The following is a 56,635-nucleotide window of genomic DNA, read 5'->3' as shown; positions in this document are numbered from 1 at the left end:
CCGACTGAGCCCACGCGGCGGAAGGGAGCGGACGGTGCGCCAGGAGTTCTTCTTCGAGGCCGCCGGGGAACGACTCGCGGCGACCCGGGTCACGGGCGCCGGCGGAGCGCCCCCGGAGATCCTCACCCTGCACGGTCTGGGCACGACCGCGACCCGGCACCGGGCGCGGTACCTGCTCGACCCCTGGGCGGAGCACGGCCACGGCTCGCTCGCCTTCGACTTCTCCGGCAACGGCGAGAGCACCGGCGAACTCACCCGCGCCACCCTGCGCCGCCGCCGCACCGAGACCCTGGCCGCCGCCGCCTGGCTCGGCAGGGACCGGCCGCCCGTGGTCGTCGGCACCAGCATGGGCGCCCACCTCGCCGCCTGGACCGCACGGGAACTGCGCCCCCGGGCCCTGGTGCTCTTCTGCCCCGCCGCCTATCCCGCGCACGCCGCCGACCTGCCCTTCGACGGCAGCCTCGTACGCCCCGGCAACCATCCCGACTCCCCCGCCTACAGCGCCCTGCGCGACTTCGAGGGCGATCTGCTGATCTTCGGCGCCCGACAGGACCAGGTGTGCCCGCCCGAGGTCGTCGAGGGATACCTCGACAGCGCCCGCCGCGCCCGGTCCGCCGAGGTCGTCTGGTTCGAGGAGTGCGACCACTTCGTCCACCGCTGGCTGCCCCACCAGGGCCCGCTGCGGGAGCGGACCGTCCAGGCGGTGCTGAGCCTGCTCGCCGCCTGACCCCGCGCCCCTTCTCCGTACCCCCGCCCACGCCCGTATCCGAGGAGACGGATCACCATGGCCGTGCAGACCGAGCGGAACCTGCTGAAACGACGTGACATCGACGCCCTGAAGACGGTCGAGGCCGCCTTCCACTCCGGTCCGCTGGCCGATCTGCTCGCCGAAGCCCCCGAGCTGGAGCGCCGCGCCGGGCTGACCCGGGAGGAGTTCGAGCGGGAGTACCGCTTCCAGGGCCGCCCGGTCGTCCTGGACGGCTACGCCGCCGACTGGCCGTCCGTCCGGGGCTGGACCTTCCGGAACCTCGCGGAGCGCTGCGCCGACGTCCCCGTGGTCGTCGACAGCTACAACAGCACGGCCGCCCGGAAGACCACCTTCGGCGCGTTCGTCACCCGCCTGGAGGAGAGCGCCGGCAGCGGCGCGGATCCCCTGTACCTCCAGGAGTGGTACTACCAGACCACCGCCCCGCACATCGCGCCGGACATGCCCGAACTGGACATCGCCCAGTACGACTTCCGGCGGGACCTGTACGGCGATGCCGCCTCGGTCAACCACCAGCTGTGGATCGGCCAGCGCGGCGGCGTCACCCGGCTGCACCAGGACGCGTACTCCGTCGACGTCATGCACGCGCAGATCGTCGGCGAGAAGCTCTGGTACGTGATGGGGCCCGGCGCCGAACTCCTGCCGGGGCCCGGCGGCGAGGCGGGACTCGACGCCCTGTGCGCCTCCCCCGGCACCCGGCTCATGCGCTTCGTCCTCAGGCCCGGCGACGTGCTCTATCTGCCCGCGGGCTGGTTCCACCGCATCGAGCTGCTCGGCGACTCCATCGGACTCGGCCGCAAGTGCCTGGACGAGGCCAACCTGCGGGCCCACGTCCGCCAGCGCGTCGGCGAACTCCTCGCGCTCGCCCTCAACCCCGAGGAGCTGCGCGTCACCCACTCGGAACTCTTCGACGTCGTCATCGCACGGGCCCGCGCCCTCGCCGACCGGATGGACGTCGACCTGTCCCGGCTGCGTCAGTGAGGTACAAAGAACCCATGAGGCAGCAGCACATCTTGCTGATCGGCGGTCCAGGCCACGACGTGCCCAAGGCGACGGCGCTGGGGCTGCGCCACTCGGTGGTCCAGATCCCCCAGCGGGCGAGCGAGGAACAGCGGGCCTCGGCCGCGCGGTACGCCGTCCAGGACTACCGCGACCTCGACGCGCTCCTCCCCCTGGTCAGGGACTGGCACGAGGCGGAACCCTTCGACGCCGTGCTCTCCTTCACCGAGTACGGTCTGGAGCCCGCCTCCCGGGTCGCGATCGACCTCGGGATCGCGGGCGACAACCTGGAGGCCGTCCTCGCCACCCGCGACAAGACCAGGACCCGCGCCCTGCTCGACCGGCACGGGCTGAGCCCGGTGCGCCACCGGGTGTGCGCCACCGAGGCGGACGCGGCCGACTTCCTCGACGAACTCGACGGTCTGCCCCTCGTCCTGAAGCCCCCCTCGGGCGGCCTCAGCGAAGGGGTGTACCTGGTGGAGGACAGGGCCCGGCTCGCCGAGCGCTGGGCCTGGACCGCCGCCGTGTCCGGACGGGAACCGGTGCTCGCCGAGGAGTACCTCTCCGGGCCCGAGTTCAGCGTCGAGTCGATCTCCCGGCACGGCGTCCACGAGGTCGTCATGGTCACCGAGAAACTGACGACCGGCTTCCCCGGCTTCGTGGAGCTGGGCCATCAGCTCCCCGCCCGCCTCGGCTCCGGCGACCTGGAGGAGATCGAGAAACTGATCCTGGAGTTCCTCGCGCTCATCGGCCAGCGGACCGGACCCGTCCACAGCGAACTGCGCCTCACCCCACGCGGTCCCCGCCTCATCGAAGCCCAGACCCGTGCCGGCGGCGACCAGATCTGGGAGATGTGCGAGCTGGTCAGCGGTGCCGACCAGATCACCGAGACCTACTGCGCCCTGCTCGGCCGGCCGGACCCGCCGCGCGTCCCCCGGGGCCGGGCGGCCGCCATCCGCTTCTTCTCCGAGGAGAACGTCCGCGTCCGGGCGGTCGACGGAGTCGCCGCCGCCGAGGCGGCGCCCGGGGTGGTCCGCGCGGTGTGCACCCTGCGGCCCGGCGCGGAGCTGGGCCCGCTCCTCTCCTCCACCTCACGCCAGGGATACGTGCTCTGCCTCGGCGAGGACACGCAGGACGCGGTGGCGCGCGCCGAGACGGCCCGAGCCCTCGTCCGGGTCGAATCCGAACCGCTCACCGACTCCGTATCCCCCACCCACTCCACACCTCCCACCGGCCCCGTATCCCCCAGCGGCCCCATGTCTCCCACCGGCCACGAACCGCTCACCGGTGCGGAGCCGGGGCCGTGAGCGCCGCCGCCGGGACCGGAGCGCCGCACCGCAAGGCCGCGCGTCCGCGCGCGGCGCACCCGCACCACGTCACGGAGGGACCATGCGAGTTCTCGTCATCGGCACCAACAGGGTGTGCCACGAGCGGCTGCGCGAGCAGGGCCACGAGATGGTGCTCTTCGTCCCGCGCGGTCGCGCCCGGCGGGAGGACGCGGTCGGCCCGTACGCCCATGTGGTGATCCTCGACGACGACGTCGACGTGGACGCGTGGGCCGAGACCGCCGAAGTCCTGCACCGGCGGGCGCCCTTCGACGCGGTCGCCGCGTTCAACGAGCACACCTATCCGGCCGTACAGGCCGTCAGCGAGCGGCTCGGCATCCCCACCACGGTCGACGTGGACCTGTTCCACCGGGTCGTGGACAAGGCGCGGATGCGGGAGATCCTCGACGATCACGCGATCCCGAGCTGCCGCTACGCCTTCGCCCAGGGGCGGCGGGCCGTGCTCGACGCCATCGCGGAGGTCGGACTGCCCTGTGTGGTCAAGCCGGTGGACACCGAGGCCAGCCTGGGCGTCTCCCGGGTCGACGCCGAGGAGGACATCGAGGCGGCGCTGCGCCGCATCGGCCCGTACCACGTCGACCGGGGCGTGGTGGTGGAGGAGTTCCTCGACGGCGAGGAGTTCAGCGTCGAGGCGCTCTCCGTCGGGAAGCAGCACCGGGTCGTGGCGGTCACCCGCAAGTTCACCGATCCGGTGAACTTCGTCTCGCGGGGCCATGTGGTCCCCGCGCCCCTCACCTCAGAGGAGTACGCCGAGGTGTCGGCGTACGTCGTCCGGGTCCTCGACGCCTTCGGCTTCCACGACTGTCCCTCGCACACCGAGGTCATGCTGACCGGGCGGGGCCCCCGGATCATCGAGATGCACAACCGGATCGGCGGCGACGCCATCATGGACCTGGTCCGGCTCTCCACCGGCGTGGACATGTACGAACTGATCGCCCGGCAGAGCATCGGCGAGGACGTCGGCGCCCTGCTGCCCGACAAGATCCTCCACGAGCGCTCCGCCGCCGCCTGGTACGCGGCTCCCTCCGGACCGCCGACGCACACCCTCCTTGAGGTGCGGGGGGTCGAGCGGGTGCGCGAGCTGCCCGACGTCCGGACGGTCACCCTGCTGAGGGAGCCGGGGAGTCCGCAGCCCACGGTCCGGAGCAACTTCGACCGCTCGGGCCGGGTCCTCGCCGTCGGCGACTCTCCCGAACAGGCCCTCGCCCACGCCCGCGAGGCCGTCGGCATGCTGCGCTTCGTCTACGGGTGGAGCGCGACGGACTTCTGAGGAGGCCCGCACGCCGGGCTCGCGCGCCGGGCTCACGCGGCCGGGCCCGTCCGGTGGTCACGGGCCGGTGGCGGGCTCCGGCAGGACGGGGAGCAGCGGGCGGTGGCAGGCGACGGTGCGTCCGGGGCCTACGGGGAGCATGGGGGGTTCCTCGGTGGCGCAGCGTTCGTCGGCCAGCGGGCAGCGGGTGCGGAAGCGGCAGCCGGACGGCGGGGCCAGCGGCGAGGGCGGGTCGGCCGGGAGGAGTCCGGTGTCGCCCAGGGGGCGGCCCGGTTCGGGGACGGCGGCGAGGAGCGCGGCCGTGTAGGGGTGCGCGGGGGCGGCGAGGACTTCCTGGGTCGGGCCGCGTTCGCACATCCGGCCGAGCTGGAGCACGGCGATGTCGTCGCTGACCGCGCGGACGACTCCGAGGTCGTGGGTGATGAACAGGCCGGCCAGGCCCCGTTCCTCGGTGAGTCGGCGGAGCAGGTTGAGGACCGTGGCCTGGGCGGAGACGTCGAGCGCGGAGACGGCCTCGTCGGCGATCAGGACCCGGGGTTCGGCGGCGAGCGCGCGGGCGATGGCGACGCGCTGGGCCTGTCCGCCGGAGAGCTGGTCGGGCCTGCGGTCGCCGAACAGCTCGGGGGCGAGCCCGACCGCGTTCAGCTGCTCCTCGACGACGGCCGTACGGTCGCGGTCCCGGAACTGCTCGGGGTGGGCGTCGAGGGGTTCGGCGACGAGGTCGCGGACCGTGCGGCGCGGGTTGAGCGAGGAGAGCGGGTCCTGGAAGACCATCTGCATCCGGGGGCGCAGGGCCCGCAGTCCGCGGGCGGGGAGCGCGGCCAGTGCGGTGCCGTCGAGGGTGACCGTGCCGGAGGTGGGCGGCGGCAGGTGGAGCAGGGCCTTGGCGATGCTGCTCTTGCCGGAGCCGGACTCGCCGACCAGGGCCAGGGTGCGGCGTTCGGTCAGCTCCAGGTCGACGCCGCTGACGGCGTGCAGCGGGCCGGAGCGGGTGCGGTGGACGACTTCGATGCCGGTGGCCCGCAGGACGGTGGCGGGCGCCGCCGGGTCCGGGGCGGCGGGTGCGGCGGCGGGCAGGGGGGCGCTCATGGAGTGGGCTCCGGGGTGGTCTTCGGGGACGGGTGGGCCGGGGTGAGGGGGAAGTGGCAGGAGGCGGTGTGTCCGGTACCGGCCTGGTGGACGGGTGGGGCGGTGGTGGTGCAGAGGGACTCGGCCCGTTCGCAGCGGGGGGCGAAGGGGCAGCCGGTCAGGGGGCGGGAGAGGTCCGGGGGCGAGCCGGGGATGGCGGGCAGGGTGCGGCGCAGGGGGCCGGTGACGCGGGGTACGGAGCGCAGCAGGGCGGCCGTGTAGGGGTGGGCGGGGTGGGCGGTGACGTCCTCGGTGGGGCCGCTCTCGACGACCCGGCCGCCGTACATGACGGCGATGCGGCGGGCGCGTCCGTAGAGCAGGCCGATGTCGTGGGTGATCAGGAGGGTGGCCAGGCCCCGGGTGGCGCGGTGGCGGTCGAGCAGGTCGAGGACGGTGCGCTGGACGGTGACGTCGAGGGCGGTGGTGGGTTCGTCGGCGAGCAGCAGGACGGGGTCGCCGGCGAGGGCGGCGGCGATGCCGACGCGCTGGCGCAGTCCGCCGGAGAGTTCGTGGGGGTAGGCGCGGGCGCGGCGGGCGGGGTCGGGGACGTCGACGGCGGCGAGGAGCCCGGTGGCGATGCCGAGGCGTTCCCGGCGGCCGAGCCGTTTGCGGTTGGTGAGGGATTCGGTGACCTGGTCGGCGATGCGTACGACCGGGTTGAGGGAGGTCATCGGGTCCTGGTGGACCATCGCGATGCCGGTGCCGAGGAGTTCGGCGCGGCGGGCGGGGGCCGCGGTGAGCAGGTCCTCGCCGTTGAGCAGGACCTGTCCGGTGGAGTCGGCGCGGGTGGTGCGGGCGTGGACGCCGAGGACGGTGCGGGCGAGGACGGACTTGCCCGAGCCCGATTCGCCGACGATGCCGAGGCATTCCCCGGCGTCGACGGTGAGGCTGACGTCGTGCAGGATGTGCAGCCGTCGTCCGTCGGGGGCGTGGATCGTGGTGTCGAGCGAGCGGACGTCCAGGACCGGGGTGGTCATCGGTTCTTCGGTCCCTTCCGTGCGGGCGAGCGCAGGTGCTCGCCGAGGTAGTTGAGGGCGAGGACGGTCAGGCAGAGGACGGCGGCGGGGGCGAGGGAGATCCAGGGCGCGCTGCCGAGTGTGGTGCGGCCCTCGGCGATGATGCCGCCCCAGGAGGGGTCGGGCGGGCGCAGGCCGAAGCCGAGGAAGCTGAGGGAGCCCTCGGCGACGATGGCGGCGGTGGTCGCGGTGAAGGCGAAGGTCAGCGCGATGGTGGCGACGTGCGGGACGACCTCGCGGCGCAGGATGCGCAGCGGTGCGGTGCCGATCATGCGGGCGGCCTGGACGAAGCCGCGCTCGCTGAGGGAGAGGACCACGGCCCGTACCACGCGGGTGAAGGCGGGGACGGTGAACAGGCCGATGAGGCCGCCGATGACGGGGAGGCTGGGGCCGCGCAGCGAGACCACGATCATCACCAGGATCAGGGTGGGGACGGACATCAGCAGGTCGGTGGCGAAGCCGATGGCCTTGTCCACGGGGCCGCGGAACCAGCCGGCGGCGAGGCCGAGGGCGCCGCCGCCGAGCAGTCCGACCGCGACGGTGAGCGCGGCGACGGTGAAGGAGGCGCGGGCTCCGGCGATGGTGCGCTGGAGGATGTCGCGTCCGCCCGCGTCGGTGCCGAGCCAGTGGCCGGGGCCGGGTGGGGCGGAGGGGGCGGAGAAGTCGCCGTGCAGGGGGTCGAAGCCGGGCAGCAGGGGGGCGAGGAGGGCGGCGAGGAGGACGGCGGCGAGCCAGCCTCCGGCGATCAGTACGCCGATCGGGGGGCGCCGTCGTGGGGCCCGGACCCGGGTGGCGTCGGCGGTGCCGGTGGGCCGGGAGGTGCGGGAGGTCTCGGGGGTGGCGGCGGGTACGCGCTCAGCGGTGGTCATGGGCGATCCTCGGGTCGAGCTTGCGGTACAGCAGGTCGACCCCGAGCGTGGCGAGCACCACGCCGGTGGCGCAGACCACCATCACCGCCTGGATGACGGGGAAGTCGCGGCTGATGATGGCCGCGGAGGCGAGGCTGCCGACGCCCGGGACCGCGAACAGCGTCTCCACCAGCACCGAGCCGCCCAGCGAGGTGCCGATGCCGATGCCGAGCAGGGTGACGAGGGGCAGCGAGGAGGGGCGCAGGGCGCGGCGCAGCAGCAGCCGGGCGGTGCCCATGCCGCGGCTGCGGGCGGCGGCGATGTAGGTCTGGTCGAGGGTGTCGAGGAGTTGTCCGCGCAGGGTGCGGGTGAAGATGGCGGCTTCGGTCAGGCCCAGGGTGAGTGCGGGCAGGGCCAGGTGGCGCAGGTTCTCCACCGGATCCTCGCCGAAGGGCACCCAGCCGGTGGCCGGGAGGATGCGCAGCTGGACGGCGGTGAGGTAGATGAGGAAGAGGCCGAGGACGAAGCCGGGTACGGCGAGCCAGACGAAGGCGCCGGCGGTGGCGATGCGGTCGATCACGCCGTCCGGCCGCCAGGCCGAGAGGAGGGCGACGGGCACGGCGACGGCGAGGGCCACCACCTGGGCGGCGAGGAACACTTCGAGGGTGACGGGGATGCGGTGGGCCAGCTCGGTGGTGACGGCGTTGCCGCTGGTGAGCGAGTGTCCGAGATCGCCGTGGAGGGCCGCGCCGAGCCAGTCGACGGTGGCGGCGAACACGTTCCGGTCCAGGCCGAGTCCGGATTCGAACACGGCGATCTGTTCCGGGGTGGCGGTGATGCCGAGGGCGGCGATGGCGGGCGAGCCCGGCATCAGGTGGGGCAGGGCGAGCGCGGTGACGGCGACGAGCAGGAGGACCGCAAGTGCCCGTCCGGCCCGCGCGGCGAAGCCGGGGATCGGGGAGGTCACCGCTTCACCCACAGGACGGCCGGGGAGACGTTGACGATGGAGCGCTTGGACAGGTCGGGCAGTCCGCCGATCCGGTCGGAGGCGATGAAGCCGGTCCGGTTCTCGGTGAGGAAGGCGGCCGGGGCGTCCTCGATGATCTTCTTCGACGCCTGGTTGTAGGCCTCGGCGCGGGCGGCGGGGTCCACGCTCGCACGGCCCCGGGCGATGGCCGCGTCGACCTCGGGGTCGGCGTAGCCGGTGAAGTTGTACATGCCCTTCGAGGAGAACATGTTGGTCATCGCGGTGTCGGTGTCGCCGAACATGCTGGTGACGAAGTCGAGGACCTGGAACTTGCGCTGCATCATGGCGGTGCCGTTGGTGGCCGGGTCGCCGGGCTTGATGGTCATCTTGATTCCGGCTTCGCCGAGCATCTGCTGGAGTACGGTGGCGCGCTGCTGGCCCTCGGGGCGGCTGTCGGCGGTCAGTTCGAACGACAGGTTCGGGTGGCCGGCCTCGGCGAGCAGGGCGCGGGCCTTGGCCAGGTCGCGCTGGGGGTAGGCGGCGGTGCTTCGGTAGGCGGAGGCGGAGTTGATCGGTCCGTCGGAGACCCGGCCCTGTCCCAGGTAGGCGATCTTCTCGACGCTCTCGCGGTCGATGGCGTACTGCACGGCCCGGCGGACGCGCGGGTCGTCGAAGGGAGCGACCTTGGTGTTGAAGAGGAGGGCGGAGGTGGCGCTGGGGCCGGTGGCGACCTGGAGTCCGTCGCCGGTCGCCTGCTTCTGCTGGGCGGGGGTCTCGGCCCACACGATGTCCGCGTCGCCGGAGCGCAGCGACTGGTAGCGGCTGTCCGCGTCGGGCAGGACCCGGTAGACGACCTTGTCGGCGTGGGGCTTGGGGCCCCAGTAGGAGGCGTTGCGGGCCACGGTCACCGAGACGCCGGGCTGGACGCTCTCCACCGTGTAGGGGCCCGAGCCGACGGCGGGGCGGTCTCCGGCGGGGGCTTCGGAGACGTAGCCGAGGGAGCGGGTGAAGAGGTTGGGGAAGGACGCGTCGGGGGCGACGAGGGTGAAGGTGACGCCGGTGGGTCCGGTCACCTTCATGTCCTTGATCGTGGCCGCGTCGACGGCGCAGGCGCACTTGGTCTCCGGCTTGGACAGCCGGGTCACATGGTCGACCACCGCCTGTCCGTCGAGCGGCTTGCCGTCGCTGAAGCGGACGCCCTCGCGCAGGGTCAGGTTCCACACGGTGGCGTCGGCGCCGGAGGTGAACGTCTTCGCGAGGAAGGGCTTCACGGTGCCGTTGTCGCCGTTGACCATCAGCGGGTCGTAGAGCGCGTTCGCCAGGATCATCGACGGCATGGACGTCAGGGTGCCGTCCGCCGGGTCGAGCTTCACGAAGGGCCGGTCGAGGCCCACCTTCAGAGTGCCGCCGTCCACGGCGGTTCCGTCGCCGCTCGGGGCGGTGCTCCGGGCGGGGGCACCCGACAGCGTGTCGTCGGGGGCCGAGCACGCGCCGGTGCCCAGACCGATGACGACGGCGGAGACCGCCGCCGCGAGTACCTGCTTCTGCCGCTTCATGGGGGTTCCTCGTGTTCCTTGACTCGGGGGGAAGTCAGCTGGTGACGGCGGTACCGGACCGGCGTCTTCCGGCACTCTCAAGAAGTGACAGGACTGCCAAAAGGCAGTTATGCAAATTCCATGTGACGCCTTGTCGACGAGTCGGCGCTCGCCTTGAGCGGCCCCTGCCACGCGTGATTCGGTACGGACACAACCGGCAGCGCCGGGCGCGGGACGCCCGGCACCGACCATGGAACGGACACCACATGCAGGGGCAGGAAACCGGACCCGATGTCACGGCCTCGGCCGGGACACGGACCGGGACGGGGCTGCGCGACCGCAAGAAGGCGCGCACGCGCCAGACCATCCGGACGGCGGGGCTCGACCTGTACGAGGAACAGGGCTTCGAGGAGACCACGGTCGACCAGATCTGCCGGCGCGCGGACGTGGCCCACCGGACGTTCTTCCGCTACTACGCCAGCAAGGAGTCGCTGCTCTTCGGTCTGGACTTCGGCAACGCGATCCTCGACGAGTTCGCCGCCGCACCGGCCGGACTCGACCTCTGGGAGGCCTTCTTCCACGCCCTGGACGTCACCGACGGAACGCTGGAGGAGCCCGCCGAGCACACCACCCGGCGCCGGTCCCTGCGTCGGCGCTTCATGGGCATCCGTACCGTGCACGACCATGCGGTGCTCCAGATCGACGGCCTCGTCCAGCGCACCGCCGACGTGGCCGCCGCCCGGCTGGGCGTCGACACCGGGCAGGACCTGCGGCCGCACGCGCTCGGCGCGGTGATCGGGGCGCTGACCCGGCGGCATGTCGTGGAGGGCCTGGAGGACGACGGGCGCCTGGAACTCTGGCGGCAGGCCTTCGTCCAGGTGATGCCGCCCCCGGCCGGCGCGCCCGCCCCGCAGGGCTGACCCCGACGGCTCCCGGCGTCCGGGCCGACCTCGGCGGGCCCAGGTGTCCGGAGACGAACCTCGGCGGCTCCCGGCGTACGGAGACGGGTCTCAGCGGGCCCCGGCGTCCGGGCCGTCCCCGCGTTCGCGGTAGCGCAGGACGAAACGGGTGCTGTCGCCGTCGATCCGGCGCCGTACGTACAGCGTCGCCGTGCCGTCCGGCGTACAGCTGACGCCCTCGCGCACCAGCAAGGGGGCGCCGACGGGGACGCCGAGCAGTCCGGCGTCGGCGAGGTCGGCGCCGATCGCGCCGAACGCCCGCCAGTCGTACTCCAGTCGGATCCCGGCGAACCGGGCCAGATCGCGCACCATGTTCCCGGTGCGGCCCGGCCGGGTCAGCTCGGCGGGCAGCGGGCCGAACGGCACCCAGATGCTGCTCGCCGCGACCGCCCGGCCGCCCAGCCGGGTCACGGTGTCCACCCGGGAAAGCCCCGCGACGGGCAGCGCGAGGTGCCGGGCGGCCTCCCGGTCCTCGGCGGAGCCGGTCACCGGGGGCGCGGCGACGACGCATTCCTCGGCACCCTCCCCGAACTCCCCCTCCGGGGAGGCCGGATGGAGGCTTCCGAGGTCGAAGCGCTGACTGCGCGGGTCCACGTCGATCGAGATCCGCGGCGCGGGCGGGCGTACGAAGGTGCCCACGCCCCGCCGGATCTCGATCGCGGCGGCCCGTTCGAGTTCGGCGACGGCCTGCCGGACGGTCAGCCGGTTCACCCCGAACTCGGTGCTCAACTCGGGTTCGCTGGGCAGCCGGGCGCCCGCCGGGTACGCCCCGGAGTCGATGCGCTCCTGGATCCGGAGGGCGAGCGTGCGGTAGAGCGGGGTGCCGCTTCGGTGTGCTGCCACGCCGCAGATCCTACGGAGAAGCCCCCGACGGACGGCGGTTGGCCGGAAGTTCACCTTGCCGTCGCTTGCCGAACGACCTTGGAAGAGGGTAGACATCTAGACATCTAGATGTCGTGCTTCCGATGGTGCTCCGCACCCCGGCACCCTGGATCCGCTCCGGCGCCCCCTCCGCGCCGCGCCCCGCGAACCGCCGCCCACCGCGCCCCGGTCCGCACCCCGCCCGCCGCCCCGCAGCGCGCGTCCCGCGATGTCCCTCGCGGCCCCCTCCGACGAAATCGAAAGGCCCCCCTCATGTCCCTGGTCAACTTCCGCGACCCGTCCGTCCTGACCGACCCCGAGGGCACCCTGGTGAACCCCGGTGTCCTGTACCGCTCCGCCCAGCCCTTCCCCGCTGCCGACGACGCCGTCGTCGAGCAGCTGCGCGCCGCCGGCATCCGCACCATCGTCGACCTGCGCGGCGGAAGCGAGCGCGAGGCCGGGGACTGGACCGCCGCCGAGGCCGCGGGCATCACCGTCGTCCAGACCCCGGTCGAGCCCTCCTCGCCCGCCCTGGACCAGCGGATGGCCACCATGAAGACCGCCGCCGACCTCGGCGAGTTCTACGTGCTGATGGCCGAGAGCGCACCCGGCGCGATCGCCGACGCCGTCCGGGCCGCCGCCCGTCCCGGCGGAGTCCTGCTGCACTGCGCCGCGGGCAAGGACCGCACCGGTCTCCTCACGGCCCTGCTGCTCGAACTGCTCGGCGTGCCCGCCGAGCGCGTCGTCGAGGACTACGCCCGCACCGGCGAGGCCCTCGAACAGATCTGGGCCGGAATCGCCCAGCGCCACCACACGGCCCTCAACGACGTGGACCGGGAGAAGCTCGCCATCCCCGCCCCGCTCCTCGCGGCCCCCGCCGGGGCGATGACCGCCTTCCTCGACGTCGTCCGCACCCGGCACGGCGGCGCCCGCGCCTTCCTCCTGGAGTGCGGGGTCGCCCAGGAGACCCTCGACGCCTTCCTGGCCAAGGCCACGCCCGCCGCCGCCGCCACCGACACCGTCTCAGCCGTCACCACCGGCATCGCCGCTCCCGCCGAGGTGACGGTCTGATGCCGAACGTACTGCGCCACAGCGACGGAACCCTCTTCCGCGACCTCAACCACAACGGCACCATGGAGCCCTACGAGGACCCGCGGCTGCCCGTTCCCGAGCGCGTCGAGGACCTGCTCGGCCGGATGACGCTCGCCGAGAAGGCGGCCCTGATGTGCCACGGGCGCATGGTGCCCGGCTCCGACCCCCGGATGCCGGTCCCGCTCCCGACCGGCGCCGAACTGATCACCGAACGCGGCATCACCCACTTCGCGATGATGGCCGTGCCCGACGCCCGCGCGATGGCCGAGTGGAACAACCACGTCCAGGACCTCGCCTCGGCCGGGCGCCTCGGCATCCCCGTCACCCTCTCCTCCGACCCCCGGCACGGCTTCGCCTCCAACCCGGCCACCGCCCACACCGGCGGCGGCTTCAGCACCGGCCCCGAGCCGATCGGCCTGGCAGCCACCGACGACCCGGAACTGGTGGAGGAGTACGCCCGCCTGATCGGCCGTGAGCTGCGCGCCGTCGGCATCCGTGTCGCGATCCACCCGATGGCCGACCTGGCCACCGAGCCCCGCTGGGCCCGGATCAGCGGCACCTTCGGCGAGGACCCGCAGCGCGCCGCCCGTATGATCGCCGCCTACATCCGGGGCCTCCAGGGCGAGAGCCTCGGCAAGGACAGCGTCGCCTGCATGACCAAGCACTTCCCGGGCGGCGGCCCCCAGCACGGCGGCGAGGAGGCGCACTTCGCCGCCGGACGCCGTCTCGCCTACCCCGGCGACGCCTTCGAGCAGCACCTGATCCCCTTCGAGGCCGCCTTCGAGGTCGGCACCGCCCAGATCATGCCCGCCTACGCGATCCCCTCCGGCCTGGGATTCGCCGAGGTCGGCGCCAACTTCAACCGGGACGTCATCACCGGTCTGCTGCGCGGGCGGTACGGCTTCGACGGGGTGATCTGCACCGACTTCAACGCCATCACCGGCACCGAGATCCCCGGCGTCACCACCTTCCCGCCGCGCAACTGGGGCGTGGAGGAACTGTCCGTGGCCGAACAGGTGGTGATGACCCTGGACGCGGGGGCCGACCAGCTCGGCGGCGAGACCGATCCGGAGCTGATCCTGACCGCCGTCCGCTCCGGCGCGGTGAGCGAGGAGCGGATCGACGCCTCCGTCCGCCGCGTCCTGCGCGACAAGTTCCGCCTCGGCCTCTTCGACGACCCGTACGTCGACGCGGACGAGGCGGCCCGAACCGTCGGCGCCCCGGACGGCCGCGCGCTCGGCGACACCGTCCAGCAGCGCGCCCTGGTCCACATCGCCGGGCGTCCGGTGAGCGGCGAGCGGCTGTACGTCGAGGGGATCGATCCGGCCGTCGCCGCCCGGTTCGGCACGGTGGTGGCGAGCCCGGCGGAGGCCGACTTCGCCGTCGTCCGGCTCAAGGCGCCGTACGAGGAGCGCGAAGGCATACTTGAGCGCTTCTTCCACTGCGGCTCGCTGGAGTTCCCCGAGGAGGAGGTGGAGCGGCTGCGCGCCCTGGCGGAGACCGTTCCCACCGCCTTCTCCGTGCATCTGGAACGGCCCGCCGTGCTCACCCCGCTCGCCGCACCGGCCGCGCTCCTGATCGGCGAGTTCGGCGCCCGGGACGATCTGCTGCTCGACGCGGCCCTGGGCCGTACGCCGATGGAGGGCGTCCTCCCGTTCGACCTGCCGTCCTCCATGGCGGCCGTCGAGAACGCCCGCGAGGACGTGCCCTTCGACACGGCCGACCCCCTCTTCCGCTGCGGACACCCGCACGCGCCCCGCCCCCTGGCCGGGGAGCCCGGAGCGCGCTGACGGGGGCCCACACCCGGGCAGCCGTACGAGGGGCGGGCCCGGTCTCACCGATCGGGCCCGCCCCTTGTCCGGTCGTCCGACTACTGCACGAAGGGCAGGAAGAGGTCCGCCGTGGCCTCGGCGTGGTTCGCGAACCGCTCGCGGGCCTTCTCCGGATCGCTCTCCTCGATCGCCCCGACCAGCGCGCGGTGCTGCTGGTCGGGTGTGCTCCTGGCCTCCACGCCGCCGGGGTGGTCGGCCAGCAGCCGGGTCAGTTCGTCCTGAATGCCCTGTTCGGCCTCCACCAGGCGGCGGGAGCCGGAGAGTTCGGCGATGTACAGATGGAGCCCGGCGTCCAGGGTGCGGTACGCCTCCGAGTCGGCGACGGCCTCGTCCGCCGCGGCCTCCAGCTCCCGCAGCCTGACGAGCCCCGCCCGCGTGGCGCGCCGCGCGGCCCTGGCGGAGGCCTCGCCGGAGACCGCGATCCGCCAGGCCGTCAGCTCCTCGATGTCGGCCAGCGTGTACGAGTGCAGGGCGGTCAGCTCGCGGATGCGGGCGAGGACGTCGGGGACCACATAGGTGCCGGCCCGGTAGCCGCGCCGGGTCTCGATCAGGCCCTCCTCCCGCAGCACGGCCATGGAGTGCCGGATCGTCATCACGGCGACACCGAACAGCTCGGCGAGGGCCTTCTCCGGCGGGAACCGGTCACCGCCCACGAGAATCCGCGCGCCGATCAGCTCGCTGAGCCTCCGGGCGATGGCCTCGGCGGCTCCGGCGGCACGCACCGGCGCAATGTGATGCGCCCAACCCTTGTCGTCCATGAAACCTATCCTCTAGATTTCGCATTTCTACACCAACGCGATTTCTGGAGAGCTTAATGAGCACCACCGAGCACTCGGCACCCCTCATCGGGATACCCGTACGCCTCAGCGACGGCGACGCCCCGGGCGCCGACCAGCGGATCGTCGAGGCCAATCGCATCTTCGACGACGTCGTCGAGCTGATCCGCGCCGCCGGTGCCGAGCCCGTCCTGATCCACCCGTCCGCCGACGGGAACTCGCTGGAATCCCAGCTCTCCGGCTGTCGCGGCATCGTCGTCCCGGGCGGCGGCGACGTCGACCCGGCGCTGTACGGGGCCGACCCGGAGCACCCCTCGCTGTACGACGTCAACCCCGCGCAGGACGTGCTCGACATCGCCGTCGTCCGGTACGCCCTGGCCAACCGGCTGCCCTACCTCGGCATCTGCCGGGGCATGCAGCTGCTCAACGTCCTCCGGGGCGGCACCCTCCACATCGACCTGCCCGAGACCTCCGTCGCCCACAACCCGGTGGACGGCGAGGAGTGGACCGTCCACGACGCGACGCTCACGGCGGACAGCGCGGTCGCCGAGGTGTTCGGGACCGAGCGCATCCCGGTCTCCTCCGGCCACCACCAGGCGGTCGACCGGGTGGGCGAGGGCCTGCGGGTGACGGCCCGCGCCGACGACGGCTGCGTCGAGGCCATCGAGGCGTACCCCGCCCCCGGCGCCTCGGAGTCGACGGCGTGGACCGTCGGCGTCCAGTGGCACCCCGAGGCCTTCGTGCCCAGCCCCGAACTGCGTCTGCCGCTGTTCCGCGCGCTGCTCCAGCAGGTGCACGACGAGCCCCTCGAAGGCGTCCGGGCATGAGGCGCGGGGACGGACTCGCCACGCGTCGGGAGGCCACGAACGCGCAGACCCCGCCGGACACCACCGGCACGGGCAAGGGCAAGAGCACGCGTACGGGCGAGAGCACGGGCGCGGGCCACGGCGAGAGCACCGGCAAGCCCACGCTGGCCCGGAGCCTCCACAACCGCCACATCACCATGATCAGCATCGGCGGCGCGGTCGGCGCCGGGCTCTTCGTCGGCTCGGGTGTGAGCATCCAGCAGGCCGGCCCCGGCATCCTGATCGCCTACGCCGTCACGGCCGCCATCGTCATCCTGATCATGCGCATGCTGGCCGAGATGTCGATCACCCGGCCGGACACCGGCGCCTTCGCCGTCTACGGCCGACTGGCCTTCGGCCGCTGGGCCGGGTTCGCCAGCGGCTGGATCTACTGGGTCGGCTGGCCCCTGGGGCTCTGCGTCGAGTCCATCGCGACCGCGCAGATCGTGCACGGCTGGATCCCGGCCCTGCCGATCTGGCTCACCGCCCTGGTGGTGGTCGCCCTGGTGACGGCGGTCAACCTCACCTCCGTACGCGCCTACGGCGAGATGGAGTTCTGGGTCGTCTGGCTCAAGGTCGCGGTGATCGCCCTGTTCATCGCGGTCGGCCTGATCGCCATCGCGGGTCTGCTGCCGGGCACCCCCTCTCCCGGCACCGGAAACCTCGTGGACCACGGCGGCTTCCTCCCCATGGGCCTCAGCGGGGTGGTCATCGCCACCTCCGGCGCGATGTTCTCCTTCTCCGGCACCGAGATCGTGACCATCGCGGCGGGCGAGGCCCAGGACGCGGCGGCGGCCATCCGCAAGAGCACCCGCACCATCCTGGTCCGGGTCACCGTCTTCTATCTCGGCTCGCTGTCCGTGATCGTCCTGCTGCTGCCCTGGAACAGCGCCGCCGTGGGCGAGAGCCCGTTCGCCGCCACCCTCTCCCATCTGGGCCTGAACGGCGCCTCCACGGTGCTGAACGTCGTGCTGTTCGCGGCGCTGCTCTCCACGATGAACTCCCAGGTGTACGCCAGCTCCCGGATGCTCTTCGCGCTGGCCCGGGACCACGACGCCCCGTCCTACCTGGCGCGGGTCTCCCGTCGCGGGGTGCCGTACACGGCCATCCTGCTCACCGTCGCGGTCGCGGTGCTCTGTCTGCTGCTCCAGGTCTTCCACCCGACGACGGCCTTCAGCAGGCTCGTGAACATCACCGGGGACACCGTCTACGTCACCTGGATCGGCATCGCCGCCGCGCATCTGGTGCTCGGCCGACGCGACCGCTCCGGGGACCTGCGGCCCGCCTCGGGCACCGCCGTCTGGCTCTTCCCCTGGCTCACCTGGGCCACCCTGGGCGCTCTGCTCGCGCTGTACGCGGTGATGATCGTGCTGCCGGAATCGCGCACGGACTCCGTCCTGGCCCTCGCGTTCACCGTGGCCGTCTCCCTCATGGGTCTGTGGCTCCAGAAGAAGCGCCCGACGGAACTCTGACCGCCCCGACCGGGGTGACGAGCGTCATGTCACATCCGAGGTCCCCGCCTTGTCTCTACCGGGACGGCCCGCCACGCGGCCGTCCCGATCGACACCGGAGGGGACATGCTCAAGAGGGACACGAGGCTCAAGAGGTTCAAGGGACTCAAGAGGTTCGCGGGGTCCAGGGGGTTCCGGACGGCGGCGGTGGCGCTCGTCGCCGCCTTCGCCGCCGTGCTCGGGCTCGCCACGTCGGCATCGGCCGTGTGGGGCTTTCCCGGCGAGGGCGGCGACTGGAAGCCGGTGAACTACGCGGGCGGCCAGATCACCAGCCGTTCCTCCACCGGGGAAGCCCGCGACAACCGCAACAACATCGTCCACGTCTGGCGGGGCGCGGACAACGACAACCTCTACATCTCGCTCAACAGCGGGCCCGCGTACGTCCTGCCGGGCGCGCAGACCTGGACGCCTCCGAGGGTGATCTGGACCGACGACGGGGGCCGCGGAAACTTCCGGGTCTTCCACACGGGCACGGAGGGCCACGTCTACCAGCACCGCGTCCAGCTGACCCCGGCCTATCAGCTGCCCGCCACGCTGCCCGACTGGACCAGGATCCCCAACGACACGCGGACCACCGACACGGTGCCCGTGGCGGTCGCCGCGCTTCCGAACAACTCGTTCATGCTCGCCTGGAACAGCCAGTCCAACGACGACATCTGGACGATGTACTACAACGGCGAGACCGCCACCTACGGCAGCCCCGCCGTGGTCCCGAACGCGCTGAGCAAGGACGCCCCCGCGCTCGCCGCCCAGGTGGACACCGACAACAGCGACCCCGCGCCCTGGAACCAGGTCGTCCTCGCCTTCACGGGCACCGACAACCGCGTCTATCTCTCCCGGCAGCGGTACGGAAGCTCCGGCTGGACGAGCCCGCGTCAGATCTTCGCCGCGAACACCTACGGCTGGACCCGGCAGGCGCCTTCCGTCGCGCTCTCCCGCAGCGGCTACGGCGTGATCAGCCTCGCCGAGGACCGGGACAGCACGATCGGCAGCTACATCATCTCCCGTGACGGCGGCTGGAGCGGCTACTACGAGGAGAACACCTTCGCCAACACGTACGGCAAGACCCCGCTGGCCGTCATCGACGGCACCGCCTTCTACTACGTCATCAACGGGACGGCGAGCGGTCTGAGCGGGGTCCTGTGGAAGAAGGCGTACGACTTCGCGGGCTCGCCCACGCCCTCGGCCCCCCAGTGGTGACCCCGCGGCGTCCGGGCCGCGCGGCGGCGGGTCTGGTCTCCGGTCTGCTGCTCTGCCTGCTGATACCGGGGGCCGCTCCGGCGACGGCCCTTACTCCCCCGGCCGCCTGGGGAGCGACGGCCCTCACTCCCCCGGCGGCCGGCGGGGCCCCGGCGCTCGGCCCTCAGGCGGGCGCGGCGGACCCGCCGTCGGCCGGGCCGGGGGCGGTCGGCCCGGAGTTGGGGTACGGGAACCGGACGCAGTCCCCTCCCGGGATGCCGGACTGGTCGCGGGCCGGGTATCGCGGCGGCATGGATCTCCCCCGGGGCGACGAGCAGTTGAGTCCCGACCCCGCCTGCCGCATCACCCCGGTGGTCCTCGCCGCCACGTACCAGGTGGGCGCGGACGACGGGGTCGACGACTCCGCCGGGCTCCAGCGGGCGATCGACCACGTCAAGAGCGCCTGTTCGCCGAGGGCCGGTTTCCACCGGCGTTCGCTGATCGAGCTGCCCGCCGGCCGGATCGACCTCTCCCGGCAGGTCTACGTCGACGCCTCCTTCCTCACGCTCAGGGGGCAGGGCTCCGGCGAGGGAGGGACCCGGCTGGTGTTCCGGCCGGACCTCCAGACCCGCTACGACCAGACGGTCAACGGCCGCTGGGACCAGGAGAGCATGACGGCCGGTACCGCCCCCGACATCGGCAACGGCGGCTGGATCTGGCCGGGTCGGGGCATGTTCCGGGTGCAGACCCGTGAGGTGGCGGCCCGGTACCAGGACGACTGGGAGCTGGCGTCGAGCCTCCCGATGCGCAAGGACCTCTTCGAGGGGAGCGTCAACCAGCACTGGGCCTCCGGCTTCAAGGTGGCCGCCGCGCCGGACGATCCCGGGTTCTCCTCCCGCAAGGGCCGCGATGTCGTACGGCTGGACGCCAAAGCCGACATGAGGAAGTTCACCCCGGGCGGTTACGTCTGGGTGGGCGCGGCCAACAGCAGGAACTTCTACGCGCAGCAGGGCATCACCGATCCGAGCATGATCGAGGCGCTGCACATGCGCCAGGAGATGTTCCGGGTGACCCGGGTCGACGCCGCCGCCAAGACGATCACGCTGGACCAGCAGTTGGAGTGGGACCTGCCGGTCCATTCCGAATCGGACGGCTCCGCACCGCTGAACAGCAGTGGCACCCCGTACGCCAGCAAGGTGACCCCTCTGAAGGTGGTCGAGGGGGTCGGGTTCGAGGACTTCGCCTTCACCCAGGACATGAACGGGCTGCCGAAGATCGGCGGCCAGGGGACGTACGCGCTCACGCCCGAGCAGGCGAGGAACAACTACGGCAACATGGCGCCGGAGTACGCGATGCACGGCATCGTCTTCAAGTGGGCGGCCAACAGCTGGGCGCGCGGGCTGCGGGCCACGATGACCGGTTCGCATCCGATCGTCACCGAGGTGGCCCGCAATCTACAGATCGAGCGGAACAGTTTCGACGGCGCCTGGAACAAGGGCAAGGGCGGCAACGGCTATCTGCGGGGCAGCCGGGTCTGGGATTCGCTGTGGGCCCACAACCTCAGCCGCAATCTGCGCCATTTCACCTTCCAGTGGTCGGCGGGCGGCAATGTGGCCTTCCGCAACGACTTCGATTCGGACCTGAACCTGCACGGCGGCTGGGAGCACGACAACCTCTTCGAGCAGAACACGGTACGGGTGCCCTACGAGCATCGCTCGGCCAACTGCACGAGCAACTGCGGTGGCGAGGGCGGTGAGATCGACGAGGGCACCTGGTATCCGATCTGGTGGGCGGCAGGCCCCAAGGCGGGCAAATGGGCCGGTTCCTCGGGTCCGCAGAACGTCTTCTTCGACAACACGCTGATCAAACAGTCCACTCCGGGCGGGCCTTTCGAGCCGTACCGGCCCTATGGCGCCCAGGCGGGAACCGCGTTCCAGTTCGGGTCCCGCGAGGACGACTGGCGCACGTTCCAGCCGCTGAGCGAGAACGGGCAGGGCATCGCGGACTGGACCGGACGGGAAACCGTGGACTTCACGGGGAAGGGGGTGGCCGCCTTCGACGTCGGCAGGCGGCGGTCGCTCTTCCTCGCCGACACGGGGGGCGAACTCCCGCCCCGTGAGCAGGTCGTCGACGTCAAGGCGCTCACCTGGAACATGAACGGCGCGGGTCAGGCCGGCGGGGTCATGGACAGGTACGGGACCGACATACCCCTCCTGGCGAACGAGTCCGGGAGCGGACTGCCCAGGGCCAATGAGGTCATGGCGCTCCAGGAGGCCGGATCGCCCACGGAGAACCTGCACTACTGGAACGTGGAGCAATTCGACCAGCACACGTACTTCAAACGCCTGAAGAACGGCGAGTGGTTCAATCCGCCGGTCAACCAGTTCGCTCTCTCGCCGACCAGGGCCCGGAATCCGACCGGCTATCTCACCTGGCTGAACACCTCCTACGACGGAGCCACCAACAACGAGAAGAAGATCAACCTGGCGCTGTGGACCCGGAGGAGGATCCCACCGGAGGACATCTTCGTCGTACCCGGGAAGACCACCAGCGAGGGAGTCCACACGGGGAAGAGCCGTCCCGCGCTCGGCGTCGGCATCTGCGGGGTCGTCTACTTCACCTGGCACGGGGACGCGAGTGGCGGCGGGGACAACACCACGATGCTGCGGAACGTGAGCCAGAGCATGGCGACGGCGGGCCCGAACGGCACACCGCTGCGCTGGGTCGTGCTCGGTGACTACAACATGGAGCCGACGGATCTGCGGACGGCGCTCGGAACCGACACGGGCCACTTCGAAGCCGTGGGGCCGCACATGCAGACCCGCCGCGCCTCTGGCCGTTGGATCGACTACGCCGTCACCCCCGCGCCCGCCACCCCCCAGGACAGGATCGTGGTCGGCCAGGCGGGCCGGGTGCTGTCCGACCACGAGATCTCGGACCACTATCCCGTCACCTACGACTTCTCCTACAGCACCACCGACCCCTCGTGCACGACGCCCGACCCGGTTCCGAAGGCCGAGGCCGTCCCGGCGGGCATGCCGACGAACCTGCGGGTCGCGAGCACGACCAAGTCCCCCGTTCCCCGGGGCGCGGCAGGCGGCTCGGGCCTCCGGGCCCTCGGGCTCGACACGATCTCAAGGACGAGCCGGGCCCAGCACGACTTCGAGTTCGAGCCGGCCGCCGACTCCCCCGGCTACTACCGGGTGATCCACCGGCTGGAGTCCGACTTCCTGTCCCAGGAGTCCGGCGTTCCCGACGCGAAGGTGTCCCTGGCCCCCTTCGACACCGGGGATTCCTCGCTCTGGCGCGTACTCGGCATGGGTGACGGCACCTTGACCCTGCTGAACAAGGCGACCGGTCAGGCGCTGACCAGACTGGCGAGAGCCGACGGCGACGAGGTGGTGGGCCGGGATCTCGTCGGCGAGTTCGACCCGGACCAGCGCTGGTTCGTCCAGGACGCGCAGAACGAGACCCTCGACGTCGACGAGATCACCGACGGAAGCTCGACGATCACCGTGCGGGACGCGAACCCCGTGGAGGGCACCCCGCTGGTCCTGGAGCCCGAGAGCGACGACCCCGGGGAGGAGTTCATCCCGATCGACGCGGGCAGGACGGGCGACCGGTACTGCTACTACCTCGCCCACGACGGGCTGTACGTCAACTCCACGGGCACCCACCCCGAGGTCGGCGAGGGGAACACCCTCACGCTGAACCGCTTCCGTCCCAACGACGACGGATATCTGTGGTGCACCCCGCTGGCCGACCGGCACTCGGCGAGCTTCTCCCTGAGTCAGTACGCGAGCGCCACCGAGCCCCTGTATCTCACCGAACTGGGCGGTTCGCTGCTCCTGAACAGGGACTCCGGTCTCGCGTTCACCTGGCGGGCCCTCAGCGGCTGATCCTCGGCGAAGGAAAGTGCCGTCGGCCCCGAGGGGCCGACGGCACTCTCGTATCCCCGGCGAGGTCAGTCGGCGGTCAGCCGTACGGGGAGGGCCGCGTGCCCGTTGCTGATGAGGGTCGGCAGCGGGCGCAGCCCGTCGGCGGGCACGGCGAGCCGGATGTCGGGGAAGCGCGTGAAGAGTTCCCGCAGGGCGGTGGCGACTTCGAGGCGGGCGAGCGGCGCGCCGAGACAGAAGTGGACGCCGTGCCCGAACGCCAGGTGTTCCTTGGTGACCCGGGTCGCGTCGAAGCGGTCGGCGTCCTCGCCGTGCCAGTCCGGGTGCCGGTTGGCGGCGCCGTAGGAGGCGAGGATGGCCTCCCCCGTCCGGATGGTCTGTCCGTCGGGGAGCGGGATGTCCTGGAGGGCGAAGCGCATCGGCAGGTGCTTGATGGACGGTTCGTGTCGCAGGGTCTCCTCGACGACGTCACCCCAGTCGCAGCGTCCGGCGCGGACGTGGGCCAGTTGCCCGGGGTCGGCGAGCAGGGAGGTGACCGCCTGGTCGATGACGTTGACGGTGGTCTCGTATCCGGCGCTGAGCATCAGGACGAGGGTGCCGCGCAGTTCGTCGGTGGTGAGGGCGCCGCCGTCGCCCTCCTCGTCGCGGGTGGCGATGAGGAAGGACGTCATGTCGTCGCCGGGCGTGGCCTGTTTGGCGGCGATCAGCTCGTCGAGGAGCCGGTAGAGGGTGGCGGTGTTCTCCGCCGCCTCGTCGGCGGAGAGGGTGGTGGCGAAGACCCGGTCCACGACCGTGCGCAGCCCGTCGAGCCGGGAGGAGGAGATCCCCATCATCCGGCCGATGACCGCGATCGGCAGCGGATACGCGAGCCGTTCCCGCAGGTCGACCGTCTCCCCGGCGGGCAGGGCGGCCAGTTCGTCGAGGAGACCGGCGACCAGGTCCTCGACGACGGGCGCCAGGTCGGCCACCCGGCGCGGCGAGAGGGCCGGGGCGATCAGACGGCGGAGGCGGCGGTGGTCGCCCCCGTAGGCGGTGAACATGTTGTCGACGGCCACCCAGAGCGCGAGTGGCCAGGTGGTGGCCTTCTCGGCGAACTCCGGCCAGTGCGCCCGCGCGTCCTTGGACACATAGGGGCGGGTGAGGAGGTGCTTGAGGAGGGCGGGGTCGGAGACGGACCACGCGGTCACCCCGAGGATGTCCACCCGGGTGGCCGCGCCGCGTGCGCGCAGGGCGCGGTCCTCGGCGTGGTGGTCGGCACCGGCGGGGTCGAGGACGAACGTCTGCTCGTCGGGCATGTCCAGGGCTCCTGTCTCACGGGGTCTCGCGGGGTCTCATGGGGTCTTCTGGGGTCTCATGGGGGTGGGGCGTGGTACGGAGGGGAACGGTAGGGCCGTACGGACCGGGCCGCACCGGTTTCTCCGTACGACTGACCGAATGAGGAGCGTGACGGTGACACCGCGCGCCGGGCGCGTCCCTGCCCGTCGCCCGGACCGGGGTCCCGGCGGTGTCCCTCGCGTGGAACGGATCACGCGGGTGTCATCGTGCCGCGCCGGGCCGGGGGACGGGGGACGAGGACCCGCTCCAGGGAGGCGATGTCCCCGTGCCGGGCCGCCGCCGCGAAGGCGGCGCGCAGCCGTCGGTGCTCCCCGGTGTCCAGGGTCCCCCTGGGCTCGGCCAGGAGATGTCTGCGGGCACGGCTGGCGATCTTGCGGACGTTGACGGCGCTGAGCCGGAGGGTGGCGGCGATGTCCGGGTAGGGGTACGCGAACGCCTCGCGCAGCACGTACACGGCCCGTTCGGCCGGGGTCAGCCGCGTCAGGACGAGCAGCAGCGCCCGGTCGACCTCCTCCGCCCGCTGGACCAGGGTCTCCAGGTCGGTGCCGGGGTCGACGGGGTCGGGCGGCCAGGTGTCGGTGTGGTTCCGCTTGCGGGACCAGGCGGAACGGGTCACGTTGACGGCCAGGCGGGCGGTCGCGCGGGACAGGAAGGCGGCGGGGCTGACCACCACCGATCGGTCGGTCTTCTGCCAGCGCACCCACACTTCCTGGAGTACGTCCTCGGCCTCCGCGGTGCTGCCCACTATCCGGTAGGCGATGCCGAAGAGACGGGGTCTCAGGCCGACGAAGACGGACAGCGCCTCGTCCAGGGAGACCGGGGACGTCGAGGGCGAGGGCGTCCGGGGCGGGGCTTCCGGCGGGTTCAGGGACACGGGCACGGCTCCGTTTCGCACACGGCATCCGGGGGTGATGCCTCCCCCGCCACGCTCGCGCTCCTCCGGTGCCGCGCGCGCCCGGGGAATCCCTGGTCCTGGCCCTGGTGTGCCGGGCCAGGGGGTACGGGGCGTCCGCGCGCCCGCCCTCGTACACGGGCCAGGGGATACGGGAAAGGGCGACGAGCAGGGGCGTACGGAAGGGGAAATGGCCGACGGGCAGGCGGTACGGCAGGGGGCGCGGGAATGAGATGCCGACGGGCAGGCTCTTCGGGCAGGGGGCGCGGGAAGTGGTGCAGGCGGGGCTCGGCGGAGAGCGCCGGGCGGGGGACGGCGGCCCCTCAGCCCCCGGTCAGCGCCGTGCGGAGCTTGTTCCGCGAGGTGACGTCGAGCTTGGCGAAGACCTTGCGCAGATGCCACTCGACGGTGCGGGGGCTGATGAACAGCTCGGCGCCGATCTCGGAGTTGGTCATCCCCTCGGCGGCGAGGCGGGCGATCTGCGCCTCCTGCGCGGTCAGGGCCTCGCGCGGGTCCCGAGCCTGGGCCGTGCTGCGGCGCGGGGTCTCACCGGTGGCCAGGAGTTCGCGGCGGGCCCGCTCGGCGAAGGCCTTCGCCCCGAAGTCCCGCAGCGACTCGTAGGCCGTCCGCAGGTGTTCCCGTGCTTCGCCGCGCCGGTTCTCGCGGCGGAGCCACTCGCCGTACACCAGGTGCGTACGGGCGAGGTGGACGGCGATCCCGCTGCGGCCGAGCCGCTCGACGGCCTGGCGGTAGAGCAGGTCGGCGGCCGGGCCCTCGCTCAGCAGGGCCGCGGACCGGGCCAGGGTGCCGAGGGCCCAGTCGGTGCCCGCAGCGCGGGTCCGTTCCTCAAGGCGGCGCAGCGCCGCCTCGGCCGTCGCGGGGGCGCCGCCGCGCGCGCCCGCCTCGACGAGTTCGGCGAGGGCGAAGCCGGTGACCGCCAAGTCCTCGTGTTCCACCGCGCGTGCGGCGTGGTCCAGGGCGTCCTGGTAACGGCCGTGGCCGTTGTGCAGGACCGCGAGGAGGTAGGCCGCGAGGCCGACGGCCCGTCCCTCGCCCCAGGTCGCGGCGTCCCCGGCGGCGCTCTCGATGACCTCCGCCGCCCGGGGGTCGTCGCCGCGCCAGGCCGTGAGCAGCAGCGCCGGGTACTCCATGGGCGAGTGGCCGGTCGCCTCGGTGAGGGCGACGGATTCGTCGACGAGCGCGGAGGCGAGGGCGAACTCCCCGGCGTGGACGTGCACGGAGGCCCGGTAGCCGAGGGCCAGGGGGAGGAAGGTGAGCGCGCCGGTCGCGCGGGCGGAACGGACCGCGCGGGTCGTCAGGACCTGCCAGGACTCGTCGTCCCAGAGGTCGGCGGCGGTGAGCCAGGTCAGCCAGAGCCAGCGCGTGACCTCGTGGTCCCCGGCCTGCCCGGGGGCCTGCCGGAAGGCCCGCAGCGCGGACTTCACCAGCGGGGCGCCTTCGGCCCCGGGCTCGGCGCACCACATCGCCAGACCGTCGAGAAGGAGGTCGGTGGGGCGCGGGGGACGGGGTCCGCACGGCGCCGAGCGGGCGGCCTCGGCCACTTCCCGTACGGAGATGTCGTGTGTCCGGCCGGCGAAGACCGCCGCGCCGATCGCGTCGAGGTAGGCCTCACGGGCCTCGTCGTCGCCGACCCGGGTGAGCCGTCCGGCCGCGTCGAGGAGCAGCGGCAGTGCCTCGCCGCCGCGTCGGCGGGCGAAGGCGATGCGGGCGCGGAGCCGGGCGAGCCGGGCTTGTCCGGCCTTGTCCAGGGGGCTGAGTTCGGCGGCCGCCAGGAGGTCGAGGGCCGCTTCGGGGGCTCCGGCCTCGTAGGCCGTCTGGGCGGCGGCGGCCGCTCTTTCCCCTCGTACGGTCGCGTCGGGGGTCAGTTCGGTGGCGCGGCGCAGGAAGGCGGCAGCCGCGGCGACGCCGCCGCGGGCCTCGGCCCGGTCGGCGGAGCGTTCCAGTTCGGCCGCGAGGGTCTCGTCGGGGCAGCGGGCCGCGTGGGCCAGGTGCCAGGCCCGGCGGTCCGAGTCGGCCTCGGGGCCGGTCGCCTCGGCGAGGGCCCGGTGGACCTCTCCGCGTGCGGGGGGCGGGGCCGCGCGGTAGGCCGCCGAGCGGACCAGCGGGTGGCGGAACCGTACCCGCGCGCCGAATTCGATCAGTCCGGCGGCCTCGGCCGTCCCTTCGGCGTCGGGCCCGATGCCGAGCCGTTCAGCGGCCCGGCGCAGCAGGGGCAGGTCGCCGACCGGTTCGGCGGCGGCCAGGAGGAGGAGTCGCCGGGCGGCTTCGGGGAGGGCGTCGATCTGCCGCAGATAGCTCTGTTCGATGCGGCTCGTCAGTGGGCCCGCGTCCGGTCTGCCGAAGCCTCCGGCGAGTTCCGCGGGGGTCAGGCCGCGGGTGAGTTCCAGGAGGGCCAGCGGGTTGCCCCGGGTCTCGGCGACGATCCGGTCCCTGACCCGGGCGTCGAGGCGGCCGGGGACGAGCGAGGCAAGGAGCGCGTCCGCGTCGTCGCCGCGCAGTCCCCGGACCTCGGTCTCCCGCAGGCCCGTCCAGGGGTCGTGGCCCGTGTCGGGGGCCGAGGTCCGTACGGCGCACACCAGCGCCACCCGCTCGGCGAGGAGTCTGCGGGCGACGAACGCCAGGGTCTGCGCGGAGACCCGGTCGAGCCACTGTCCGTCGTCGACCACGCAGACGAGGGGTGTCTCCTCCGCCGCCTCGGCCAGGAGGCTGAGGACGGCGAGCCCGACGAGGAACCGGTCGGGTGCGCCTCCGGCGCGCAGGCCGAACGCCACGGACAGCGCGTCGCGTTGGGGTGCCGGGAGCCGGTCGAGGAAGCCGAGGAGGGGTGCGCACAGCTGGTGCAGTCCGGCGAAGGCCAGTTCCATCTCGGACTCGACGCCGACGGCCCGCAGGATGCGGCAGCCCGCCGCGCTCTCCACCAGATAGTCCGTGAGGGCGGACTTGCCGACCCCCGCCTCGCCGCGCAGGACGAGTACCTGGCTGCGGCCCGCGCGGGCGTCGGCCACCACCTGGTCCAGCACTCCGCACTCGCCACGCCGGCCTCGCAGCCCGCCCCGAGGAGCGCCGCCCGCCATCCACCACCACCGCGCACGTCGGGAGTCGGCCCCAGGTTGGAGGGCCTTTCTCATCATACGGGTGCCCGGACGCCCCTCACCTGGCCCAACGCCGTCATTCGGCCCGTCAAGTCCGCCGGTTCCGCCGGGAGTTCCCGAGGCCGGTCCGACCGCCCGGTCCTGCGCCGTTTCAAGTCGGGAGGCGGGCCGATGGCGAGGGGGCGCAAACGAGCCAAAGGCGGGTTACGTGGTGGTGGATGTGTCATGAACTTGAAAGGTTGTCGGGGCGCGACGCAGCACCAGTGAGGCTCATGCCCACCGATCGCTCCCCACCGGAGGTGCCCTCATGGCCCGTGCACAGACAACCGTTCCGGCGCGCTTCTCCCGCGTCATCGGCACGCTCGCCCTCGGAGTCGGCGTCGGTGCCGCCTTCGTCACACCCGCCTCGGCGGCCACTTCGCAGTCGTCGGAGGCGACCGTGACGAGCGTGCGGGACGTGGCCGCCGACTATCCCTGTTACTCGATCTCCACCTCGGGCGCGATGAGCTGTTTCCAGCCGTACGGTGAGCACCTCTATACGTGTGACACCGCGGCGGACGGACACCATCCCGGCAGCTGGTACCGGATCAACGGCGGCTCGTGGCACAACGTGCAGTACGACCTCGGCAAGGGCAACTGCGCCGACCTCAACCTCTCCATAGGCGAGAGCGGCTACATCGACATCCAGGCCTGCAACTACGAGGGCGCCACCGCACTGAACTGTAGCGGCGTCCTGCGCGTCAGCGCCAACGGGTGACGGCGCGCCCGGGGCCCTCGCCCCGGGCGGGCGCCACAGCCGTGGCACGTGCGGCCCCGCCCCGCCAGGCGGGGCCGCACGACCTCGTCGCTACGCGTGGCGGCCGGTGGCCGAGCCGAAGCCGAGCCAGGTGTGCCGGTTTCCCCACCAGCACCAGCCGACCTTGGGGGCGTCGCGGCGCTCGCGGCCGTCGCGCCCGGTCCCGTTGCTGATCCAGATCGCCGGCGTACGGGCGTCGTAGGCGCCGTCGGCCTTGCGCAGCCGTGAACCGATGGTCATGAAGCAGTGGTTGCGCTCCAGGGCGGCCGACTGCTGGAGCACCCAGTGGATCCCCTCGGTGAGCGTGAGCGGGTCGCGTCCTTCCCGCGCGAGTGCCGGAAGTGCCTCCTCGGGGGTCCAGTCGGCCAGGTGGTCGCCTCGGTCGAGACCGGTGCCGAGGTAGAGCGGGGTGTCCGGCAGTTCGACGCCGTACGGCCGGAAGTCGTCGACGTCCGTCATGTCGGTGACCACGAACCCGGGCTTGCCCTCCCTGCGGAGGAGCGGCGCGAGCGCGGACGCGGGGAGCCGGTCGGGGTGTACGGCGAGCAGGGCGCCGCCGTCGGAGGCGTCGGCGCTTCCGGCGTAGGTGCGCAGTTCGTCGGCGGAGAGCCCGGCGAGTTCGTGCGCTCCGAGCCCGATCAGCCTCTCGGCCTGGTCTGACAGGGGCGGCAGCGGGGCGAGGACGGCGGCGGTCATGGCGGCGGTCAAGTCACTCCTGAGTCCGGGTGGTTCGGGCCTGGGGTCGAACGAGCCTCGCCCCGGGATCGTTCCCCCGCCGCGACTCGGGCGGGCCGTCCGGTCAAGCGTCCGCGCAACGGGCGACCGGAGCCACCGCCAGGACGTCCGCGACGGGGATGTCGACGGTGTGGCCCTGGACGATCAGGGTGAGGGCGCCACTCCCCCGGGCAAGCTCGCCGCACAGACTGCCGGCCGAGGTGGTGACCTCGACGGACGCGGACGGCACCTTGGGCGTGGGCCACCAGGAGCTGGTGGCGGCGAGGGCCGTCAGAAGGACCGTGACGAAGGTGAGGACGAGACCGGCACGGAGCCGCCGGGCGGCACGGGCGGGCGGGTCGGGGACCGGCGAGTGCGGCCAGGCCGTACGCCCGACGAGGTAGACCGCCCAGCAGGCCAGGAACAGCGCGAGGAGCACGAGGACCCCCGCCACCACCTCCACCCCACGCGGCGCCGAAGCCCCACCGGATCCTCCGGCCTTCAGCGCACCGCACAGCCCGACGAAACCCAGGGCCGCCAACTGAAGGGTCAGCCAGCCCCGGGCCGAGTCCCTGACGTCGTACACCCCGGCCTCACGGCCACCGCCGTCGCTCATGGACGCAAGGATGCCGAGCGGGGAAGGGGGAGGCGGGGTGCCACGCCGGGGAAGGCGACTGGAGGAATGACGTTCCGGGCCCGAGGGGGCGGTCTCTCACTTCATGCGGCCGCCATGCCGTTCGAGCAGCTTGATCGCCATGTCGTGGCCGTGGCTGTCAGCCGTCTTCCGAGGGCTGTAGCCATTCAGCTCCAGATCGGGATTCGCACCGTAGGCGAGCAGGATGGCCGTCATGGCGGAATTTATCGGAACTCCGGACTGTAGGGCGGAGTCGCCTTCGACTTCGATCGCATGCACCAGAAGGGCACGGCCCCCCACGCCACGCGCAGCCAGGTCGGCTCGGGCTGGGGCACGTACGGCCAGCGCGTCCTCACGGGCGATCTCACCGATGACGGCCGGGCCGACGTTTTCGCCCTCGACGGGAACGGTGTCCTGTGGCTGCACAGGGCACCGGCAAGGCAACCGCGCCCTTCACCGGCCTAAACCAGGATCGGCACCGGTTGGAACACCTACAGCCGCCTGCTCTGATTCCCGGCAGCATGGCATCCGCCGGGGCTCCCTCAGGCTGAAGGCCGAGGAGCCCCGGCTTCCCCCTCCGCCATCGCACCCCACACGAGATACCCGGCCTGCCCGTCACTCCCTCCCCCTGCTCACCTCACTCGCCCCCGCGGCTTCAGCGGAGTCGCGGGCAGTTCCGGGGCCGACAGCCGGGTGCCGTCGTAGCCGCGTACCTCGCCGAAGCGGGAGCCCTTCTCCCAGTCGTCTCGTGCCTGTGCGATCTCCTCGCCGGATCGGCCGATGAAGTTCCACCACATGACGATCTCCTCCGCGAACGGCTCCCCGCCCAGGAGCATCAGGCCCGCGTCCGAGTCCGCGCGCAGGGGCAGTTCCGTGCGGCCGCAGCCGAGGTAGAGCATGGAGCCCGGCAGGATCGGGACGCCGTCGACATGGGACGCGCCGGACATGGCCAGGACCGCGTACTCGAAGTCGGGGTCCAGGGGGAGGCTCGTCTCCGCTCCGGCGGTCAGTGTGAGGTCGGCGCCGACGATCGGGGTGTACGTGGTGCCGGGCGAGCGGGCTCCGTCGAGGGAGCCGAGGATCACGGTGGCGGTCAGGCCGGGTGCGGTGACCCGGGGCAGTTCGGCGTGGTGCTGGAAGTGCGGTTCGACATGCCGGTGCGCGTTGGGGAGGGCGACCCAGAGCTGAGCGCCGTGCAGAAAGCGGGCGTGCGGGCGGGGGCTCTCCTCGGAGTGGGAGATGGCGCGGCCCGAGGTCATGAGGCCCAGCTCACGCGGGCGGATGGTCTGGAGGACGCCGGTGGAATCGCGGTGCAGGACCTCGCCCTCGTGGAGCCAGCTGACCGTCTGGAGCCCCATGTGCGGGTGCGGCGGGACCTGCATGCCCGGTTCGTCGGCGATGTCGTCGGGGCCGTAGTGGTCCACGAAGGCCCAGGCGCCGACCATCCGCCGTCCCAGGTTCGGAAGCAGCCGGCGGACCTCGGTCGACTCGCCGAGCCGGACGCGCCGAGGGCTGAGGAGTTCCCGTACGGGCTCCGCTACGACGAATCCGCGACCGCCGCACACGGTCAGATCGGCCTGACGATCAAGATTACTCATGACGCTCCACCCATCGCTGTGGAATGTTCAACCATCCAGGTCTGTTGACCTGGTCGACCGCCACACAGAGTGGCAGATACGGGGCCCCGGAGAGGAAGAGCAAGTGAGCGACACGTACTACGAGTTCGGAACGGCCGCCGAGCGCTGGGATCGGGCCCAGTTCTTCTTCGACTCGAAGGAGTACGGAACCGCCGTCCGCATCCTGCGCGGTCTGGTCGCCGAGCACCCTGAGCAGACGGCCCAGCGACTCCTGCTCGCTCGCGCCTACTACCACTCCGCCCAGCTCTCCCGGGCCGAGACCGAACTGCTCGCCATCCTGGAGCGCGACCCGGTCGAGCACTACGCCCGGCTGATGCTCGGCCGCACCCTGGAGCGCCTGGGCCGCAAGGACGAGGCGGCGCCGCATCTGCGCCTCGCCGCCGCGATGGCGGGCGAACTGCCGGACGCCTGAGCCCGAGCCGCCTCCACGCCCGGGTCCCCACCGCCGGGGACCCGGGCGCGCGCTTTGAAGGGCCGGGTACCCCTGAGCGGCCGGGCCTCTCGGCCGGACCGGACCCCCTGGCCGGGCCAGTCCTGGTGGGCGGACCGGACCCCTGGTCGGGCCTGGTGGGCGGCGGCCGGGCCTGGCGGGTGGGGCCAGGACTGGCGGGTGGGCCGGGCCTGGTAGGCGTAAGGGCGCGTCTCCCCGGGCCCCAGGCCCCTACCCACCCCTGGCGATTCCCCCGCCTCCTCACGCGGTCTTGATACCCCCGCACGGTATATTCGGCCGCCCGGGAGGTCATCACTGTGCGTGCGCATCGGGCGGGACACGCTTCGACGGCGGGAGGCGCTTCGGCGCGTCTTCTGCTGGTCGTCGTGCTCGCGCTCGGGGTGTTCCTGATGCATGCCGTCGGCCATCCCGAAGGGTCCGGCGGCGATTCCGCGCGCGGTTCCGGTTCCGTGGCGGGCGTCATGGCCGGGGCCGAGGACTCCGGCCACGGCTCCCCCCACGGCGACGGCGACGGTTCCGGCCCCCGGCACGGGCCGATGCCCGGGATGGACATGACCACCCTCTGCGTGGCCGTCCTCGTCGGCTGGCTGCTCTCCGGTCTCCTCCGCCCCGCACTCGGCCACCGCCCCGACCGGCTCGCCCTTCTTCTCGCCCGGCTCGTCGCGCTCGGGCCGCAGCCGCCACCGCCCCGGCCCCCCGACCTCTCCCGACTGTCCGTCCTGCGGATCTAGGCCGTACCCCACCCCGCGGGCGCCTCGCGCTGCCCGCGGACCACCCGGCCCACCCCATCCGCGTACGACGCGTACCCACGGGTACGAACAGCGACACGAGGTCTCATCATGCGTATCCTCACCCAGCGCCCCACCCGCACACTCGCTCTGGCGGGTGCCGTCACCGCCGCCGGGCTTCTCCTCGCCGCCTGCGGCACGGACGGCGCCACCGGCACCGCCACCACCCCCGCCCCGGCCACCGCGTCCGGACCCGCGGCCCCCGGCCCCTTCAACGAAGCGGACGTCATGTTCGCGCAGATGATGATCCCCCACCACCAGCAGGCCCTGGAGATGGCGGAGCTGGCCGCCGGGCGGGCCGAGGACCCCGAGGTCAAGGCCCTCGTCGCCGCGATCGAAGGGGCCCAGGACGCGGAGATCCGGAAGATGCGGTCCTGGCTCAAGGGCTGGGGCAGGCCCGAGTCCACAGGGCCCACATCCACCGGGTCCGCATCCGCCGGGCACGAGTCCACCGGGCACGGCTCCGGCGGGCACGGCATGGCCGGGATGATGTCGGAGCAGGACATGAAGGGCCTGGCCGCCACCCGGGGCAAGGCCTTCGACCGTACGTTCGCCGAGCTGATGATCGCCCACCACGAGGGTGCCGTCGCCATGGCGAGGGAAGAGCAGCGCGGCGGCGGCAACGCGACCGCCAAGGCGCTCGCCGACGACGTCGTGCGCACCCAGTCCGCCGAGATCTCCGCCCTGCGGAAGATCCTCGACCGGCTCTGACCGGCCCGTTCCCGCACCGCACACGGCGGGGTGGCCCGTCCTTCCTCGGAGGGACGGGCCACCCCGGCGGGCCCTCACCCCCGATAGGCCTCAAGGAGCCGCAGCCACACCTCGCTCAGCGTCGGGTACGAGGGAACGGCGTGCCACAGTCGGGAGAGCGGGATCTCCGCGACGACCGCGAGGGTCGCCGCGTGGACGAGTTCGCCGACGGCGGGGCCGACGAAGGTGACGCCGAGCAGCACCTCCCGGTCCAGGTCCACCACCATCCGGGCCTGCCCCCGGTAGCCCTGTGCGTACAGCCCGGCGCCCGCGACCTGCCGCATGTCGACGTCCACCGCCCGCACCCGGTATCCGGCCCGTCCCGCCTCGGCGTACGAGAGGCCGACGGCGCCCGCCTCCGGGTCGCTGAAGACCACCTGCGGGACGGCGGCGTGATCGGCGGTGGCCGTGTACGCGCCCCAGCCGCTCTCGTCGAGCGCGGTGCCCAGGGCGCGGGCGGCGATCGCGGCTCCGGCGATCCGGGCCTGGTACTTGCCCTGGTGGGTCAGGAGGGCGCGGTGGTTGACGTCCCCGACGGCGTAGAGCCAGTCGCTTCCGGTGACCCGGAGGCTGTCGTCGACATCGAGCCAGGAGCCCGGCTCAAGACCGACCCGTTCCAGGCCGATGTCCTCGGTGCGCGGGGCCCGGCCGGTCGCGAAGAGCACCTCGTCGCCCTCGACGCGGTCGCCGCCCTCCAGGACCACGGTGACCGGTCCCGTACCCCCGTCGCGGACGACGGCGGTGACGGATGCGCCGGTACGGATGTCGGCGCCGCGCCCGGTGAGGGCGCGGGTCACGTGTTCCCCGGCGAAGGGCTCCATCCGGGGGAGCAGCCCGTCGCCCCGGACGAGCATCGTCACCCGGGAGCCGAGGGCCTGCCAGGCGGTGGCCATCTCCACGCCCACCACTCCCCCGCCGACCACGACGAGACGCTCGGGCACCCGGTCGGAGCTGGTCGCCTCGCGGCTCGTCCAGGGCCGGGCTCCGGGCAGTCCGGGCAGCTCCGGCAGGACGGCGCGGCTGCCGGTGCAGACGGCGACGGCGTGCCGGGCGGTGAGGACCCGCCGCTCGCCTTCGGAGGGCTCGACCTCGACCTGTCGGGGGCCGAGGAGGCGGCCGTGGCCCCGGAAGACCCGTACGCCGATGGAATCGAGCCAATCCAGCTGGCCGTCGTCCTTCCAGTGGCCGACGACCTCGTCCCGGTGCGCGAGGACCTCGGGGGCGTCGAGGGGGCCGTGGACCGCGCCGCGCAGACCTGCGACCTTGCGGGCGTCGGAGCGGGCGAGGGCGGGCCTCAGCAGGGCCTTGCTGGGCATGCAGGCCCAGTAGGAGCACTCGCCGCCGATCAGCTCGCTCTCGACGATCGCGGCGCTCAGGCCCGCCGCCGCGACCCTGTCCACGACGTTCTCCCCCACCGGGCCCGCGCCCAGGACCACCACGTCGTACGTGTACTCGTCTGCTGCGTCGACCGTTCGTGTCATGGCTCACAGTCTGCGGCAGTCGGTGGAATAGCGCGGCTCGATCCGCCGTTGTGCCCGTCGAGTCCCCAGGGGACCGTGAGGACACCGCCAGGAGACCCGAAAGGTAGGCAGCATGAGCACCGTAGCTCTCACAAAGGACAACTTCGACGAGGTCGTCAGTGGCAACGGCTTCGTCTTGATCGACTTCTGGGCGTCCTGGTGCGGGCCCTGCCGTCAGTTCGGACCGGTCTTCGAGGCGGCGTCGGAACGCCACCCGGACCTGGTGTTCGCCAAGGTGGACACGGAGGAGCAGCAGGAACTCGCGGCGGCGTTCGAGATCCGCTCGATCCCCACGCTGATGATCGTCCGTGACAACGTGGCGGTCTTCGCCCAGCCGGGTGCCCTGCCGGAGGCCGCTCTGGAGGACGTCATCGGCCAGGCGCGGAAGCTCGACATGGACGAGGTCCGCAAGTCCGTGGCGGAGGCGCAGGCCCAGGCCTAGTGACCCACCGCGAGGGGGGTACGGGAGACGGTTCCCGTACCCCCCTCGTGTGCTGTCCGGGGGCGTGACCTCTCCGACCCGGGGGTACGGTCACCGTCCTCGGGGCCGTATCCCCGGGTCAGCGCTCCAGGACCAGGGCGAGGCCCTGGCCTACGCCGATACAGAGGGCCGCGAGGCCGGTTCCGGAGCCCGCCGCCGCCAGCTGGTGTGCCACCGATCCGGCGATCCGGGCGCCGGACGCGCCGAGCGGGTGGCCGAGGGCGATGGCTCCGCCGCGCGGGTTGACGACCTCCGGGTCGAGTTCCGGCCATGCGGCGAGGCAGCCGAGCGCCTGGGCGGCGAAGGCCTCGTTGAGTTCGAAGGTCCGCAGATCGGCGAAGCTCCGGCCGGCCTTTCCCAGGGCCCGTCGGACCGCCTCGACCGGGCCCAGGCCGAAGAGCTGCGGTTCGATGCCGGTGACCGCCGAGGAACGGATCCGGGCGAGGGGTTCGCGGCCGGTCTCGCGCAGGCCCTCCTCGTCGACGAGGAGGAGAGCCGCCGCGCCGTCGTTGAGCGGTGAGGAGTTGCCCGCCGTGACGGTGCCGCCGTCGGGGCGGAAGGCGGGCTTGAGCCTGGCGAGGGCTTCCATCGAGGTGTTGTCGCGGACGCACTCGTCGCGGGTGAGGTCCGCTCCCGGGCAGGGCACGACCTCGTCGTCGTACAGCCCCTTCGCCCAGGCTTCGGCGGCCTTGCGGTGGCTGGCGAGGGAGAAGGCGTCCTGCTGTTCGCGGGTGAGGGCGTGCCGGTCGGCGATCAGCTCGGCGCCCTCGCCGAGCGCGACGGTCCACTCGGCGGGCATGCGCGGATTGGTCATGCGCCAGCCGAGGGTCGTCGAGTGGAGCTGCTGGTGGCCCGCGGGGAAGGCCCGTTCGGGTTTCTGTAGGACCCAGGGGGCGCGGGACATGGACTCGACGCCACCGGCGACGACCACCGAGGCGTCGCCGAGGGCGATGGCGCGGGCCGCCTGGATCACCGCTTCGAGGCCGGAGCCGCAGAGGCGGTTGAGGGTGACGCCGGGGACGGTGACCGGCAGTCCGGCGAGCAGGGCCGCCATCCGGGCGACGTCGCGGTTGTCCTCGCCCGCGCCGTTGGCGTCCCCGAGGTAGACGTCGTCGATGCGGGCCGGGTCGAGGGCCGGTGAACGGTCGACGAGCGCCCGGATGGCATGGGCCGCGAGGTCGTCGGGGCGGACGGAGGCGAGGGCGCCGCCGAACTTTCCGATCGGAGTGCGGACGGCGTCGACGATGTAGACGTCGCGGATGCTCATCGGTTCTCTCCCACCTGGCCTGCGGAACGACTCTGTTCGCCCGGGGGAAGCGTTTCCGCCGGGTCGCGCGCGCAGAGTCTGTGCCCCGGGACCCCTCCTGTCAACGGGGCCCTTCCCCGAGGGAGCGGCATGGGGAGAGGGCGGGGCGTCAGCCGTCCGTGACGGTGCGTGCCAGGGGGGTGAGGCCGTAGTCCAGCTCGCGTCCGTCGACGAGGAGTGCCTCGACCGTACGGGTCTCGGGGTCGATGTCCGCTCTGATCCCGTGTCCTTCGTAGATCGGATAACCGGACTCCCCGTACCGCCCGGTGGTCTCGACGACGGCCGAACGGACGGCGCTGTCGGCCACGGCGGCGCCGCCCCGGTCCTCGACGTGCGCGGGCACCAGCAGGATCTCGAACCGCTTCGGAACAGTGCTCATGGACCGACGCTAAGCGCTCGGCCGGACTCCCGCCGGACGACCCCGGGTCCCCCCGGGGAGCGGCCCCCACCGGGCGTCGTACTGTCGGTCCCGGGCGTGCCCTTCGGGTGGGCCTTCGGGGGGTGGGCCGGCGGGGACCGGTGTGCCTGGAATCGGCGGAAAGGCGGCATCGTGCGTCTGCACACCACCACGTGGGGGTCCGGAGACCGGACGGCTCTGCTCGTGCACGGGCTCATGGCCGACCATCGCACCTGGCGGCGGGTCGGGCCCGCGCTCGCCGGGCGGGGGTACCGGGTGATCGCGGTGGATCTGCGGGGGCACGGGGAGAGCGCGCGGGCCGGAGGGCTCGACGGGTACCGGCCCGCCGACTACGCCGACGACCTCGTCGAGACCGTCCCCGAGGGTGTGGAGCTGGCCGTCGGGCACTCGCTCGGCGGGCTGGCCCTGGCGGGGGCCGTCGACCGGCTGCGGCCCGCCCGCGCGGTCTACTCCGATCCCGCCTGGCGTCTGGGCCGGGGGCCGAACGGCTACCGGGCCGAGGTGTTCGTCCGGGGCAAGTCGCTGACCCGGGAGCACATCGGCGCGTTCAACCCGTCCTGGGCGGAGGCCGATCTGGACGCCGAGATGGCGTCGGTACGGCTCTGGGACGAGCGGACGGCGTACGCCCTGGAGCCGTTCGTGGGCGCCGACCTGTGGCCGGACCGCCCCGCCGTCCCCTCCCTCGTCGCGCTCGCCGACCCGAGCACGCTGGTCTCCGCCGACGCCGCCCGGATGCTGGCGGAGCGCGGGTTCACCGTGCGTACGGTGGCGAAGGCGGGCCACAGCATCCACCGGGACGACTTCGAGGGGTTCATGTCCGCGCTCGACGGGTGGATCTGACGGTTTCGCGCGCGGGGCCGTACGAGGGCCCCGTGGCGGGCTCGCTCAGTTGTGGCCGAACTTGCGTTCCTTGCGGTGGGACGCGTGCTCCACCAGGGGCATGGTGGGCTCCTTCTTCGGCGTCGAGGGCTGTTCCTTCGTGGCGGCGTCGGTCCGGTGCTCATGGCCGCCGGTACGCGCTCCCCGGTTGGTCCGGGTCTGTTTCCTGCCCACGATCGTGCCTCCCGTGACGGGTGTCGGAGTGGGGTCCGTGTCCCCTCAGCCTGGCACGGGGGCATCGGGGCCGCATGTCAGACGGGCGGGGCGAGGACCCGGGTGAAGGCGGTCAGGGCGGGCGCTCCCGGGGCGCGGTCGAGGACGGCGAAGACGATCTCCTCGAAGTGGCCCGCGAAGCGTCCCGCGCCGGTGAGGTGCGCCCGGAAGGCTCCCGCGACCCGCACGGGGTCGTTGCGGAAGACGCCGCAGCCCCAGGCGCCGAGGACCAGGCGCCGGTATCCGGTGGCCGCCGCGGTTTCGAGGACCCGTTCGGCGCGGGTGGCGAGGGCGGCGGGCAGCAGCGCCGCGCGCTCGGGGGTGCGGCTGCGGACGACGCCCGCGTTGGGGGCTGGAGAGGTGAGGAAGCCGACGGTGAAGGGGTCGGCGAGGAGAGCGCCCCGGTCGTCCCGGAAGACCGGGACGCGCGGCGAGTGGATCACCCGGTCGGTGTAGAAGGGGTCCCGGTCGGCGCGGTGGTGGGCGTAGTAGTCGGGGGCGCGCAGCAGGGTGGTGTAGAGGGCGGAGGCGCGGCAGAGCGCCTCTTCCTGGGCCTGGGCGCCGTTGAGGTAGCCGCCGCCGGGGTTGCGGGCGGAGGCGAAGCTCAGGACGGCGACCGGGCGGGCGGCGTCGGCCCTGGTCATCCGGCGGGCGGCGGCGAGGCTGCTCTCCGGGGTGACGGGGAGCGCGGGGGTCCGGTCGGTGTCGGGGGTGACGGGGACGGGTTCGGGGCCGTGGAGCCGGGTTTCGGCCAGTGCGCGGGCCAGGTCCTCCCCGAGGGAGACGGTCCGGCCGTCGGGGGCGCGGTAGTGGCCCGCGGCGACGATCTCCTCGGTCTGGCGCGCGAGGGCGCGCAGTCGTGCGCTCATGGTCGCGAGTGTGATCGTTTCGCCGGGGGCGGGGCAACGGGGTTTTCCGGGCGCCCCGGTGGTGGGGGGTGGGGCGGTGAGGTTTTTCCGGGCACCGCCACGGTGCGGGAGTGCGGTCCCGTGGCCGGTGGACCGTGTGGTTTCGGACGGCCGGTGGCCGAGGCACGGGGGGCGCTCTTGCACGTCGTCCGGGGGTGGCTTTAGGTGGAGTCAGCAACTCCCCGGGACCCGTCCCGATGACCAGGAGGTGTTCGAATGCCGTTCAGCGGCCCGCCGCACGGCGGTCCCCCTCTCTCCGAGAGGGAAGCGGAGGATCTGCTCCGATGTATCTGCTTCAAGACCGGGCCGCCCCGTACCGTCGGGGTGGAGCTGGAGTGGCTCGTGCACGAATTGCGCGACCCCCGGCTTCCGGTCCGGCCGCCGAGAATCGCGGCGGCCTTCGACACCGTGCGGTCCCTGCCGCTGGTGTCGTCCCTCACCTTCGAACCCGGTGGGCAGCTGGAGCTCAGCTCGCGCCCGGCCGGTTCGCTCATGGAATGTCTCGACACCCTCGCCGCCGATCTGCGGGCGGTCCGGTCGGCGCTCGCCTCGCTCGGTCTCACCCTCAACGGCTACGGGGTGGATCCCTGGCACGCGCGGCGCGGCCGGGTTCTCCAGGAGCCCCGGTACGACGCGATGGAGGCGGCTCTCGACCGCACGGGCCCGGCCGGGCGGGCGATGATGTGCGAGTCGGCCTCGGTGCAGATCTGTCTCGACGCGGGTCTCGCCGAGCCGGGGCCGCTCGGGTACGACCGCAGATGGCGGCTCGCGCACCTGCTCGGCGCGGTTCTGGTGGCCGCCTTCGCGAACTCGCCGTTGCACGGGGGCCGCAGGACGGGCTGGCGGTCCACCCGGCAGGCGCTGTGGACCGATCTGGATCCCCTTCGCGCCCTCGCGCCTTCCCAGGACGGGGACCCTCGTACGGAGTGGACGGCGCACGTCCTGGACACCCCGGTGATGTGCGTACGGGCCGAGGAGGGGCCGTGGGCGGTGCCGGAGGGGCTGACCTTCCGGGAGTGGCTGCGCTCGGGCCTGCCGTATCCGCCCGACGCCGACGACCTCGCCTATCACATGACGACCCTCTTCCCGCCGGTACGGCCGAGGGGGCATCTGGAGCTGCGGATGGTCGACGCGCAGCCCGGCGAGGACGGCTGGATGGTGCCGGTGGCGGTGACGACGGCGGTGTTCGACGATCCCCGGGCGGCGGAGAGCGTCTACCGGGCGGTGGCGCCGCTCGCGGAGCGGGCGGGGCCGGGACCGGCGCCGCGCAATCCGCTCTGGCTCGCGGCGGCCCGGGACGGTCTCGCCGATCCGGAGCTGCACACGGCGGCCCGTGCGGTGTTCGCCGCGGCGCTTGAGGCGCTGCCCCGGATCGGGGCCTCTCCCGAGGTGCTGCGGGCCGTCGAGGCGTTCCAGGAGAAGTACGTGATTCCCGGGAGCTGCCCGGCCGACGACTTCGAGGCGGTGCCGTCGTGACGGTGAGCGAGACGGACTTCGGCCGGCCCGGCGAGGAGGAGCTGCGGCGGCGGGTGCTGACCGCGCTGACCTCCGCGCGGGATCGTACGGCGCTGCTGACCTCCTGTGTCGATGACGGTGAACTCACCGCCCAGCATTCGCCGTTGATGTCGCCGCTGGTCTGGGATCTGGCGCACATCGGCAATCAGGAGGAGCAGTGGCTGTGGCGGGCGGTGGCGGGCCGTGAGGCGCTGCGGCCCGAGATCGACTCGTTGTACGACGCCTTCGAGCATCCGCGTGCCGCGCGTCCCTCGCTTCCGCTGCTCGCCCCGGGCGAGGCCCGTACCTACGCGGCGGACGTGCGGCTACGGGTGCTCGACGTGCTGGCCGGGGCCCGGTTCGACGGGCGGCCGCTGCTCGACGAGGCGTTCGCCTTCGGGATGATCGCGCAGCACGAGCAGCAGCACGACGAGACGATGCTGATCACCCATCAGCTGCGGGAGGGGCCGTCCGCGCTGCCCGATCTTCCGCCGCCCGATCTGCGGACGGGCCCGCTTCCGTCCGAAGTCCTGGTGCCGGGCGGTCCGTTCACCATGGGGACCTCGGGCGAGCCGTGGGCGCTCGACAACGAGCGTCCCGCGCATGCGCGGTTCGTGCCCGCCTTCCATCTCGACACCACGCCGGTCACCAACGGCTCCTATCTGGCCTTCATGGCGGACGGCGGCTATACGGACCCGCGCTGGTGGCGGCCCGAGGGCTGGGCGCAGATCCGGGAGCACGGCATCGCGGCGCCGCTGTTCTGGCGTCTCGACGGCGGGCAGTGGCTGCGCCGCCGCTTCGGGGTGACGGAGCCGGTCCCGGAGGAGGAGCCGGTCGTCCATGTGAGCTGGTACGAGGCGGACGCCTACGCGCGCTGGGCGGGGCGCAGGCTGCCGACCGAGGCCGAGTGGGAGAAGGCGGCCCGGCACGATCCGGTGTCCGGGCGGTCGCGGCGCTATCCGTGGGGGGACGCCGATCCGGGTCCCGGCCACGCCAATCTCGGGCAGCGGCATCTGCGGCCCGCGCCCGCCGGGAGCTTCCCGGAAGGCGCCTCGCCGCTCGGCGTACGGCAGTTGATCGGCGATGTGTGGGAGTGGACGGCGAGCGACTTCCTGCCGTATCCGGGGTTCCGTGCCTTTCCGTACAAGGAGTATTCGGAGGTCTTCTTCGGTCCCGCGCACAAGGTGCTGCGCGGTGGGTCGTTCGCGGTGGATCCGGTCGCCTGCCGGGGCACCTTCCGCAACTGGGACCTTCCGGTGCGGCGGCAGATCTTCGCCGGGTTCCGGACCGCACGGGACGCGGAGCTTGCCTGATGTGTCGTCATATCGCTTATGTAGGCGATCCGTTGACGCTCGGCGAGCTGCTGGTGGCACCGTCGCACGGCCTGTTGCGCCAGTCCTGGGAGCCCCGCAGGCAGATCAGTGGCGTGGTGAACGCCGACGGGTTCGGGGTCGGCTGGTACGCGGAGGGCGACGTGGTGCCCGCCCGGTACCGGCGGGCGGCCCCGATCTGGGGGGATCCGTCCTTCGCCGACCTCGCCCGGGTGGTCCGCTCGGGAGCGCTGCTCGCGGCGGTCCGGGGGGCCACCCGGCCGGGCGCCGACGGGGAGGCGGCAGCGGCTCCCTTCGCTGCCGGGCCCTGGCTGTTCAGCCACAACGGCGCCGTCGAAGGCTGGCCGGACTCCCTCGCGCCGCTCGCCGGGACGCTGTCGCCGGGCGAACTGCTCGGGATCGAGGCGCGCACCGACTCGGCGCTTCTGTGGGCGCTGGTGCTGCACCGGCTGCGGGCCGGGGATCCACCGGGCGAGGCGCTGGCCGCCACGGTCCGGGAGGTCGCCGGGGCCGCGCCCGGCTCCCGGCTGAACCTGCTGCTCACCGATGGCGGCCGGATCGACGCGACCGCCTGGCGGAACAGCCTGTGGTACCTGACGGGCTCCGGCCGGACGGTCGTGGCCTCGGAGCCGTACGACGACGATCCGCGCTGGCGGGAGGTTCCCGAGCGGACGCTCGTGACCGCCACCCGTACCGAAGTCACTCTCACCCCGCTCAAGGAGCCGTCCGCGTGAGCACGTTCCAGCTGACCCGTACCCTCGCCCCGGACGCCACGGGCGCCGCTCTGCGCGCCGATGTCCTCCACGGGCTGACCCGTTTTCCCAAGGAGCTTCCGCCGAAGTGGTTCTACGACGCGCGGGGCAGTGAGCTTTTCGAGGAGATCACCCGGCTTCCGGAGTACTACCCCACCCGGGCGGAGCGGGAGATCCTGAAGCGGCGGGCGCCGGAGATCGCGGCCGTCACCGGGGCCCGGACCCTGGTGGAGCTGGGGTCCGGCTCGTCGGAGAAGACCCGGTTCCTGATCGACGCGCTGCTGCCGGAACTCGACAGCTACGTGCCGGTGGACGTGAGCGAGTCCGCGCTGACCGGGGCGGCGCAGGCACTGCTCGCCGAGCGGCCGGAGCTGCGGGTGCACGCCCTGGTGGCCGACTTCACCCGGGGGCTCGGGCTGCCCGGGACACCGGGCCCGCGTCTGGTGGCGTTCCTCGGCGGCACCATCGGCAATCTGCTGCCCGGGGAGCGGCGGACCTTCCTGCGTTCGGTGCGGGCGATGCTGACCCCGGGCGACGCCCTGCTCCTCGGCACGGACCTGGTGAAGGACGAGGCGACGCTGGTCAGGGCCTATGACGACGAGGCGGGGGTGACGGCGGCGTTCAACAAGAACGTGCTGTCCGTGATCGACCGGGAGCTGGCGGCGGACTTCGATCCGGACGACTTCGACCACCTGGCGGTGTGGGACCGCGAGCAGGAGTGGATCGAGATGCGGCTGCGGGCCCGCCGCGCCCTCACCGTGAAGATCCCCGAACTGGATCTCGCGGTGCCGTTCGCGGCGGGCGAGGAGATGCGGACCGAGGTCTCCGCGAAGTTCCGTCAGGCGGGGGTGCGGGCCGAGCTGGCCGAGGCGGACCTGGAGCTGGACCGGTGGTGGACGGATGGCGAGGGGAGGTTCGCCCTGTCGCTGGCGACCGCCCGCTGAGCCGCCGCCGCCAGGGCCCCCCGGTCCGGGTGGCGGAAGGCGGGAAGGGGGTCCCGGAGCCGGACGACGGCGGTGATGTGGCGGGTGGTGACGACCCGCCACATCGAGGCGCCGAGCGAGTCGGCGCCGACATAGGCGGCGGCGTCGGTGGGGGCGTACTCCAGACGCACCGGCTGGACCGTGGCGCCCGCGTCGAGGACCGCCTGGAAGGCGGCGGGCCGGAAGCGTCCCCCGGCCCGGCCGCACCAGGTCGAGCCCTCGGGGAAGACGACGACCCGGCCGCCGTCCGCGAGCACCCCGGCCATCGTCCGTACGGTGGCGGGCAGGGCCCTGAGCCGGTCGCGGTCGAGGAAGACGGTGCCGCCGAGTGCGGCGAGGAGCCCGAGGACGGGCCAGCCGCGCACCTCGGTCTTGGCGACCATCCGGCCTGGCAGCACGCCCGCGACCAGGGGGATGTCGAGCCAGGAGACATGGTTGGCGGCGACCAGGAGCGGCCCGGCGGCGGCCGTTCCCTCGTAGCGGACGCGGACGCCGAAGGCGCGGACCACCGCCCTCGTCCAGTGTCGGACGAGGGCGAGCCGGGCGGCGGCCGGCAGCAGACCGGCCGCCGGGGCGCACAGGATGCCGAGGACGACGGCGCCGAGCCCGGCGGTCAGCCGGGCCACGGCCCGGACGGTGCCCGCCCGCTCCCCCACGGGCCCTGCGGGCGCGGGGGGCGGGTGGACGGTGCAGTGGCCGGGGACGCAGGGCGAGGAGGGGAGCCAGGGCGAGGGGGTGGCGGGCCCGTTCACCGTGCCGGGACGAGCGACAGGAAGTGGTTGAGGTAGCGCGGGTTGGTGCGGCGCAGCGAGAGCAGGACGTAGAGGTCGGCGACGCCGAAGTCGGGGTCGTGCGCGGGGGCGCCGCAGACCCAGGCGCCGAGGCGGAGGTAGCCGCGCAGGAGCGGCGGGAGTTCGGTGCGGCCCTCGGGGCGGGTGATGCCGTCGGGGCTCCACAGCTTGTGCGGGGTGACCCAGTACTCCTCGGGCGCGAGGTGCTTCTCCTTGACGGTGTCCCAGGTGGCGGCGGCGAGCGTGCCTCCGTCGGCGAGGGACAGGGAGCAGCATCCGGCGAGCCAGTTGTGGCCCGCGTTCGTCATGTAGCGGGCGAGTCCGGCCCAGATGAGGCCGATGACGGCGCCGCCCCGGTGCGCGGGGTGGACGCAGGAGCGGCCGACCTCCACGAGGTCGTGGCGGATCGGTGCGAGCCGGGCGAGGTCGAATTCGCTCTCGGAGTAGAGGCTGCCGACGACGGCGGCCCGGTCGGGCGGCAGGATGCGGTAGGTGCCGACGACTTCGCCGGTGGTCTCCTCGCGGACGAGCAGGTGGTCGCAGTAGGCGTCGTAGGCGTCGATGTCGAGGCCGGGCTCGGGTCCGTCGAGGCGGGCGCCGAGTTCTCCGGCGAAGACCTGGTGGCGCAGCCGCTGTGCGGCCCGTACGTCCTCCTGGGTCCGGGCGAGCCCGACGACGTAACGGGGCTCGGGCTGCCCGGTGGGGGCGTGCGGCTGGGCGGGGACGGTGAGCGTAGGGGTCGGTGCGGCCATGTCGGACTCCTCCGGCGTACGGAAGGGGCAAGGTCGGAACCGGGCCGTGCGAGCGGTGGCCCGGCTCCTTACTTCTTCCGTGGGCGGCTGGATTCGACGTGACCGTCCGGGGGATCGCGGGTGTGCGAACGCTGAATGCTATTCGGCGAGGGTCTGGGTGATCGCCTCCGAGGCCAGCTTGGCGGCGCGCATCGGGTCGCCGCCCTGGAGGACGGAGGTCATGTAGGGCTTGATGGGGTTGTCCGCCTCGACGTTCGCCCACTGCGCGGAGTTGGGGGTGGCCCGGCCGCGGGCGGCGCCCTGGGCCATGACGGCGGTGGCCTCCTCGCCCGCGACGACGGAGGCGAGGCCCTTCTTGTTGGGCACGTACCCCATGGTGCGGGCGAGGTCGGACTGCCACTTCTCGCCGGCGAGGGCCTTGACGACGTCGATGGCGGCGGTGCGCTGGGGTGCGTTCTGCGGGATGATGAGGTCGGATCCGCCGGTGAAGACGGCGCAGGGCTGGCCTTCCTTCAGACCGGGTATCGGGAAGTAGCCGAGCTTGTCCTTGAGGCCCGGGTTGGCCTTGAGGATCGCGGCGACGGCGGAGGGCGCGGCGATGAGCTGGGCCACGTCGCCCTTGGCGAAGATGTCGGCCTGCGGGGGGTTCTGCTCGTCGGCGTTCTTGGGGCCGGAGCCGAGGGACTGGAGTTCCTTGTAGAAGGCCATGCCGCGCCGGGCGGCCGGGCTTTCGAGGGCGCCGGTCCACTCGCCGCCCTTGTCGGTGGCGAGTTCGCCGCCCTCGTCCCAGATGAAGCCGGCCAGGGTGTACCAGTCCTGTCCGGCGAGGTAGATGCCCTGGGAGCCCTTGCCGTTCAGCTTCTCGGTGTCCTTGAGCCACTCGGCGCGGGTGGCCGGGGGCTTGGTGATGCCCGCGTCGGCGAACAGGTCCTTGTTGTAGATGACGATGCGGTTGGCCGCGTACCACGGGATGCCGTACTGGGATCCGCCGATGCTGCCGGGCTGGGCGAGACCGGGCAGCCAGTCCTCGGCGCCGAGGTCGCGGACGGACTCCAGGGTGAGGTCGAAGAGCCTGTCGGTGTCGGCGTACTGCGCGACCTGCGTGTTGCCGACCTCGATGACGTCGGGTCCGCCGGAGCCCTTGATGGCCTCGGTGACCTTCTTGCCGATGCCCGTCCACTCCTGCACGGTGAACTTGAGCTTGACGCCGTCGTGCTCGTCCTCGTACGCCTTGGTGAAACGGTTGAGGAAGTCCTCGCTGACGCTCTCCCGCATGAGCCAGACGTTGACGGTCTTCGTCCCGCCCCCTCCGCCCGGGAGCATCCCGCAGCCTGCGAGGGCGAGGGCGGTGGCGGCTGCCATGGGGCAGGCGAGGTGGCGGTTCTTCACGTGTGGTCACCTTCTGCGGTTCAGCACAGGTTTCGTGCGGAAAGGGAGTTCTGACCCGACATGGGGGGACCGAACGGGCTGTTCGCGCGGGTATGTGGCCTGGATTCTGGTCCGGACCATCGAGATGGTCAAGTCCTTGACCATTCCGTTCCGTCCCGCATGCACACGACCTGGGGCATTACCTTCGGTAATTACCCATCGGTACCCACGTGTCGGCCGCGCGGCCCCCGTCATGTCGCGCTCCGCCCCTCTCTGGGGCACGGTGGAGGGAACGCACCGAGAGGAGCGGCTCCATGTCGAACCACACCTATCGCGTCACCGAGATCGTCGGCACCTCCACCGAAGGGGTGGACGAAGCCATCCGAAACGGCATCGAACGGGCTTCGCAGACTCTGCGGGGCCTCGATTGGTTCGAGGTGACGGAGGTCCGCGGGCACCTCGCCGACGGCACGGTCAAGCACTACCAGGTGGGACTGAAGGTCGGGTTCCGGCTGGACGGGGAGGACTGAGGCCTCCCCGAGCCCGGCACCCCGCGGCATGCCGGGCGGGACCCGGGACGGCCGGAGGCCGCGATACGCCTGTCACGCGCTCAGAGTAGGAGCGCGACGCCCTCGGCGCGCCCGTTGTCCACGGGTTCACAGGAAAGACGGGACACGTGCTCCGCCGGGACGCCGCAGACGCCCCGGCCGCCTCGGGAATCCCCGCGCCTCCCCCGCGTTGAACCCGAGGTGAGCACCTTTCCCGACGGCATCCGTTTCTCCGTTCTCGACCGCTCCCGCACCCGGGCGGGCGAGGGCGCCCCGGAGGCCTTGCGCGCCACCGTGGGCCTGGCCCGGGAGGCCGAGGCCCTCGGCTTCCACCGCTTCTGGGTGTCGGAGCACCACGGCGTGCCCGGGGTCGCCGGTTCCGCGCCGACGGTGCTCGCCGCCGCCGTGGCCGCCGCCACCTCGGACATCCGGGTCGGTACGGGCGGGGTGATGCTGCCCAACCACCGGCCACTGGTCGTCGCCGAGCAGTTCGGCGTCCTGGAGGCGCTGTTCCCCGGCCGGATCGACATGGGCGTCGGCCGTTCGGTCGGCTTCACCGACGGCGTCCGGCGGGCGCTGGGACGGGGCAAGGACGAGGCGGACGGGTTCGCCGAGCAGCTGGCCGAGCTGCTCGGCTGGTTCACCGGGGAGCAGACGGCCCACCCGGGGGTCCGCGCCCGGCCCGCCGAGGGGCTGAGGGTCCCGCCGTTCGTCCTCGCGACGGGTGCGGGAGCGTCGGTCGCCGCCTCGGCGGGGCTGCCGCTGGTCGTCGGCGACCTGCGTGGCCGGGACCGGCTGCGGGCCGCCGTGGACACCTACCGCTCCGGCTTCCGGCCCTCCGCCTGGGCGGCGGAGCCCTATGTGGTGGTCGCGGGCACGGTCGTGGTGGCTCCGAGCCGGGAGGAGGCACGCCGGCTGCTGACACCGGAGGCCTGGTCCCTGGCGCAGTCGCGCACCCTGGGGGTGTTCCCGCCACTCGAAGCACCGGAGCGGATCGAGGGGCTGCCGATGACGGAGCGGCAGCGCGGCTTCTACGAGAACGCGCTGAGCGGTCATGTGCACGGCACGGCGGAGGAGGTGCGGGAGGCGCTGGAGCGGGCCGTACGGGAGACCGGGGCCCAGGAGGTGCTGGTCACGACGAGCACCTACGACCGGGCGGCGCTGAGCGCGTCGTACCGGGGGCTGGCACGGGCCGTCGGACTCAGCACGCGGGGCGACGGGCTCAGCGCGCGGGGCGACGGCGGGACGTCTGCCGTCGGGACGTCGACCGCCGTCGCCCCGGTCGCCGTCGCCCCGGTCGCCGTCGCCCCGGTCGCCGGGGCCTCGGATGCCGGGGCCTCGGCCTTCGGGGCGACGGCTGCCGGGATGCCGACCACCGGGGCCTCCGCCGCCGGGACTCCGGCCATCGGGACCGCGACCATCGGAACCCCGGACTGATTCGGCGGACCGGAGCCGGGTCGGGGCCGAGGCCGGGCTTCGGGGACCCGGGATCCAGGACCGGGGCCCGGGGCCATCGGAAACCCGGGATCCAGGACCGGCGTCCAGGGCCGAGGCCCGGGGCCCGTCCGCCGGATGCCCCGTCGGAGCCACCCCGACCAGGGCAAACGGGGCCCGGCGGATAAAATCCTGGTATGCACGACAGCCCCCATGACCCGTACGTCCGCGTCCGAGGCGCCCGCGAGCACAATCTCGACGGGGTCGACGTCGACATCCCCCGGGACGCGCTGGTCGTCTTCACCGGGGTGTCGGGCTCGGGCAAGTCGTCCCTCGCCTTCGGGACGATCTACGCGGAGGCCCAGCGGCGCTACTTCGAGTCGATCGCCCCGTACGCGCGACGGCTGATCCACCAGGTGGGGGCGCCCGTCGTCGGCGAGATCACGGGGCTGCCCCCGGCGGTCTCCCTCGAACAGCGCAGGTCCTCCCCCAACGCCCGCTCCTCCGTCGGCACCGTGACGACGCTCTCCAACTCCCTGCGGATGCTGTTCTCCCGGGCGGGGCGCTATCCGGCGGGCGCGGAGCGGCTGGACTCGGACGCCTTCTCGCCCAACACGGCGGCGGGCGCCTGCCCCTCGTGCCACGGTCTCGGCCGCGTCCACGACACCAGCGAGGAACTCCTCGTCCCCGACCCCGATCTGTCGATCCGTCAGGGAGCCGTCGCCGCCTGGCCGGGCGCCTGGCAGGGGAAGAACCTGCGGGACGTCCTCGACGCCCTCGGCCACGACGTCGACCGGCCGTGGCGCGAGCTGCCCGCGAAGGACCGGGAGTGGATCCTCTTCACGGACGAGCAGCCGGTGGTCACCGTCCACCCGGTGCGGGAGGCGGGCCGCATCCAGCGCCCGTACCAGGGCACCTACACGAGTGCCCGGCGATACGTCCTGCGGACCTTCTCCGACTCCAAGAGCACTTCGCTGCGCGCGAAGGCCGAGTCCTTCCTGACCAGCGCGCCCTGCCCGGTCTGCGGCGGCGGGCGGCTGCGGCCCGAGGCGCTGGCGGTGACGTTCGCGGGCCGGAGCATCGCGGAGCTGGCCGCGCTGCCGCTGACCGCGCTCTCCGGGGTCCTGGCCGCCGGTGCCGGGGAGCCGGGGGACGGCACGGAGACCGCGCGGGTACTGGGCGAGGACCTGGTGGCCCGCATCGCCACGGTCACCGAACTCGGCCTCGGCTACCTCAGCCTGGACCGGGCCACCCCGACCCTCTCCAACGGCGAGCTACAGCGCCTCCGGCTCGCGACCCAGCTGCGCTCGGGACTCTTCGGCGTGGTGTACGTGCTCGACGAGCCGTCCGCCGGACTGCACCCGGCGGACACCGAGGCGCTGCTCGTGGTCCTCGACCGGCTCAAGGCCACCGGGAACTCGGTGTTCGTCGTGGAGCACCACCTCGATGTCGTCCGGCACGCCGACTGGCTGGTCGACGTCGGGCCGGGCGCGGGCACGCACGGCGGGCGGGTGCTGCACAGCGGACCGCCGGAGGGACTCGCGGACGTGCCCGAGTCCGCGACCCGGCGTTTCCTCCTCGACCCGGCGCCCGCACCGGTCCGGGAGGTCAGGGAGCCGTCCGGCTGGCTGCGGACCGGACCGGTCACCCGGCACAACCTGCGCGGGGTCGAAGCGGCCTTCCCCCTCGGCGCGCTGACCGCCGTCACGGGCGTGTCCGGCTCCGGGAAGTCGACGCTCGTGGGCGCGCTGACCGAGGAGCCGTCCGGGGCGGGCCGTCCGGTGACGGTGGACCAGCGGCCGATCGGCCGTACCCCGCGCTCCAACCTGGCCACGTACACGGGGCTCTTCGACGTGGTGCGGAAGCTGTTCACGGAGACGGAGGAGGCGCGGGCGCGCGGCTACAAGGCGGGCCGCTTCTCCTTCAACGTGGCCGGCGGCCGGTGCGAGACCTGTCAGGGCGAGGGTTTCGTCTCGGTGGAACTCCTCTTCCTGCCCAGTACGTACGCGCCCTGCCCCGACTGCCACGGCGCCCGCTACAACCCGGAGACCCTCCAGGTGCGGCTGCGGGGGCTGACCATCGCCGAGGTGCTCGACCTGACCGTCGAGTCCGCCGCCGCGTTCTTCGGCGGCACCCCCGCCGCCGCCCGGAGTCTGCGCACCCTGCTCGACGTGGGTCTCGGCCATCTGCGCCTCGGTCAGCCCGCCACGGAACTCTCCGGCGGGGAGGCCCAGCGCATCAAGCTCGCCACCGAGCTTCAGCGCCCGCACCGCTCCCCCACCGTCTACGTGCTCGACGAGCCGACGACGGGGCTGCACCCGGCGGACGTCGAGGTCCTGATGCGCCAGCTGAACGGTCTGGTGGACGCGGGGCACACGGTGATCGTGGTGGAGCACGACATGGACGTGGTCGCCGCCGCCGACTGGGTCGTCGACCTGGGTCCGGGCGGCGGCGACGAGGGTGGCCGCGTCGTGGCGGCGGGCCCGCCCGCCGAGGTGGCCCGGTCCCGGGAGAGCCGGACGGCACCGTATCTGGCCAGGGCCCTGGCGGAGTGAGACCAGGGCCCTGAGGGGCGGATACGGGGCCCCGGGCGGGACCCTGCCCGCCGGGGCGCTGCATGAACACCACGATGCTGCGGGCGGCGCTCCGCGCCAGGTCGGCGCGGTGGTCCTGCTCCACCAGGGCCAGCGAGCCCGGCTGAGGCGGCTGGGGCGGCTGGGGCGGCTGGGGCGGCTGGGGCGGCTGCCGATGGTGGGCCCAAGTCGCCGTCGTGCCGGTACGGCAGCCGGTCAGCCGACGCGTCCACGCGACCTGGCGCGCCGACGCCGGGCGCAGGCCGTCCATCCGCGCCGTCGTGGAGGCGCTGCGGGCGACGGGGGCGCGGCTCTCCGTCCGAGGCCGGGCGGGCGGGGGTGCCTCAGGACGGGCGAGCGAGCGCGCGAGGGCCTCCGAGGCCGGGCGGGCGAGGGCGTCCGAGGCCGGGCGGGCGCCGGGGCGTCCGCCCGGTCCGGTTACCCCTTGACCTTCCTCCGGGCCCGCAGCCACTCCTTGTTCATCGCCGAAATCGACGGGAGCGGGATGCCCTTGGGACAGGCCGTGGCGCACTCCCCCGTCAGGGTGCAGCCGCCGAAGCCCTCGGCGTCCATCTGGGCGACCATGTCGAGGACCCTGGTCTCGCGCTCGGGCGAGCCCTGGGGCAGGACGTTCAGGTGGTTGATCTTGGCGGAGGTGAAGAGCATCGCCGAGCCGTTGGGGCAGGCGGCCACGCAGGCGCCGCAGCCGATGCACTCGGCGTGTTCGAAGGCCGAGTCGGCGTCGGCCTTGGGGACCGGGGTCGCGTGCGCCTCGGGCGCCGAGCCGGTGGGCGCCGAGATGTAGCCGCCCGCCTCGATGACCCGGTCGAAGGCCGAGCGGTCGACGACGAGGTCCTTGACGACGGGGAAGGCAGACGCCCGCCAGGGTTCGACGTCGATGGTGTCGCCGTCGCGGAAGGACCGCATGTGCAGCTGGCAGGTGGTGGTGCGTTCGGGTCCGTGCGCGTCGCCGTTGATGACGAGGCTGCACGCGCCGCAGATGCCCTCCCGGCAGTCGTGGTCGAAGGCCACCGGGTCCTCGCCGCGCAGGGTGAGGTCCTCGTTGAGGGTGTCGAGCATCTCAAGGAACGACATGTCGGCGGAGACGCCGTCCACGTCGTAGGTGGACATGGCGCCGGGGGCGTCGGCGTTCGCCTGGCGCCAGACGCGCAGGGTGAGCTTCATGCGTAGCTCCGCTGGGTGGGGTGGACGTACTCGAAGGTGAGGTCCTCCTGGTGGAGGACGGGTGCGGCGGCGCCGGTGAACTCCCAGGCGGCCGCGTAGGAGAACTCCTCGTCGCGGCGGGCGGCCTCGCCGTCGGGGGTCTGGGACTCCTCGCGGAAGTGGCCGCCGCAGGACTCGGCGCGGTGGAGCGCGTCGAGGCACATGAGTTCGGCGAGTTCCAGGTAGTCGACGATCCGGTTGGCCCGCTCCAGGGACTGGTTGAACTCCTGGCCGGTGCCGGGGACCTTGACGCGCCGCCAGAACTCCTCGCGGATCTCGGGGATGCGGGCGAGGGCGGTGCGCAGCCCTTCCTCGGTGCGGGCCATGCCGCAGTGCTCCCACATGAGTTCGCCGAGTTCTCGGTGGAAGGAGTCGGGGGTGCGGTCGCCGTCGACGGAGAGGAGCCGGTCGAGCCGGTCCCGGGTCTCGGCGAGCACCTCGCGGACGGCGGGGTGCTCGTCGGTGAGGGGTTCGGCGTGCGGGTGCCTGGCGAGGTAGTCGTTGATGGTGGCGGGCAGCACGAAGTAGCCGTCGGCGAGGCCCTGCATGAGGGCGGAGGCGCCGAGCCGGTTGGCCCCGTGGTCGGAGAAGTTGGCCTCGCCGATGGCGAAGAGACCGGGGACGGTGGTCTGGAGGTCGTAGTCGACCCAGAGTCCGCCCATCGTGTAGTGGACGGCGGGGTAGATCCGCATGGGGACCTCGTACGGGTTCTCCGCGGTGATCCGCTCGTACATGTCGAAGAGGTTGCCGTACTTCTCCTCGACGGCGGCGCGGCCCATCCGGTGGATCGCGTCGGCGAAGTCGAGGTAGACGCCCTGTCCGCCGGGTCCGACGCCCCTGCCCTCGTCGCAGACGTTCTTGGCGGCGCGGGAGGCGATGTCACGGGGGACGAGGTTGCCGAAGGAGGGGTAGATGCGCTCCAGGTAGTAGTCGCGCTCGTCTTCGGGGATGTCGGCGGCGGGGCGGGTGTCGCCCTTCGCCCTGGGCACCCAGATCCGTCCGTCGTTGCGGAGGGATTCACTCATCAGGGTGAGCTTGGACTGGTGGTCCCCGGTGCGCGGGATGCAGGTGGGGTGGATCTGTGTGAAGCAGGGGTTGGCGAAGTACGCGCCGCGCCGGTGGGCCCGCCAGACGGCGGTGGCGTTGGAGTTCATCGCGTTGGTGGAGAGATAGAAGACGTTGCCGTAGCCGCCGCTGGCGAGGACGACCGCGTCGGCGTGGTGGGTGGTGATCTCTCCGGTGATCAGGTCGCGGGCGACGATGCCGCGGGCCCGTCCGTCGACGACGATCAGGTCCAGCATCTCCGTACGGGCGTGCATCTCGACGTTGCCGGCGGCGATCTGCCGGGAGAGTGCCTGGTAGGCGCCGAGCAGGAGCTGCTGTCCCGTCTGGCCCCTGGCGTAGAAGGTGCGGGAGACCTGGACGCCGCCGAAGGAGCGGGTGTCGAGGAGTCCGCCGTACTCGCGGGCGAAGGGGACGCCCTGGGCGACGCACTGGTCGATGATCTCGACGGAGATCTGGGCGAGGCGGTGGACGTTGGACTCGCGGGCGCGGAAGTCGCCGCCCTTGACGGTGTCGTAGAAGAGGCGGTGGATGGAGTCGCCGTCGTTGCGGTAGTTCTTGGCCGCGTTGATGCCGCCCTGGGCGGCGATGGAGTGGGCGCGGCGCGGGGAGTCCTGGAAGCAGAACTGGACGACGTGGTAGCCCTGTTCGGCGAGGGTGGCGCCCGCGGAGCCACCGGCCAGACCGGTGCCGACGACGATGATCCGGTGCTTGCGGCGGTTGGCGGGGTTGACCAGCCTGGCCTGGAAGCGGCGGGTGTCCCAGCGTTCGGCGATCGGGCCCTCGGGCGCCTTGGTGTCGGCGAGCGGCTCGCCGGTCGTGTAGTCGAGGTAGCTCATGGTCAGCTCACCAATCCGGTCATGACGGCCACGGGGATGGAGACGAAACCGGCGGTCAGGACGAGCGCGAGACCGTTGGCGATGATCTTGAGGATCCGGTCCCGGCGCGCGCTGCCGACGCCGAGGGTCTGGGCGGCGCTCCAGAAGCCGTGCCGGATGTGGAGTCCGACGGCGAGCATGGCGACGAGGTAGATGACGTTGCCGTACCAGGTGGAGAAGGTGTCGATGATGTTCTGGTAGGGCTTCTCGGCCTCGAAGCCGCCGGAGTGGACGGTGCCGGTGGTGAGGTCGAGGATGTGCCAGACGATGAAGAGGGCGAGGATGATCCCGCCCCAGCGCATGGTGCGGGTGGCGTAGGAGGCGCGCTTGCGGCGGTGCGCGTATCCGGTGGGGCGGGCCTTCAGATCGCGGCGGCTGAGCTGGTACGCGGAGACGCCGTGGGCGACGACGGCGGCGAGCAGCAGGACGCGGGCGGCCCAGAGGATCCACTCGCGGTGGAAGAAGGGGGCGCCCACGACGCGCAGCCAGTGGGCGTACTCGTTGATCTCCTCGGGGCCGAAGAAGATCTTGAGGTTGCCGAAGAGGTGGGCGACGAGGTAGCCGAGCATGATCAGCCCGCTGACGGCCATGACCGTCTTCTTGCCGATGGTCGAGGAGAAGAATCCGCGTGACGGTGTGGGGGACGGCGGTCGGCGCGTCGTCCGGTCCCTCGTGGGTGCCAGAGCCATGCACCCGACGCTAGGGCCGAATGACCCAAGAGGTCCAAGACATGGTCCGGCTGATATCGATAGGCCTTGACTATCTCCCTGGCCTACTCTGGGTCCATGCAGTTCCAGCAGCTCCTCTACTTCGTCGCCGTGGCGGAGACTCGCCATTTCACCCGGGCCGCCGAGCGCGTGCACGTCTCGCAGCCGTCCCTCTCCCAGCAGATCAAGGCACTGGAGCAGGAGTTGGGCGCCGAGCTGTTCAGCCGCGCCCGGGGCAACATCACGCTGACCGACGCGGGCGAGGCCCTGCTGCCGCTGGCGCGCCGCATCCTCGCGGACACCGAGACGGCCAGGATCGAGGTGCAGGAGCTGGCACAGCTGAAACGGGGCCGGGTGCGGCTCGGCGCGACCCCGAGCCTGTGCACGGGACTGCTGCCGGACATGCTGCGCGCCTTCCACGATCTGCACCCGGGGATCGAGCTGCTGATCCAGGAGAGCGGCTCGCACGATCTCGTACGGGAGCTGGCGCGCGGCTCGCTCGACCTGGCCCTCGTGGTGCTGCCGCTGCCGAACCCGTCACCCGCCCTGACCACGGTCGAGCTGCTCAGGGAGGACCTGGTGGTGGTCTCCGCCGCCTCGGCCCCCGCCCCGGCGCGCCCGGTGCGGATCAAGGACCTCAGGGACCAGCCGCTCGTGATGTTCCGGCACGGCTACGACCTGCGGGACCTGACGGTGGCCGCCTGCCGGGCGGAGGGGTTCGAGCCGACGTTCACGGTCGAGGGCGGGGAGCTGGACGCGGTCCTCGGCTTCGTACGGGCCGGGCTCGGGCTCGCGGTCGTGCCCGCGATGGTCGCGGCGCGCGCGGGCCGCGACCTGCGGGTGACGGCCCTCGCCCGGCCGGGTCTGCGCCGGACGATCGCCCTTGCCCACCGCAGCGACGTGGCACCGCCGAGGGCGGCGAGGGAACTCCAGCGCGTCCTGCTGGCCTCCCGCCTGGACGACGGTGACGACCCCGGCGGCGACGGCCGCCCGCAGGTAGTCGCGGACGTCTCGCTGGTCGCTGCGGGCGGCGGTGGCGATCTGGGTGATCGTCACCGCCGCGCCGTCGCGGGCGTA

Annotated in this window: 49 protein-coding genes and 2 pseudogenes (1 of these 51 cut by a window edge); 26 read left to right on the top strand and 25 right to left on the bottom strand. The window is 72.8% G+C overall.

Annotation, left to right across the window (positions count from 1 at the left end):
* The 5 genes from BU197_RS01160 to BU197_RS01140 form a co-directional block, all read left to right on the top strand.
* A protein-coding gene (locus tag BU197_RS01160) for a GNAT family N-acetyltransferase (protein ID WP_188266253.1) crosses the window boundary here: on the top strand, positions 1-8 show its final stretch. The gene continues 637 nt to the left of window position 1, outside the view; only the last 8 of its 645 coding nucleotides appear in the window; the start codon falls outside the window, past its left edge; the stop codon is at positions 6-8.
* 26 nt (positions 9-34) lie between these two features.
* On the top strand, positions 35-727 hold the full coding sequence (locus BU197_RS01155; protein WP_188266252.1) for an alpha/beta hydrolase: 693 nt from the start codon (positions 35-37) through the stop codon (positions 725-727).
* A gap of 57 nt (positions 728-784) precedes the next feature.
* Positions 785-1,747, top strand: a complete 963-nt coding sequence (locus BU197_RS01150; protein ID WP_188266251.1) for a cupin-like domain-containing protein — start codon at positions 785-787, stop codon at positions 1,745-1,747.
* Positions 1,748-1,761: 14 nt separating this feature from the next.
* The gene (locus tag BU197_RS01145; protein WP_188266250.1) at positions 1,762-3,072 is read left to right on the top strand and encodes an ATP-grasp domain-containing protein; all 1,311 of its coding nucleotides are present in this window, start codon (positions 1,762-1,764) and stop codon (positions 3,070-3,072) included.
* An 82-nt stretch (positions 3,073-3,154) separates the two neighbouring features.
* Positions 3,155-4,381: an ATP-grasp domain-containing protein gene (locus BU197_RS01140; protein ID WP_188266249.1), complete on the top strand. Its 1,227-nt coding sequence runs from the start codon at positions 3,155-3,157 to the stop codon at positions 4,379-4,381.
* A 57-nt stretch (positions 4,382-4,438) separates the two neighbouring features.
* On the opposite strand, the gene BU197_RS01135 is transcribed toward BU197_RS01140, so the two are convergent.
* From BU197_RS01135 to BU197_RS01115, 5 genes are read right to left on the bottom strand one after another with little or no spacing between them, the layout of a single operon-like run.
* A complete protein-coding gene (locus BU197_RS01135; RefSeq protein WP_188266248.1) occupies positions 4,439-5,470 on the bottom strand; it encodes an ABC transporter ATP-binding protein in 1,032 nt (343 codons plus the stop codon).
* Complete coding sequence (locus tag BU197_RS01130) at positions 5,467-6,486, bottom strand: ABC transporter ATP-binding protein (protein ID WP_188266247.1); 1,020 nt, start codon at positions 6,484-6,486, stop codon at positions 5,467-5,469. The genes BU197_RS01135 and BU197_RS01130 overlap by 4 nt, the downstream gene beginning before the upstream one ends.
* A complete protein-coding gene (locus tag BU197_RS01125; protein ID WP_188266246.1) occupies positions 6,483-7,394 on the bottom strand; it encodes an ABC transporter permease in 912 nt (303 codons plus the stop codon). Before BU197_RS01125 ends, BU197_RS01130 begins: the two co-directional genes overlap by 4 nt.
* Positions 7,381-8,340 (bottom strand): ABC transporter permease, encoded by a 960-nt coding sequence (locus BU197_RS01120; protein ID WP_188266245.1) that lies wholly within the window; start codon positions 8,338-8,340, stop codon positions 7,381-7,383. The genes BU197_RS01125 and BU197_RS01120 overlap by 14 nt, the downstream gene beginning before the upstream one ends.
* Positions 8,337-9,896: an ABC transporter substrate-binding protein gene (locus BU197_RS01115; protein WP_188266244.1), complete on the bottom strand. Its 1,560-nt coding sequence runs from the start codon at positions 9,894-9,896 to the stop codon at positions 8,337-8,339. The genes BU197_RS01120 and BU197_RS01115 overlap by 4 nt, the downstream gene beginning before the upstream one ends.
* Before the next feature lie 245 nt (positions 9,897-10,141).
* On the opposite strand from BU197_RS01115, the gene BU197_RS01110 reads away from it, so the two are divergent.
* Positions 10,142-10,795 (top strand): TetR family transcriptional regulator, encoded by a 654-nt coding sequence (locus BU197_RS01110; RefSeq protein WP_188266243.1) that lies wholly within the window; start codon positions 10,142-10,144, stop codon positions 10,793-10,795.
* Between the two features lie 90 nt (positions 10,796-10,885).
* Here BU197_RS01110 and BU197_RS01105 read toward each other — a convergent pair whose 3' ends face one another.
* Positions 10,886-11,677, bottom strand: a complete 792-nt coding sequence (locus BU197_RS01105; RefSeq protein ID WP_188266242.1) for a GntR family transcriptional regulator — start codon at positions 11,675-11,677, stop codon at positions 10,886-10,888.
* Between the two features lie 291 nt (positions 11,678-11,968).
* On the opposite strand from BU197_RS01105, the gene BU197_RS01100 reads away from it, so the two are divergent.
* Both BU197_RS01100 and BU197_RS01095 read left to right on the top strand, forming a co-directional pair.
* Entirely contained in the window at positions 11,969-12,766 is a 798-nt protein-coding gene (locus BU197_RS01100) for a tyrosine-protein phosphatase (RefSeq protein WP_188266241.1), read from the top strand.
* Positions 12,766-14,577 (top strand): glycoside hydrolase family 3 protein, encoded by a 1,812-nt coding sequence (locus tag BU197_RS01095; RefSeq protein WP_188266240.1) that lies wholly within the window; start codon positions 12,766-12,768, stop codon positions 14,575-14,577. Before BU197_RS01100 ends, BU197_RS01095 begins: the two co-directional genes overlap by 1 nt.
* 80 nt (positions 14,578-14,657) lie before the next feature.
* Here BU197_RS01095 and BU197_RS01090 read toward each other — a convergent pair whose 3' ends face one another.
* Positions 14,658-15,377, bottom strand: coding sequence for a FadR/GntR family transcriptional regulator (locus BU197_RS01090; RefSeq protein ID WP_188266239.1), 720 nt, complete (start codon positions 15,375-15,377; stop codon positions 14,658-14,660).
* Between the two features lie 56 nt (positions 15,378-15,433).
* Here BU197_RS01090 and BU197_RS01085 point away from each other — a divergent pair, with 56 nt between their 5' ends.
* The 4 genes from BU197_RS01085 (at position 15,434) to BU197_RS01070 (ending at position 22,829) form a co-directional block, all read left to right on the top strand.
* Positions 15,434-16,222 carry a gamma-glutamyl-gamma-aminobutyrate hydrolase family protein gene (locus BU197_RS01085; protein WP_188266238.1) on the top strand — a complete coding sequence of 263 codons (789 nt, stop codon included), beginning with the start codon at positions 15,434-15,436 and terminating at the stop codon, positions 16,220-16,222.
* Positions 16,219-17,712 (top strand): amino acid permease, encoded by a 1,494-nt coding sequence (locus BU197_RS01080; protein ID WP_188266237.1) that lies wholly within the window; start codon positions 16,219-16,221, stop codon positions 17,710-17,712. The genes BU197_RS01085 and BU197_RS01080 overlap by 4 nt, the downstream gene beginning before the upstream one ends.
* A 105-nt stretch (positions 17,713-17,817) precedes the next feature.
* Entirely contained in the window at positions 17,818-18,951 is a 1,134-nt protein-coding gene (locus tag BU197_RS01075) for a hypothetical protein (RefSeq protein ID WP_188266236.1), read from the top strand.
* 290 nt (positions 18,952-19,241) lie between these two features.
* Complete coding sequence (locus BU197_RS01070; protein WP_188266235.1) at positions 19,242-22,829, top strand: hypothetical protein; 3,588 nt, start codon at positions 19,242-19,244, stop codon at positions 22,827-22,829.
* Positions 22,830-22,894: 65 nt separating this feature from the next.
* Here the strand turns inward: BU197_RS01070 and BU197_RS01065 are convergent, their stop codons facing one another.
* The 3 genes from BU197_RS01065 to BU197_RS01055 form a co-directional block, all read right to left on the bottom strand.
* Complete coding sequence (locus BU197_RS01065) at positions 22,895-24,121, bottom strand: cytochrome P450 family protein (protein WP_188266234.1); 1,227 nt, start codon at positions 24,119-24,121, stop codon at positions 22,895-22,897.
* A gap of 230 nt (positions 24,122-24,351) precedes the next feature.
* Positions 24,352-25,035 (bottom strand): sigma-70 family RNA polymerase sigma factor, encoded by a 684-nt coding sequence (locus tag BU197_RS01060; RefSeq protein WP_317452112.1) that lies wholly within the window; start codon positions 25,033-25,035, stop codon positions 24,352-24,354.
* A gap of 341 nt (positions 25,036-25,376) precedes the next feature.
* Entirely contained in the window at positions 25,377-28,148 is a 2,772-nt protein-coding gene (locus BU197_RS01055) for a helix-turn-helix transcriptional regulator (RefSeq protein ID WP_188266233.1), read from the bottom strand.
* A gap of 325 nt (positions 28,149-28,473) precedes the next feature.
* Between BU197_RS01055 and BU197_RS01050 the strand changes: the two genes are divergently transcribed.
* Positions 28,474-28,923 carry a hypothetical protein gene (locus BU197_RS01050; RefSeq protein WP_188266232.1) on the top strand — a complete coding sequence of 150 codons (450 nt, stop codon included), beginning with the start codon at positions 28,474-28,476 and terminating at the stop codon, positions 28,921-28,923.
* A gap of 90 nt (positions 28,924-29,013) precedes the next feature.
* Here the strand turns inward: BU197_RS01050 and BU197_RS01045 are convergent, their stop codons facing one another.
* From BU197_RS01045 to BU197_RS01030, 4 genes are all read right to left on the bottom strand, one after another.
* Positions 29,014-29,658, bottom strand: a complete 645-nt coding sequence (locus BU197_RS01045) for a DUF5701 family protein (protein WP_188266266.1) — start codon at positions 29,656-29,658, stop codon at positions 29,014-29,016.
* Between the two features lie 103 nt (positions 29,659-29,761).
* Entirely contained in the window at positions 29,762-30,292 is a 531-nt protein-coding gene (locus BU197_RS01040; protein WP_188266231.1) for a hypothetical protein, read from the bottom strand.
* 96 nt (positions 30,293-30,388) lie between these two features.
* On the bottom strand, positions 30,389-30,736 hold the full coding sequence (locus BU197_RS01035; protein WP_188266230.1) for an ankyrin repeat domain-containing protein: 348 nt from the start codon (positions 30,734-30,736) through the stop codon (positions 30,389-30,391).
* A 206-nt stretch (positions 30,737-30,942) separates the two neighbouring features.
* Positions 30,943-31,908, bottom strand: a complete 966-nt coding sequence (locus BU197_RS01030) for a pirin family protein (protein ID WP_188266229.1) — start codon at positions 31,906-31,908, stop codon at positions 30,943-30,945.
* A gap of 103 nt (positions 31,909-32,011) precedes the next feature.
* Between BU197_RS01030 and BU197_RS01025 the strand changes: the two genes are divergently transcribed.
* The 3 genes from BU197_RS01025 (at position 32,012) to BU197_RS01015 (ending at position 33,897) form a co-directional block, all read left to right on the top strand.
* On the top strand, positions 32,012-32,359 hold the full coding sequence (locus BU197_RS01025) for a tetratricopeptide repeat protein (RefSeq protein ID WP_188266228.1): 348 nt from the start codon (positions 32,012-32,014) through the stop codon (positions 32,357-32,359).
* A 404-nt stretch (positions 32,360-32,763) separates the two neighbouring features.
* Complete coding sequence (locus tag BU197_RS01020) at positions 32,764-33,129, top strand: DUF6153 family protein (protein ID WP_188266227.1); 366 nt, start codon at positions 32,764-32,766, stop codon at positions 33,127-33,129.
* Between the two features lie 108 nt (positions 33,130-33,237).
* On the top strand, positions 33,238-33,897 hold the full coding sequence (locus BU197_RS01015) for a DUF305 domain-containing protein (RefSeq protein WP_188266226.1): 660 nt from the start codon (positions 33,238-33,240) through the stop codon (positions 33,895-33,897).
* Positions 33,898-33,971: 74 nt separating this feature from the next.
* Here BU197_RS01015 and BU197_RS01010 read toward each other — a convergent pair whose 3' ends face one another.
* Complete coding sequence (locus tag BU197_RS01010; RefSeq protein ID WP_188266225.1) at positions 33,972-35,417, bottom strand: dihydrolipoyl dehydrogenase family protein; 1,446 nt, start codon at positions 35,415-35,417, stop codon at positions 33,972-33,974.
* Positions 35,418-35,529: 112 nt separating this feature from the next.
* On the opposite strand from BU197_RS01010, the gene trxA reads away from it, so the two are divergent.
* Positions 35,530-35,898 (top strand): thioredoxin, encoded by a 369-nt coding sequence (trxA, locus tag BU197_RS01005; protein ID WP_188266224.1) that lies wholly within the window; start codon positions 35,530-35,532, stop codon positions 35,896-35,898.
* A 118-nt stretch (positions 35,899-36,016) separates the two neighbouring features.
* Here trxA and BU197_RS01000 read toward each other — a convergent pair whose 3' ends face one another.
* Both BU197_RS01000 and BU197_RS00995 read right to left on the bottom strand, forming a co-directional pair.
* Entirely contained in the window at positions 36,017-37,204 is a 1,188-nt protein-coding gene (locus BU197_RS01000; RefSeq protein WP_188266223.1) for a thiolase family protein, read from the bottom strand.
* A gap of 148 nt (positions 37,205-37,352) precedes the next feature.
* Complete coding sequence (locus tag BU197_RS00995; RefSeq protein ID WP_188266222.1) at positions 37,353-37,622, bottom strand: hypothetical protein; 270 nt, start codon at positions 37,620-37,622, stop codon at positions 37,353-37,355.
* 171 nt (positions 37,623-37,793) lie between these two features.
* On the opposite strand from BU197_RS00995, the gene BU197_RS00990 reads away from it, so the two are divergent.
* Positions 37,794-38,501, top strand: coding sequence for an alpha/beta fold hydrolase (locus BU197_RS00990; RefSeq protein ID WP_188266221.1), 708 nt, complete (start codon positions 37,794-37,796; stop codon positions 38,499-38,501).
* A gap of 45 nt (positions 38,502-38,546) precedes the next feature.
* Here the strand turns inward: BU197_RS00990 and BU197_RS00985 are convergent, their stop codons facing one another.
* Together BU197_RS00985 and BU197_RS00980 are read right to left on the bottom strand one after the other, a co-directional pair.
* Positions 38,547-38,714: a hypothetical protein gene (locus BU197_RS00985; RefSeq protein ID WP_188266220.1), complete on the bottom strand. Its 168-nt coding sequence runs from the start codon at positions 38,712-38,714 to the stop codon at positions 38,547-38,549.
* A gap of 77 nt (positions 38,715-38,791) precedes the next feature.
* Entirely contained in the window at positions 38,792-39,622 is an 831-nt protein-coding gene (locus tag BU197_RS00980) for a TIGR02452 family protein (RefSeq protein ID WP_188266219.1), read from the bottom strand.
* Between the two features lie 255 nt (positions 39,623-39,877).
* On the opposite strand from BU197_RS00980, the gene egtA reads away from it, so the two are divergent.
* The 4 genes from egtA to egtD are packed head-to-tail and all read left to right on the top strand — an operon-like array spanning position 39,878 to position 44,182.
* Entirely contained in the window at positions 39,878-41,137 is a 1,260-nt protein-coding gene (gene egtA, locus BU197_RS00975; protein ID WP_188266218.1) for an ergothioneine biosynthesis glutamate--cysteine ligase EgtA, read from the top strand.
* 2 nt (positions 41,138-41,139) lie between these two features.
* On the top strand, positions 41,140-42,468 hold the full coding sequence (egtB, locus tag BU197_RS00970) for an ergothioneine biosynthesis protein EgtB (RefSeq protein WP_188266217.1): 1,329 nt from the start codon (positions 41,140-41,142) through the stop codon (positions 42,466-42,468).
* Positions 42,468-43,220, top strand: a complete 753-nt coding sequence (gene egtC, locus BU197_RS00965; RefSeq protein ID WP_188266216.1) for an ergothioneine biosynthesis protein EgtC — start codon at positions 42,468-42,470, stop codon at positions 43,218-43,220. Before egtB ends, egtC begins: the two co-directional genes overlap by 1 nt.
* Positions 43,217-44,182: an L-histidine N(alpha)-methyltransferase gene (egtD, locus tag BU197_RS00960; protein WP_188266215.1), complete on the top strand. Its 966-nt coding sequence runs from the start codon at positions 43,217-43,219 to the stop codon at positions 44,180-44,182. Before egtC ends, egtD begins: the two co-directional genes overlap by 4 nt.
* On the opposite strand, the gene BU197_RS00955 is transcribed toward egtD, so the two are convergent.
* The 3 genes from BU197_RS00955 to BU197_RS00945 form a co-directional block, all read right to left on the bottom strand.
* Positions 44,077-44,973, bottom strand: a complete 897-nt coding sequence (locus BU197_RS00955; RefSeq protein ID WP_411158427.1) for a lysophospholipid acyltransferase family protein — start codon at positions 44,971-44,973, stop codon at positions 44,077-44,079. The two genes, egtD and BU197_RS00955, sit on opposite strands and share 106 nt — an antisense overlap.
* Entirely contained in the window at positions 44,970-45,764 is a 795-nt protein-coding gene (locus BU197_RS00950) for a GNAT family N-acetyltransferase (protein WP_188266214.1), read from the bottom strand. The genes BU197_RS00955 and BU197_RS00950 overlap by 4 nt, the downstream gene beginning before the upstream one ends.
* A 138-nt stretch (positions 45,765-45,902) precedes the next feature.
* On the bottom strand, positions 45,903-47,153 hold the full coding sequence (locus tag BU197_RS00945; RefSeq protein ID WP_188266213.1) for an extracellular solute-binding protein: 1,251 nt from the start codon (positions 47,151-47,153) through the stop codon (positions 45,903-45,905).
* Positions 47,154-47,446: 293 nt separating this feature from the next.
* Here BU197_RS00945 and BU197_RS00940 point away from each other — a divergent pair, with 293 nt between their 5' ends.
* The 3 genes and pseudogenes from BU197_RS00940 to BU197_RS00930 all read left to right on the top strand — a co-directional run bounded on the left by BU197_RS00940 (position 47,447) and on the right by BU197_RS00930 (position 51,669).
* Positions 47,447-47,662: a dodecin gene (locus BU197_RS00940; protein ID WP_188266212.1), complete on the top strand. Its 216-nt coding sequence runs from the start codon at positions 47,447-47,449 to the stop codon at positions 47,660-47,662.
* Between the two features lie 219 nt (positions 47,663-47,881).
* A pseudogene (locus BU197_RS00935) lies at positions 47,882-48,892 on the top strand (MsnO8 family LLM class oxidoreductase); the annotation flags it as partial.
* Between the two features lie 419 nt (positions 48,893-49,311).
* Positions 49,312-51,669 (top strand): ATP-binding cassette domain-containing protein, encoded by a 2,358-nt coding sequence (locus BU197_RS00930; protein WP_188266211.1) that lies wholly within the window; start codon positions 49,312-49,314, stop codon positions 51,667-51,669.
* A 456-nt stretch (positions 51,670-52,125) separates the two neighbouring features.
* Here the strand turns inward: BU197_RS00930 and BU197_RS00925 are convergent, their stop codons facing one another.
* From BU197_RS00925 to BU197_RS00915, 3 genes are read right to left on the bottom strand one after another with little or no spacing between them, the layout of a single operon-like run.
* Positions 52,126-52,872: a succinate dehydrogenase/fumarate reductase iron-sulfur subunit gene (locus BU197_RS00925; protein ID WP_188266210.1), complete on the bottom strand. Its 747-nt coding sequence runs from the start codon at positions 52,870-52,872 to the stop codon at positions 52,126-52,128.
* The gene (locus BU197_RS00920; RefSeq protein ID WP_188266209.1) at positions 52,869-54,812 is read right to left on the bottom strand and encodes a fumarate reductase/succinate dehydrogenase flavoprotein subunit; all 1,944 of its coding nucleotides are present in this window, start codon (positions 54,810-54,812) and stop codon (positions 52,869-52,871) included. The genes BU197_RS00925 and BU197_RS00920 overlap by 4 nt, the downstream gene beginning before the upstream one ends.
* A gap of 2 nt (positions 54,813-54,814) precedes the next feature.
* The gene (locus BU197_RS00915) at positions 54,815-55,540 is read right to left on the bottom strand and encodes a succinate dehydrogenase cytochrome b subunit (RefSeq protein ID WP_188266208.1); all 726 of its coding nucleotides are present in this window, start codon (positions 55,538-55,540) and stop codon (positions 54,815-54,817) included.
* A gap of 96 nt (positions 55,541-55,636) precedes the next feature.
* Here BU197_RS00915 and BU197_RS00910 point away from each other — a divergent pair.
* Positions 55,637-56,518, top strand: a pseudogene (locus tag BU197_RS00910) (LysR family transcriptional regulator); the annotation flags it as partial.
* Positions 56,519-56,635 lie beyond the last annotated feature (117 nt).

Origin of the sequence: Streptomyces sp. CBMA291 (assembly GCF_014596525.1) — a bacterium.
In the GTDB taxonomy this organism is placed as follows: domain Bacteria; phylum Actinomycetota; class Actinomycetes; order Streptomycetales; family Streptomycetaceae; genus Streptomyces.
This window is presented reverse-complemented; position numbering and strand designations above follow the sequence as displayed.

Excerpts from the sequence above, each read along its gene's own strand:
- BU197_RS01150 (WP_188266251.1), top strand. The coding sequence starts at position 785 with ATGGCCGTGCAGACCGAGCGGAACCTGCTGAAACGACGTGACATCGAC.
- BU197_RS01145 (WP_188266250.1), top strand. The coding sequence starts at position 1,762 with ATGAGGCAGCAGCACATCTTGCTGATCGGCGGTCCAGGCCACGACGTG.
- BU197_RS01140 (WP_188266249.1), top strand. The coding sequence starts at position 3,155 with ATGCGAGTTCTCGTCATCGGCACCAACAGGGTGTGCCACGAGCGGCTG.
- BU197_RS01135 (WP_188266248.1), bottom strand. The coding sequence starts at position 5,470 with ATGAGCGCCCCCCTGCCCGCCGCCGCACCCGCCGCCCCGGACCCGGCG.
- BU197_RS01130 (WP_188266247.1), bottom strand. The coding sequence starts at position 6,486 with ATGACCACCCCGGTCCTGGACGTCCGCTCGCTCGACACCACGATCCAC.
- BU197_RS01125 (WP_188266246.1), bottom strand. The coding sequence starts at position 7,394 with ATGACCACCGCTGAGCGCGTACCCGCCGCCACCCCCGAGACCTCCCGC.
- BU197_RS01115 (WP_188266244.1), bottom strand. The coding sequence starts at position 9,896 with ATGAAGCGGCAGAAGCAGGTACTCGCGGCGGCGGTCTCCGCCGTCGTC.
- BU197_RS01110 (WP_188266243.1), top strand. The coding sequence starts at position 10,142 with ATGCAGGGGCAGGAAACCGGACCCGATGTCACGGCCTCGGCCGGGACA.
- BU197_RS01100 (WP_188266241.1), top strand. The coding sequence starts at position 11,969 with ATGTCCCTGGTCAACTTCCGCGACCCGTCCGTCCTGACCGACCCCGAG.
- BU197_RS01095 (WP_188266240.1), top strand. The coding sequence starts at position 12,766 with ATGCCGAACGTACTGCGCCACAGCGACGGAACCCTCTTCCGCGACCTC.
- BU197_RS01090 (WP_188266239.1), bottom strand. The coding sequence starts at position 15,377 with ATGGACGACAAGGGTTGGGCGCATCACATTGCGCCGGTGCGTGCCGCC.
- BU197_RS01085 (WP_188266238.1), top strand. The coding sequence starts at position 15,434 with ATGAGCACCACCGAGCACTCGGCACCCCTCATCGGGATACCCGTACGC.
- BU197_RS01080 (WP_188266237.1), top strand. The coding sequence starts at position 16,219 with ATGAGGCGCGGGGACGGACTCGCCACGCGTCGGGAGGCCACGAACGCG.
- BU197_RS01075 (WP_188266236.1), top strand. The coding sequence starts at position 17,818 with ATGCTCAAGAGGGACACGAGGCTCAAGAGGTTCAAGGGACTCAAGAGG.
- BU197_RS01070 (WP_188266235.1), top strand. The coding sequence starts at position 19,242 with ATGGATCTCCCCCGGGGCGACGAGCAGTTGAGTCCCGACCCCGCCTGC.
- BU197_RS01065 (WP_188266234.1), bottom strand. The coding sequence starts at position 24,121 with ATGCCCGACGAGCAGACGTTCGTCCTCGACCCCGCCGGTGCCGACCAC.
- BU197_RS01055 (WP_188266233.1), bottom strand. The coding sequence starts at position 28,148 with ATGGCGGGCGGCGCTCCTCGGGGCGGGCTGCGAGGCCGGCGTGGCGAG.
- BU197_RS01050 (WP_188266232.1), top strand. The coding sequence starts at position 28,474 with ATGGCCCGTGCACAGACAACCGTTCCGGCGCGCTTCTCCCGCGTCATC.
- BU197_RS01045 (WP_188266266.1), bottom strand. The coding sequence starts at position 29,658 with ATGACCGCCGCCGTCCTCGCCCCGCTGCCGCCCCTGTCAGACCAGGCC.
- BU197_RS01040 (WP_188266231.1), bottom strand. The coding sequence starts at position 30,292 with ATGAGCGACGGCGGTGGCCGTGAGGCCGGGGTGTACGACGTCAGGGAC.
- BU197_RS01030 (WP_188266229.1), bottom strand. The coding sequence starts at position 31,908 with ATGAGTAATCTTGATCGTCAGGCCGATCTGACCGTGTGCGGCGGTCGC.
- BU197_RS01015 (WP_188266226.1), top strand. The coding sequence starts at position 33,238 with ATGCGTATCCTCACCCAGCGCCCCACCCGCACACTCGCTCTGGCGGGT.
- BU197_RS01010 (WP_188266225.1), bottom strand. The coding sequence starts at position 35,417 with ATGACACGAACGGTCGACGCAGCAGACGAGTACACGTACGACGTGGTG.
- trxA (WP_188266224.1), top strand. The coding sequence starts at position 35,530 with ATGAGCACCGTAGCTCTCACAAAGGACAACTTCGACGAGGTCGTCAGT.
- BU197_RS01000 (WP_188266223.1), bottom strand. The coding sequence starts at position 37,204 with ATGAGCATCCGCGACGTCTACATCGTCGACGCCGTCCGCACTCCGATC.
- BU197_RS00995 (WP_188266222.1), bottom strand. The coding sequence starts at position 37,622 with ATGAGCACTGTTCCGAAGCGGTTCGAGATCCTGCTGGTGCCCGCGCAC.
- BU197_RS00980 (WP_188266219.1), bottom strand. The coding sequence starts at position 39,622 with ATGAGCGCACGACTGCGCGCCCTCGCGCGCCAGACCGAGGAGATCGTC.
- egtA (WP_188266218.1), top strand. The coding sequence starts at position 39,878 with ATGCCGTTCAGCGGCCCGCCGCACGGCGGTCCCCCTCTCTCCGAGAGG.
- egtC (WP_188266216.1), top strand. The coding sequence starts at position 42,468 with ATGTGTCGTCATATCGCTTATGTAGGCGATCCGTTGACGCTCGGCGAG.
- BU197_RS00950 (WP_188266214.1), bottom strand. The coding sequence starts at position 45,764 with ATGGCCGCACCGACCCCTACGCTCACCGTCCCCGCCCAGCCGCACGCC.
- BU197_RS00940 (WP_188266212.1), top strand. The coding sequence starts at position 47,447 with ATGTCGAACCACACCTATCGCGTCACCGAGATCGTCGGCACCTCCACC.
- BU197_RS00930 (WP_188266211.1), top strand. The coding sequence starts at position 49,312 with ATGCACGACAGCCCCCATGACCCGTACGTCCGCGTCCGAGGCGCCCGC.
- BU197_RS00925 (WP_188266210.1), bottom strand. The coding sequence starts at position 52,872 with ATGAAGCTCACCCTGCGCGTCTGGCGCCAGGCGAACGCCGACGCCCCC.
- BU197_RS00920 (WP_188266209.1), bottom strand. The coding sequence starts at position 54,812 with ATGAGCTACCTCGACTACACGACCGGCGAGCCGCTCGCCGACACCAAG.
- BU197_RS00915 (WP_188266208.1), bottom strand. The coding sequence starts at position 55,540 with ATGGCTCTGGCACCCACGAGGGACCGGACGACGCGCCGACCGCCGTCC.